The following is a 42,553-nucleotide window of genomic DNA, read 5'->3' on the forward strand; positions in this document are numbered from 1 at the left end:
CATGTCGCGCATCTGCGAACTGACCGGCAAGGGCCGCCAGGTTGGCCACAATGTGAGCCACGCCAACAACAAGACCAAGCGCACCTTCCTGCCCAACCTGCAGAATGTGACGTTGCTGTCGGACGCGCTCGGCAAGGGCGTGAAGATGCGCGTGTCGACCCACGGCCTGCGCACGGTCGAGCATAATGGCGGTCTCGACAACTGGCTGCTGAAGGCCGGCGACGAGCAGCTGTCGGCGGCCGCGCGCAAGGTGAAGAAGGAAGTGGCGAAGAAGCTGGCCGAAAAGGCCGCCTAAGCCTCCTTCAAATGCGAATCGCAAAGGGCGGCCCGGCTACTCCGGCGCCGCCTTTTTGCTGCGCGGCGTTTTGCGCGCCGGCAGGCCGACCAGTTCGAACCGGAGCAGCAGGCTGCGCTGCCAGCTGTTGAAATTGTCGTCGGCGACGAGCCAGAGATACAGGCGTCCCTGCTCGACCGAAATCGCCGCGCCCTCGTAGTTTTCGGCAAGCGGCCGCGGCACACGGCCGATGGTCAGCGAGCGCACGACGGCGTCCTTGGCCATGTCGGCAGGGTCGACGATCGCGACGATCGTCGTGAAGACGGGGTCGAAACCCAATCGCCGGTGCACGAGCAGGATGCGCCCGTCGGGAAGCGCCGCGGCATCGCTGACCAGTCCCTTGCCGCGCGAATCATAGAAAAACCGAATTGGGGCAGGCCCCGCAGCGGCCGGATCGCCGGTATAGAGCAATGCCTCGCGCCCGCGCGGGTCGTCGTCGGCATCCTCGGAAAAGACGACCGTCCGCCCGTCGGCGAGCCGCGCCATCGCCTCGGGCCCGCGATTCGCGGGCCAGCGCGGCCCGGGCAGCTTGCGCCGCGATTCGATCGCGGCAAGACCGGCGTCGAGACGCCAGATCTGGTTGATTCCTTCGAGCGCGACCCAGCTCTTGCCGCTTGCCGGGTCGATGAACATCGCCTCGGCATCGATCATCGCCTTGCGCGCGGGTTGTCCGTCGGGAGTCGGCAGTGGCCCGATGCGGATCGCGGCAACCGCGCCGTCGCCATCGAGCGTCAGCCGCGTCCAATACCCATTGTCGCCGATCAGCTGGAATTGGCCCGGCCCAGTCCGGGCGAGCGCCGAAAACCCCCCGAAGCGGCTGTGTGGGCTGACGAGATGCCAGCCGCGAACGAAGCGCATCGTCCCGCTGGTCGCCGGCGCAAAAATCAGCGCGCGCGTCGCGGCGCGCTCGGTCAGGTCGGCCTCCGGAAAGCGCATGACGGTGCCCGGCACCGGACCGACGGCAAGGAAAATCAGGGCGGCGGGCAGCAGGCGGCGCATCGGCGCGGGTTAGGGCCGCGGCGCGCGAAAGGGAAGCGGTTCACCGCAGAAAGCTGAACACGAGCCAACAAGCGCGTTCAGGCTTCGCTCAATGCGAATCGGGCAAAACCTCTTCATCGACAAAGCCCAGACGGGCCCAACGACGACGAAGGAGAACGACAATGAAAAAGATGGTGACCCTCTCGATCGCCGCCCTGATGTCCGCCGCGACGCTGGGCATGGCGGCTCCCGCCGCGGCGCAGAACGGCTATTACGACCGCAACGGCTATTCGAGCTATTACAGCGGCTATGATCGCGACGACCGTCGTTACGATCGTTATGACCGCCGCGACTATCGCCGCGACAACCGCCGCGATTACCGGGGCGACCGCCGCTATCGTGGTGACCGCCGCAACTATCGCCAGTGCGACAAGGGCACCGGCGGCACGGTGATCGGCGCGATCGCAGGCGGCCTCGCTGGTCATGAAATCGCCGGTCGCGGCGACCGTACGGTCGGCACGATCATCGGCGGCGCCGTCGGCGCCCTCGCTGGCCGCGCGATCGACAAGGGGAATGACGGCTGCCGTTAAGGGGCAGTCCCGACCTCCAATAATTTCCTTCCCTCCTTTGCCCCGCCCGGCCTCCGCCGGGCGGGGTTTTCTTTGCGCGGCGGCGCCCCGGGGAGGAGGAGCTTGCCAATATGCCGGGGGAGGCCTAGGTTCGCCGCAAGTGCACGCCCGCGGTTTTGCGGGCGCGTGAGCAGAACAGGTTACGATAGCCATGCGGCAAATGGCAGCGCCATCAGGGCGACCGCCGCGGCCAGGCCCGGCGGTTAAAGGACGAAACAAGGCAGGCGGCGATGTGCGCCCCACGCCGATCACGCGGCCGCGCAGCTATGCCGCGATCGACCTTGGCACCAACAATTGCAGACTTTTGATCGCCCGCCCGCAAAATGGCGAGCTGGTCGTCATCGACGCCTTTTCGCGCATCGTCCGCCTGGGCGAAGGCCTGCACGGCAGCGGGCGGATCAGCGACGCGGCGATGGACCGTACCGTCGCGGCGCTGGCGATCTGCGCCGACAAGCTGCGCCGGCGCCACGTCTCGCTGTCGCGCGCGGTGGCGACCGAGGCGTGCCGCCGCGCGGCCAACGGCGAGGAACTGGCCGAGCGGGTCCGGCGCGAAACGGGCATCGTCCTCGACATTATTTCGGCCGCCGAAGAGGCGCGGCTGGCCGTTCTCGGCTGCCACAATCTGATGGAGCCCGGCGAGGGCCCGGCGCTGATCTTCGACATCGGCGGCGGCTCGACCGAGCTCATGCACGTCGATGTGTCGGACCATGACGTGAAGATCCACGACTGGATCAGCGTGCCGTGGGGCGTCGTGTCGCTGACCGAGCACGCCCCGCTTCCCGAAGACAGCCTCGCCGGGCGCCAGGCCGCCTATGCGCATATGCGCGAGGTGACGCGGTCCGCCTTTTCCGCCTTCGCCGACCGCGCCGAGCAGTTTGCCGGGCAGAAGCTGCGCCTGCTCGGCACCAGCGGCACCGTGACCACGCTCGCCAGCGTCTTCCTCGACCTGCCGCGCTACGACCGCCGCGCCGTCGACGGGCTGGTCGTCCCCGCCGACGCGATGCGCGACATCAGCCGCCGCCTCGCCGACGCAAGCATCGCCGACCGCGCCGAAATCGCGTGTATCGGCCGCGAGCGCGCCGATCTGGTCGTCGCCGGCTGCGCGATCCTTGAAAGCATCATCGACCTGTGGCCCGCCGCACGCGTCGGCGTCGCCGACCGCGGCATCCGCGAGGGCATCCTGCGCACGCTGGCGATGCAGGGCCGCGACATCCCCGTCACCCGCCGCGAGTATCGCAAATGAGCGGTGGCGGCGGCAAGGGTGGCGGTAGCGGCCGGGGCGGCCTGCATGTGCGCGTCAAGACCGCGCGCAAGCGCAGCGTGTCGTCGACGCGCTGGCTGCAACGCCAGCTCAACGACCCTTATGTCCGCCGCGCGCAGGCCGAGGGGTATCGTTCGCGCGCCGCGTACAAGCTGATCGAACTCGACGAGAAATTCGGTTTCCTGAAAAAGGCGCGCGCCGTCGTCGACCTCGGCATCACCCCCGGCGGCTGGTCGCAGGTCGTCCGCAAGGCAAACCCCCGCGCGCAGGTCGCGGGGATCGACCTGCTCGCGTGCGAGCCGATCGAGGGCGTCGCGATCCTCGAGATGGATTTCATGGACGATGCGGCGCCGGACGCGCTGATCGAGGCGCTGGGCAGCGCCCCCGACCTCGTCATTTCGGACATGGCGGCGAACACCGTCGGCCACCAGCAAACCGACCATCTGCGTACGATCGGGCTGGCCGAGACCGCCGCCGATTTCGCAGTGCAGACCTTGCTTCCCGGCGGCGCTTTCGTCGCCAAGGTGTTTGCGGGCGGGGCGGACCACACGTTGCTGACGCTGCTCAAGCGTCACTTCACGACGGTCAAGCACGCCAAGCCGCCCGCGAGCCGCAAGGGGTCGCCCGAACTTTATGTCATCGCGCAGGGTTTCAAGGGGCGCGGCGAGGCGGCTGTTCAGGAAAATGACACCGCCAGCGTGAAATAACGAACATGATTTGATCGTCCATCGCTGCCGCTCGGCACAGCGATGCGCGAACCGGGGAAGAGTGGATGAAAAAACCGAGACAATCCGTCGCTGTGGTGACTCTTGCCGCGCTGATGCTGGCATCGTGCGGCGGCGGCGGCAGCTCGGGCACGGGCGGCGGCGGGCCGGTCACCGTCACCCCGACGCCAACCCCCACGCCGACGGCCGGTTGCGGCCTCGCGGCACGCCAGGCCTTTACCAAGGCGGTGATCGACGAATGGTATCTGTTCCCGAGCGATGTTGCGAGCGGCGTCAATCCGGCAAGCCACAGCAGCGTCCAATCCTATATCGATGCGCTGGTCGCGCCGGCGCGCGCGCTCGGCAAGGACCGCTTCTTCACCTACATCACCTCGATCGCCGAAGAGAATGCCTTCTTTGCCAGCGGATCGAGCGCGGGTTTCGGGATCCGGTTGACCTATGATGCGGCGGGTCAGCGCGTGGTCATCGCCGAGGCCTATGAAGGTGCGCCGGCCTTTGCCGCGGGGATCGATCGCGGTACGGCGATCGTCGCGATCGGCACGGACAGCGCAAACCTGCACAGTATTTCGAGCATCGTGGCGGCCGAAGGAACCGCGGGCATCACCAACGCGCTGGGGCCGAGCGACCCGGGCGTCACGCGCGTGCTGCGCATCAGCGATGCGGGCGGGACGCGCGACGTCACCGTCACGAAAGCCAATTATGATCTCGATCCGATTTCCGACCGCTATGGCGCGAAAATCATCACCGAGGGCGGCCGCAATTACGGCTATATCAATCTTCGGACCTTCATCTCGTCGGCGAACCCCCAGCTCCGCACGGCTTTCCTCAATTTCCGCAATCAGGGCGTGACCGACGTCATCGTCGATTTCCGCTATAATGGCGGCGGGCTCGTATCGACCGCCGAACTGATGGGCGACCTGCTCGGGCGCGACCGCAATTCGAGCGAGCTTTTCTCGCAGACCAATTTCCGGCCGTCGAAAGCCGCCGAGAACGACCGGCATTTCTTCACCGCCCAGCCCGAATCGATCGCGCCGACGCGCATCGCCTTCATCGGCACCGGGTCGACCGCCTCGGCGAGCGAACTCGTGATCAATTCGATGCTGCCCTATCTCGGCGCCAACATGACGCTTGTCGGCAGCAATACCTACGGCAAGCCCGTCGGCCAGATCGCGCTCGACAAGGCCGAATGCGACGACCGCATGCGTGTGGTCGCCTTTGCGACGGGCAATGCGACCGGGCAGAGCGATTATTATAACGGGCTGGCGCCGAAGATCGCGAACAGCTGTGCTGCCGGCGACGATCTGACAATCGCGCTGGGCGACGCACGCGAGGCTTCGGTGCGCGCGGCGATCGATTTCCTCGCCGGCGGCAGCTGCACGACGCGCATCGCCGACGCGAGCGTCGGCCCGGCGGCGCAGCGCAGCAATGTACCGCTGCTCGTCGAACCCGAAATGCTGATCCCCGAACGGCCGAGCGCGGCGCAGCGTGAATTGCCGGGCCTGTTCTAAGAACGCCATCGGCCCGCGCACGGAGGACGCGCGGGCCTTTTGGGCCTGCCGTCGGCTTTAAGCGACGCTCAGCTTGACGTCGATATTGCCGCGTACCGCGTGCGAATAAGGACAGACGGTGTCGGCTTCGGCGACCAGCGCCTCGGCTTCGGCGCGCGGCACGCCCGGCAAGCTGATTTCCAGCGCGACGGCGAGGCCGAAGCCCTTGTCGGCGCGCGGGCCGATGCCGACGGTCGCGCTGACGGTCGCATCGGCGGGCACCTTGGCATGGCCACCCTGCGAGGCAACGAATTTCATCGCGCCGATAAAGCAGGCGGCATAGCCCGACGCGAACAGCTGCTCGGGATTATTGCCCTGACCATTGCCGCCGAGTTCCTTCGGCGTGCCGAGAGTCACTTCGAAAGCCCCATCGTCGGTGCGCGCGCTGCCGTCGCGGCCGCCGGTTGCGGTGGCGCGGGTCGAATAGAGGATCTTCGTCATTGTCATTTCCTTTCAGGGCCTGCGAGGCACACGCCTCGATTTAAATCGATCACGATTTGATCGTGTGCGATTTAAATGCGCGATTCGCGGTGCGATGTCAATGCTTGCGATTAAATCGTGCACGATATATATTGGCGAGATGATCCACGATGACCGAAAACCCGCCCTCGGCCCCGACCCGCTCGAGGATTTCCTCTGCTTCTCGCTCTATGGCGCGGGGCTGGCGATGAACCGGCTGTACAAGCCGCTGCTTGACCCGTTCGGCATCACCTATCCGCAATATCTGGCGCTGATCGCGCTTCGCACGCAAGAGGGGCGTACCGTCGGCGAGCTGGGCGAACGCCTGTTCCTCGAATCGAACACGCTGACCCCGCTGATCAAGCGGCTGGAGGCCGCAGGGCTGGTCACCCGCACGCGCGACAAAAGCGATGAACGGGTCGTGCGCGTCCATCTGACCGACGCGGGCCGCACCGCCACCGATCGGGCGCTTGCCTGCGTTCCCATGCAGGTCTTCGAGGCCAGCGGCCTGACCGCCGGGCAGGTCGCCGAGATGAACCAGGCGCTCTCGGCACTTCGCGACGCGATGCTGAAGCGCTGACGCCGCGACGCCACCCGCATCGCCGCGATTGACCGCTGCACCGAAACCGATGTAACGGCGCCGCAGCGACAGGTTCCCCGGCAACGGGGATTAATAGGGAACGGGAAAACCCCGGCTGCCCCTGCAACTGTACGCGGCGAGCTATCGGCCACATGCCATTGGGACTTTTAGTCCCGAGAAGGCGGCCGACCGGCGCTGACCCGCAAGCCAGGAGACCTGCCCGTCGCCGTCGTCTTTCGCGCGGACAGGGTGTGCCGGGCGGACGGGGGTGAACCCGCATGACGACAAGCTTGGCCGCGTTCGCGCGGGGACGCTGTCGTGCGCCGACAAGGCAAGGACATCGATCCCGCGTGCGCGCGGCGTCGTCGATGAGGTTGCCATGTTGAATCCCGTTTTCCGATTGTCCGTTTCGCTTGCCGCGCTCGCGGCATCGTCCCCCGCCCTCGCCGAAGAAGCCCCGACCGCGCACGCCGTCGCCGCCGACGGCGACAGCATCATCGTCACCGCGACGCGCGCGCCGCTGACACTCGACGAAGTGCCCGCCTCGATCGCCGTGCTCGACAAGGCGGCGGTCGACCGCGCGCAGGACATCGGCGTCACCGAATTGCTGCTGCGCACACCGGGGATCAGCATCTCGCGCAACGGCGGCTATGGCACGTCGACCTCGCTCCGCATCCGCGGCGCCGAATCGGACCACAGCGTCGTCGTCATCGACGGGGTGAAGCTCAACGATCCGTCGTCGACCGGCGGCGGCTTCAACTTCGCCAACCTGCTCGCCGGCGACATCGATCGCATCGAGGTGCTGCGCGGGCCGCAGTCGATCCTGTGGGGCAGCCAAGCGATCGGCGGTGTCGTCAACGTCGTCACCGCGTCGCCCGAGAAGACGCTCGAAGGCAGCTTCGATCTCGAGGCGGGATCGCGCGAGACGGTCAGCGCGCGCGCCGCGGTCGGCGGCCGCACCGGCCCCTTGAGCTGGCGCATCGGCGGCCAGCGCTTCGCCACCGACGGCATTTCGTCGCACGCCAAGGCGTTCGGCGGGATCGAACGCGACGGCTATCGCAACCACAGCGTCTCGGGCCGCGCCGAACTGGTGCTCGCCGACAATGTCAGCGCCGAGGTGCGCGGCTACTATTCCAGCGGCCGCGTCGAATTCGACGGCTTCAATATCGACAGCAACGATTATGGGCTCAACAAGGAATTCGTTGGTTACGCCGGGCTGAATTTCAACCTCGCCGGCGGGCGCTTCCGCAACCGTCTCGCCTATGCGCATACCGACACCAACCGCGACAATTTCAACCCCGACCGCGCCCGGCCGCAGAGCTTCGAGGCCGATGGCAAGAACAAGCGCTGGGAATATCAGGGCAACTTCGATCTCACCGATGGCATCACGGCGATCTTCGGGGCCGAGAATGAACGCTCGACCTTCCGCAGCCGGTCGCCCTCGGCTTCGCTCGCAACGCCATTGCCGGCTTTCGCGCGCGGCAAGGCCGAGCTTACCAGCGCTTATGGCCAGCTCAGCGTCGAACCGGTCGACGGGCTGACGCTGAACGGCGGCGTCCGTTACGACGATCATGACCGCTACGGCGGGCAGACGCTGTTCGCCGCGGGCGGCGTCTGGCGCCTCTCCACCGGCACCGTGCTGCGCGCGAGCTATGGCGAGGGGTTCAAGGCGCCGTCGCTCTATCAGCTGTTCAGCGAATATGGGAATGTTGCGCTCGATCCCGAGGAAGCCCATGGCTGGGAGGCCGGCATCGAACAGCATCTGTTCGACCGCAAGCTCGTCGTCGGTGCGACCTGGTTCGACCGCACGACGACGAACCAGATCATCTTCAACAGCTGCTCGGGTACCTCGACCAACCCGCTCTGCTTCGTTCCCGGCAATCCGGCGACGCGGCGTTTCGGCTATTATTCGAACGTCGCGCGCAGCGAAGCGCATGGCATCGAGGCCGCTGCGGCGCTGACGCTCGGCGGGCTGACGCTCGACGGCAACACCAGCTGGATCGTCGCCGAAGACCGTTCGCCGGGCACCGCCAATTTCGGCAAATGGTTGCCGCGGCGGCCACGTCAGACGGCCAATGCTTCGGTCAGCTATGGCCTCGATTTCGGGCTCGAACTCGGCGCCGCAGTGCGCTGGTCGGGCAAGAGTTTCGACAATGCGAGCAACGCGACGCGGCTCGACGATTATACGCTCGTCGACCTGCGCGCCGAATTTGCGCTGTCGGATGACGTCAAGCTGTTCGCACGCGCCGAAAATATCTTCGACGAGCAATATATGACAGCGTTCCGCTATGGCTCGCTCGGCCGCAGCATCTACGCCGGCATAAGGGGGCGCTTCTGATGATCGCGCTGTCGGACCGCAGCGTATCGGCGCTCTGGGTGTCGCTGTTCACCGCGGCGAGCATGGTGACAACGCTCGCGCTTGGCTGCGCGACACCCTTTCCGTCGCTCGCGGCGCTCGCGGCGGCGCATATGCGCCGCTGCGATGGCATCGTGCTGATGCTGCTCGCATGGGCCGCGAGCCAGTTCGTCGGATTCTTCCTGCTCGGCTATCCGCGCGACGGCAGCACGCTGGCGTGGGGCGTCGGGCTCGGCACCGCCGCAGTCGGCTCGGCGCTCGCCAGCTATGCTGTGCTGCGCGTGCTGGACTACCGGTCGGCCGCGGCGCGGCTGAGCGTCGCCTATGCCGCGGGGTTCACCGCGTTCAAGGGGATCATCCTCGTCTGGGCGCTCGTGCTCGGCGGGCTCCATACCGCGATGGCGCCCGACCTGCTCGCCGAACAGTTCGTGCGCAACGGCGCGATCCTGATCGGGCTCTACGCCCTCTATCGCGCGCTCGTGGCGGCCGGAGTTCCCGCGCCGCTCCAGCCGGTAGCCGCCTGATGCTGACCCGCGTCGATCCGGGCCCGGCGGTGGTGGTGTGCAACACCTGCCGCCACAGCCGCGAGGCCCAGGTCGACGCCGAAGGCGTGCGCGGCGGCGCGCGGCTGGTCGAGGCGCTGAAGCAAATCCAGGCCGAAAACCCGCGCTATGCCGGCATCGCGGTGCAGGAAATGCCGTGCCTGTTCGCGTGCCAGGATTTTTGCACCATCCACCTGCGCGCGCCCGACAAGGTCGGTTATGTGCTTGGCCGGTTCGGCGGAGATGCCGAATCGGCGCGCGCCATTCTCGACTATGCGGTCCTCCATGCCGCGAGCGAGCATGGCCGCGTCCCCTTTTCTCTTTGGCCCGAAGGCGTCAAAGGACATTTCATCACCCGCACACCCCCGCCAGGATTTGTCGCCGAATGACCAGCTTTGCCTCCGTTCAGGCCTTCGAGGCCGCGCTCGCCGACCTCCGCGAGGCGGACCCACATGCCGAAGCCGACGCGCGCGTTCGCCAAGCCGAACTGACCAAGCCCGCCGGATCGCTCGGGCGGCTTGAGGCGCTCGCGATCTTCTTTGCCGGGTGGCAGGGCAGGGCCCGGCCGCAAATCGACCGCGCGCGCGCCGCCATTTTCGCTGGCAACCATGGCGTCACCGTCCATGGCGTCAGCGCCTTTCCGCCCAGCGTCACCGCACAGATGGTCGCGAATTTCGCGAACGGCGGCGCGGCGATCAACGCGCTGTCGGGCGCGGCGGGGCTCGAACTGACCGTCGTCGCGCTCGATCTCGACCGGCCGACCGCGGATTTCACCGGCGACGCGGCGATGACCGAAGCCGAATGCCTCGATGCGCTGAACCGCGGCGCGGCGGCGATCGACGCCGACCTCGACCTGATCGTGCTCGGCGAAATGGGGATCGGCAATTCGACCGCCGCGGCCGCACTTTGCGCGCGCAGCTTTGGCGGTGACGCCGCCGAGTGGGTCGGCCCCGGAACGGGAATCGACGGCCATGGCGTCGCGCGCAAGGTCCAGGTTGTCGATCAGGCCATCGCGTTCCACGCCGCCGCGCCGCGCTCGGCGTTCGAGACGCTGCGCCGTGTCGGCGGGCGCGAGATTGCGGCGATTGCCGGCGCGATCCTCCGCGCGCGTCAGCTCGGCGTGCCGGTGCTGCTCGACGGGTTCATCTGCACCTCGGCGATCGCCCCGCTGGCGGCGGACAACCCCGCGATCACGGCGCATTGCATCGCGGGGCATTGCTCGGCCGAGCCGGGCCACAAGCGCCTGCTCGCGTTGCTCGGCCTCGACCCGCTGCTGACGCTCGGTATGCGGCTCGGCGAGGGCAGCGGCGCGGCGGTCGCGACGAGCATCATCCGCAGCGCGCTCGCCGCGCACGACCAGATGGCGACCTTCGCCGAAGCGCAGGTTTCGGCGTCGTTGTGAACGACTTCGCGCTCCATCTGCTGCGCCACGGCGCGCCCGAAACGCCGGGGTTGCTGATGGGCCGCACCGATGGCGCGCCGACCGCGGACGGCGTCGCCGCCTGCGCTGCGCAGACTGCGGGCCTTGGCATCGAAAAACTCATCGCCTCCGACCTCCGCCGCAGTCGTAACGCGGGCGAAGCGATCGGTGAGGCGCTGGGCTTGCCGCTCATCATCGATCCGCGCTGGCGCGAACTCGATTTCGGCGATTGGGACGGCATGGCAAGCGGCGCGGTCGAGCCGGGCGCGCTCGGCCGCTTCTGGACCGACCCCGATACAAACCCGCCGCCCGGCGGCGAACGCTGGTCGACGCTCGTCGCGCGCGTGTCCGCCGCCATCGCCGATCTGACACCCGTCCCGACATTGATCGTCACCCATGGCGGCGCGATGCGCGCGGCGCTGCACGCGCTTTGCGGTTTCGACCAGCGCCAGCTCTGGGCGTTCGATCTGCCCTATGCCGCGCTGCTCTCGCTCCGCGTCTGGCCCGGCGAACCGCCGAGCGCGCAGGTCGCGGGGCTGTACCCATGAAGGGGCTCCTCGTCGCGATCCAGTTTCTGACGCGCCTGCCGACCCCGCGCATTTCGGTGTCGAGCGACGAGTTCGCGGCGTCGATGCGCTGGTTTCCCGCCGTCGGGCTGATCGTCGGGCTGATCGTCGCGGCGGGCGGCTGGGCCGGCGCGCGGATCGATCCGTGGACGGGGGCATTTCTTGCCCTCCTCCTCTGGGTCGCCGTGACGGGCGCGCTGCATCTCGACGGGCTCGGCGACATCGCCGACGCGAGCGGCGCGGCGCACAAGGACCGCGAACGCCTGCTCGCCGTCCTCGCCGATCCGCATGCCGGCAGCTTCGCGGTCGTCACGATCGCGCTGCAACTGATCGCCAAGCTGGTGCTGCTCCACGCGCTGATCGATGCCGGGGTCTTCATTGCCATCGCGCTTGTCCCCTTCGCCGCGCGCATCGGCCCGCTGGTCTGGTCGCGCGCGCTGCCCGATCTCCACGCCGGGCTCGGATCGCGTTTCCGCCATGCCGTGCGGCCGGTCGATTTTGTCGTCTGGAGCCTGTTGCTCGTCGCGGCGACGTGGGCATCGCCCTCGCTGCTCGCCGCGCCGCTGATCTTCCTGCTTTGGGGCCGGTGGCTGCTGCGCAAGATCGGCGGAATTTCGGGCGACGGCCATGGCGCCGGGATCGAGATCGGCGAAAGCCTGCTGCTCGCCGCCGCTTTGCTGCTGGCGCATCTGGCGTGAGCGACCGCTGGACCTGGCACGGCGGCGGGCTCGAAGCCGCAAAGCGCCATTTCGGCGCGAGTAAGGATGGGGGCGACTGGATCGACCTGTCGACCGGCATCAACCCGCACCCCTGGCCCGGTGCCGGCGCGGCGGAAATCGACTGGCGGCGGCTGCCCGACCCCGAAACGCTCGCCCGGCTCGAAACCGTTGCCGCAGCCTGTTTCGGCGTCGACGCGCGGCACGTCTGCGCGGTGCCGGGAAGCGAGATCGGGCTGCGCCTTGTCGGCCAAATGATCGGCGGCACGGCGCATCATGTCGCCCCGGCCTATCGTACCCATGGCGAGATGATCGCTGGATCTGCTCCCATCGACGCCGACGCGGCTGGGCAGCACGGCGGCACGCTGATCCTTGCCAACCCCAACAATCCCGACGGACGCGTGATCGGTAGCCGTGCAATGCAAGCGCTGCTGGACGGACGCGGGGCCGATGGCTGGCTGCTCGTCGACGAAGCCTTTGCCGATGCCGATCCGCGCGCGAGCATCGCCGCGTCGGTCGGCGACGACATAAGGCTGATCGTTTTCCGCTCGTTCGGCAAATTCTTCGGCCTCGCGGGCGTCCGGCTGGGCTTCGTCGTCGCACCGCATGCCATCGTCGCAAAGTTGCGCGAGCGGGTTGGCGCATGGCCCGTGTCGGCGGCCGCAATCGCAATCGGCACTGCTGCCTATGCCGACCGCGACTGGACCACCGCCGCGCGTCGCCGCCTGCACACGGAGGTCGCGGCACTGGATGCCGTGCTTGTCCGGCAGGGCCATCGACCGATCGGCGACTGCCCGCTTTTCCGCCTGATCGAGGTGGCCGATGGGCAAGCGCTGTTCGAGCGGCTCGCCCGCCATTCGATCCTGACGCGCCCCTTCGCGGGCCAACCGCAATGGCTGCGCATCGGCCTGCCCGCCGATGCCGACGCGCGCGCGCGGCTCGAAACGGCGCTCGCCGATGGCTGAGCCGATCGCGCTGACCGTGCTCGCACTCGACGCCGCATTCGGCTGGCCGCAGGCGCTCTACCGCCGGATCGGCCATCCCGTCGGCCTGTTCGCGGGCATCATCGGGGGTTGCGAGACGCGGTGGAACCGGCCCGGGCATAGCGTTTCCACGCGGCGCGGGTTTGGTGTCCTGACCTTGCTCATCCTGCTGCTGGTCGCCGCGGGGCCTGCCTGGATCATTCAACAGCTGCTTCTCTCCGCGTTCGGCGCCTCGGGCTGGATCGTCGTGGCGATCCTCGCCTGGCCCGCGCTCGCACAGCGCAGCCTGTTCGACCATGTCCGCGCGGTCGCCGACCGGATCGATTCGGGCGACCTGCCCGGTGCACGCACCGCGGTCGGCGCGATCGTCGGCCGCGACACCGCGGCCCTCGACGAGGCGGGAGTCGCGCGCGCTGCGATCGAAAGTCTCGCCGAAAGTTTCTGCGACGGGGTCGCGGCGCCGTTGTTCTGGCTCCTCCTCCTCGGCCTGCCGGGCGTCTGGGCCTATAAGGCGATCAACACCGCCGACAGCCTGATCGGTCACCGCGATGCGCGCTGGCGCGCCTTCGGCTGGGCGGCGGCACGTTTCGACGACCTCGCCAATTGGGTTCCCGCGCGGCTGTCGGGCCTGCTGCTCTGTCTCGCGGGCGGCGGGTGGCGCATAATGTGGCGCGACGCAGCCAAGCACGCCTCGCCCAACGCGGGTTGGCCCGAAGCCGCGATGGCGGGCGCGCTGGGGCTTCGGCTCGCGGGGCCGATCGCCTATGACGGCGTTATGCACGACAAGCCCTGGATCGGCGAAGGCACCGGCGAAGCGGGCGGCGATGACATCGACCGTGCGCTCGCCCTCTATCTGCGCGCTTGCCTGCTGCTGTGGTTGATCGCGGGAGGCGCGGCATGGCTGCGCTGATGCTGCAGGGCACCGGCTCCGACGTCGGCAAGTCGGTGCTCGTCGCGGGCCTGTGCCGCGCCTTCACCAATCGCGGTCTCACCGTCCGCCCGTTCAAGCCGCAGAATATGTCGAACAACGCCGCGGTCACGATCGACGGCGGCGAGATCGGGCGCGCGCAGGCGCTGCAGGCGATCGCGTGCCGCGCCGAGCCGCACAGCGACATGAACCCGGTGCTGCTGAAACCGCAGGCCGACCGCACCTCGCAGTTGATCGTCCACGGCCGCGTACGCGGCACGCTCGGCAGCGGCAATTTCCGCGAAGCGCGCGGCGCGTTGCTGACCGAAGTCCTTGAAAGCTATGATCGCCTCCGCGCGAAAAGCGACATCGTCGTCGTCGAAGGCGCCGGATCCCCCGCCGAAATCAACCTGCGCGCCGGCGACATCGCCAATATGGGCTTTGCGTGCGCGGCGAATGTGCCGGTCGTGCTGGTCGGCGACATCGACCGCGGCGGCGTCATCGCATCGGTCGTCGGGACGCGCGCGGTGATCGATCCCGGGGACGCCGCAATGATCCGCGGCTTCCTGATCAACAAGTTTCGCGGCGACCCGGCGCTGTTCGAGGATGGCTATCGCGAAATCGAGCGGCGCTCGGGCTGGCCGGGATTCGGCGTCATTCCCTGGCTGTCGGCAGCGGCGCGTCTGCCGAGCGAGGATGCGGTGATCCTCGAGCGCCCCGCCGACCCGCGCGAAGGCCGCAAGCTAATCGCCTGCCCGATCCTGCCGCGCATTTCGAATTTCGACGACCTCGATCCGCTGGGGCTCGAACCCGGAATCGAGCTTGTGATGGTGCCGCCGGGCCGGCCGATCCCCGCCGAGGCGGCGATGATCGTCATCCCCGGTTCGAAGGCAACGATCGCCGACCTCGCGGCGCTGCGCGCCGAGGGCTGGGACATCGACATCAAGGCGCATCACCGTCGCGGCGGTTTGGTTGTCGGGCTGTGCGGGGGTTACCAGATGCTCGGCCGCCGGATCGCCGACCCGCTGGGGATCGAAGGATCGCCGGCCGAGGTCGACGGGCTCGGCCTGCTCAACGTCGAGACGGTGTTGTCGCCCGCCAAGATATTGCGCCGCGTCCGCGGCCATGCTCTGGGCGCTGCCATGGAAGGCTATGAAATGCATATGGGCGAAACCGGCGGCCCCGGCACCGCGCTGGCCTTCGCGATGCTCGAAGACGGCGCGCGCGACGGCGCGGTCAGCCGCGAGGGCCATGTGATCGGATCCTATCTGCACGGCCTGTTCGCGTCGCCCGATCTGCGGCGGGCGCTGCTCGCGCGCATCGATATTGCGGGCAGCGGCCGCGACTATGTCGCCGACGTCGATGCCGCACTCGACGAGATTGCTGCCGAGCTGTCGGCGCACGTCGATCTCGATGGCCTGCTCCGGCTCGCGGGAGCCGGCGCATGACCTGGGCGTCGCTCTTCGTGCTGGGCGGCGCGCGGTCGGGCAAAAGCCGCTACGCGCAGGCCCGCGCCGAAGCGATCGAAGGCAGCCATGTCTTCGTCGCGACCGCAGAGGCCTTCGACGACGAGATGCGCGACCGGATCGCACGGCACCGGGCCGATCGCGATGCGCGCTGGCGAACGGTCGAAGCCCCGCGCGACCTGCCCGCGACCATCGACGTCCTGAGCTCCAGCGAAGCCGTGGTGCTGGTCGACTGCCTGACGCTCTGGCTGTCGAACCTGCTTCTCGCGGGTGCCGACATCGCGCGCGCCGGACAAGACTTATGCGATGCGATCGGCCGGTTCGAAGGCCATCTCATCCTCGTGTCCAACGAAGTCGGACTCGGCATCGTACCCGACAATGCGCTGGCCCGGCGGTTCGGCGACGCGGCGGGGCGGCTCCATCAATCGGTCGCGATGGCCGCCGACGAGGTCGTGCTGCTTACGGCGGGACTTCCGCTCATACTCAAGACACGCGGATAGCCGAGGCCGCCCCGAACGCAAAAGAGGCCGCTTGCGCGGCCTCATCGAAACCGCTGATTTCGCGGAAAATCTGGAACGGGCGAAGGGATTCGAACCCTCGCCCCCAACATGAACACGTCGATCTCGCGGCTCCCTCTCGCCGAAGCGGGAATTCGCCATTTCCCATGTGCTCAAAATAGGATTTTTCCTATCTTTCCTACAACATATGTACTCCTTACGTTCCAAATCGAATCGGCAACCCTCCCCTAACCGGCTGATTCGGAACGAAGGACTGAACATGACCATTTCAACTTTCACTTTCTCAAACGCGACCGGCCCCTATTCGCCCGTCCAGATCGACGGCGGCGTAACCACGCATAATTTCTCCATTTCGGGTTCGGGCGCGACGTTCGACGGTACCTATCTGCGACTGCCGGCCGGCACCTACCTGGCCGCGGGCGCGGCGGGCATTACCCTGCCCACGAGCACCGATCCCGCCAAGACGCAGACACCCGAGGAACTCACCCTCGAATATGTCGGCATCTTGCCGGCCAATGAGTGTCCGCTCGTGTCGCTGTTCGACTATAACGACGGCCGGATCGATCTTTATGCACATTGGGACACCGGCCGCCTGCGCGCCAATTTTGAGCGCAACGGCACCACGGCAATGATCGACAGCATCGCCGGGCTTTCGACGACCGCCGAAGAGCGGGTCGGGCTGCGCTATGTCGACAATGCGTCGGGCGCGGGAGGCACGGTGACCTTCCTGCGCGGGGGCGCGGCTTTCGGGCCCAGCCAGACGCTCACCTTCAAGCCCCGCGTCACGCCCGACGCGATACTCGAATGCAATGCGTCGCTAGGCAACATAACAAACAGTGCGGCCCAAAAGGTCCGCGAGATCAAGCTGACGCTCGGCACGCAGACCAATCCACCCGGCGGCGGGGGCGGCACCTTCACCGTCTATGGAAAACCCGGCACGCGCTTTCCGCTCGACATCCCGGTTTCGGGCAGCGCCGCAAACTATGCCGTGATGCTCCCCTCGGGGCTGGCGGTGGAGGAACGTATCGCGTCAACCGTGCTCATCGACCGGGCTTCCGCCTACGGTTTCTCGAGCACGGGGCCGATTTTCGCGCCCGCCCAGACCAACGACGGGATTACGTCCAATTCGCTGTCCACGGTCGGCTCGGGCGCGACTTTCGACGGCACCTATCTGCGGTTGCCCGCGGGCACCTATTTGACTGCGGGTTCACTCGGGATCAGTCTGCCGACCAACGCCGATCCGGCAAAAACCCAGACGCCGGTTGCGATCGAGCTCGAATTCACGGGCGTCCTGCCCGCGAACCAGAGCCCACTCGTCTCGCTGTTCGACTATGATACCGGCGAATTTTCGCTGAACAGCCACTGGGATAGCGGACGCCTCCGGCTGACGATGCAGCGCGACGCGCAGAGCATCCAGATTGACAGCATCGGCGGGCTTTCGACTACGACCCAGGAAAAGATCGGCGTGCGCTATGACGACAGTCCGACCGGCGCCGGCGGCACGATCACCTTCCTGCGCAATGGCGCCGCTTTCGGTCCCAGCCAGACAGTGGCGTTCAAGCCACGGATCACGCCCGACGCCGAACTCGAGCACAACGCCTCGCTGGGCAACACGAGCAATTCGGTCGCGCAAAAGATCGCCAGCCTGTCGGTAAAGATCAAGACGGCGGGGCAATCCTATGTCTTCCAGCCGGTGACGTCGGGAACGATCTCGGCAGCGCGGATCGAGGCGCTCCATGTCGATGCAACCGGCGTGTCCTCGCCGCAGGCCGCGAAGACGATCGCGGTGACCCCGGCGGGGAGTACGGCCTTCACGGTCGACGTGATCGTCGGCCCGGTGGTCGTTGCGGCCGGCCAAGCCTATCGCGCGGTGCTCGAAAACTGGAGCAGCGGTAGCCGGGTCGATCATCCCCAAGCGCTGGTGATGACGCGCCCGTCGCGGCAGAACTGCCAGTTCGAGGACGGCTTCCTGCGCGCCAACCAGACGCCGTGGATGGAATGCCTTCCCGAAGGGCCGGTGCCGACGATAGGCGGTATCGCCTATTATTGCGAGGCGATCCGGACGGGCAGTTATGCCCAGTTCCAGTTCGGCTACGACTGGACCGCGGCGGTCATGCCCGACAATCCGTTCGGCGATCCGACCGGCAAGGACAGCTATATGGTGCCGCACAAATGGCGCATCGAGGATCAGGCGGGCAATGTGCTGGCGACGATGCAGCGTCCCGATGGCGGGCCGCTCAACGGCACCGACATCCCGCGGATTTTCTCGGGCAGCTATGACGGCAACGGCGCCGCGATCACCAACGCAACGAACAAATGGTATCCGCACGGCACCGTCCGGTCAGGGGTGATCTGGCGTTCAGGCACACCCGCCGCTTATGATCAGGCGGCGATCAACGCCAATCTGCCGCGTTACGACGCCTCGGTTCCCTATGGGTCGCATACCCATTTTTCGAGCAACGGTTTCGATGTCCGTTTGTTCGGATCGGACGGGTTCAACGGCTTCGGCAATACCCGGGTCATGCCCTATCAGCCAACTAACCATGCGACGCTCGTTCCCCAGGCGGGGGTGACGAACGATCCCTATAAGGGCTCGCTCTACACCGCATCGTCGCTCGCGGCGGTGGCATCGACATGGCTGCGCTATACGCCGTTCAACCAGTGCGGCCGCTCGCCGATCACGGGTCCGGGCGGCGTACGCGACGATCGCTGCGCGATCGCCGAACCGGTTGCGGCCTATATCTACGACGTCGCATCGCTGCGTCCGCACGACGGCACGGCGCGCGCGCAGATCGCGATCGACTATCTGACGGCCTATGCCAGCGATCCGTTCCACTGTTTTGAGGGTGGGCGCAACGTGCCGCTGTTCAAGGGCCCGAACGCCACCCGCGATATCGGGATGCGCGGCCATTATTATGGCTATGGATCGGGTTCACGCCCCGCAAACAAGTCCTATTACGTCCAGGGCGGCCGCCAGTACGACATGGCAGACAGCTATGATCCCTGGTCGGCGAAAGTGCCCTATGGCGGTGTCGCGGCGGACAAGCCCTATTTCGGGACCAACGAGATCGACCTGCCGCACGCCCACCAGTTCCCGCACTGGGGGTCGCTGCTGTGGAAATCGCCCGAATTTGCCTTCCTCGGGCACAAGCTCAGCGACCAGGCGAGGCTCTACGAGAACTGGATCCTCTCGAGCCCGTTCGGCGATCCGAACCTATTCGCCGAGCGTGGGGCGGCGTGGCAGTTCCTGCATTCGGCGCTGATCTGGAAAACCGCGTCGCGCAATTCCGACCGCCTCTACTCACGCGACGAAATACTGACCTTCGTCGTTCAGGATTTCGAAGCGTTCAGCGCGGCGCACAAAACTTCGAACCCGGGGTTCGACAATCCGCCGACCAACGTGGTGGTCGGGGGCAGCGTCGATGATGCGCGGGCGATCTATGCCGCCACCCACCGTTTCGGTGTGTGCGGTCTGCACGACGGCGATATCGCTCAGCACGATTTCTACATCGGATATTGGCTGACGGCGCTGGGGATCGCCGAGCGGATCGGCTTCAACGCCGCCGTTCGGGCGCGGTCGGCGACTGCGGGCGCGGTGATCGACTGGCTGATCGCCAAGCACCGTCAGCGCATCGTCGGCCGGATCAATGTTGCGGCCAATACCGACTGCGGCACGGGGACGCCCTATCTGCTGAGGATATGGAGTCGTGCCAGCCTGATCGCGGCTGGCGGCAACATCGCCAGCCTTCCGCAGGGCTATGCCAACCTTGCGGCGGCCAACGGCACCAACGCCTCGTGGGATGTGTTCAAGGAAGGCGGGAGTGTCGGCACCCGTGACGGACAGGCGATGGATCAGCTGATCGCCGGACCGTCGATCCTCAAAAACCAGCTCGGCCAATCGGGAACCGACCTCGACCAGTCGGCAACCACGGCTGCAAGCTGGCGGAGCCAGAAGATCACCCAGCAGAATCTGCTCGGCCCGAATGGCGCGGGGACAAGCTGGTTCCGCTATCTGCAGGTGGTGCACAATCCGGCGCTTTCCTGACGCGAGAGCGGCCTGATCGCCGGGCCGGCCTGATCCGGCGCGGCTAGATTGCAAGTCCCGGGGCGGAACATCCTTGGTGTTCCGCCCCATTTTTATGAAGTCGCCGGCGATTTGGACTTGGCGCCAGTAATCGCTTGAAGGAAGAACATATTTTACGTTTTCGGACTAAGGGCGATTCCATGTGGCAACCGAAACATAGCCAGCTTCCCGGGTCTTCGTGCCTCGACCAGTCGCTCGCCGTGGTCATTCCGAGCTATCGGGTGACGGCGCATGTCCTCGACGTGATCGCGCGGATCGGTCCCGAAGTCGCGATGATCTTCGTCGTCGACGATGCATGCCCCGATGCCTCGGGCGCGTTTGTCGAGAAGAATTGCGGCGACCCGCGTGTCCGGGTGATTCGCCACGAACAAAATCGTGGCGTGGGTGGCGCGATGATCACCGGCTACCGCGCGGCGCTCGAAGCGGGCGCCGATATCGTGGTCAAGGTCGACGGCGACGGGCAAATGGATCCCGCGCTAATTCCACGTATCGCACGGCCGGTGCTGGCGCGGCAGGCCGATTATGCAAAGGGCAATCGCTTCCACAGCCTGTGGAATGTCCGGCGGATGCCCCGCGCGCGGCTCTATGGCAACGCCGGGCTGTCGTTCATGACCAAGCTATCGAGCGGCTATTGGGGCGTGTTCGATCCGACCAACGGCTATACCGCGATCCATGCCGCGGCGCTCGAGCATATCGAGTTCGCCAATGTGTCGGAGCGCTATTTCTTCGAAACCGACATGCTGATCAACCTCGGCAACGCCCGCGCGGTCGTCGCCGACGTGCCGATGGAAGCCGTCTATGGCGACGAGGTAAGCAACCTCCATATCCGCAAGGAATTGTGGCCGTTCCTGCGGACCCATTTGCGCGAGATGGGGAAACGCATCTTCTACACCTATTTCCTCCGCGACTTCAGCCCCGCCTCGCTGCAACTGTTGTTCGGCACATTGTTCCTGCTCTTCGGCTCCGTTTATGGCTCGCTCGAATGGTATCACTCGGTCAGCAGCGGGCATGTCGCCAGCACCGGCACGGTCATGATCGCGGTGCTGCCGATCATTCTCGGCGTGCAGTTCCTCCTGAATTTCCTGTCGTTCGACATGGCAAACGAGCCGCGCATCCCGATCCAGCCTCCGCTGTCGCTGACCGACGCGCCCCGGGCCGAGCTCCAGAACCCGGCTTCGCAATAATGCTAACCGGCAACGGGATCGTCGCACAGGCGGTGCGCTATGTCGCCGTCGGGCTGGTCGTGCTGGCCGCCGATTTCGCGATCTATTCGGCGATCCTGCTCGCCGCGCCAGAGCGCTTCCTCGCCGCCAATCTTGCGGGGAAGGTGGTCGGCGCCGCGCTCGGCTTCGTGCTGCATCGCACTGTGACCTTTCGCTGGGCCCAGCGCGACCCGGCGACGCGCCAGCTGCTTTCCTACCTCGCCGTCCTCGGGTTCAACCTGCTGTTGTCGTCGCTGCTGCTATGGTTTGCGATCGACCACCTCGGTGCAAACCCCTATCTCGCCAAGCTGGCGGTCGACATCGTGATCGTCGGCACGGCCTTTCTGTTGTCGCGCCTGTGGGTATATCGTCGCTTATGATCGATCGGCTGGAATCCTTCGTCGGAGCAGGACGCCGCGGCCTTTTGCTGGGTCTCGGGCTTTTCGTTCTGCTGGTCACGCTTTCCTGGGTCGGTTTCATCGCCTCCGACGATGTGACATACGCCAAGGGTGCCTATGGCTGGCTGGAGCATTTTCCTTACGTCGGCGGGCACGGTACGATCCGCTATCCGATCACCATTCCGATGGCACTGTCCTTCGGGGCCTTCGGCGAAAATGAATTTGCGATGGTCCTTCCCTCGCTGCTCTATCTGCTTCTCTTCTTCGTCATGGCGTGGCGCGTAACGCGCGATGTGGCGGGTCCGCTACCCGCGTTTTTTGCCCTGCTCGCCTGCGTCACCAATCCGCTGATCGTGGTCCAGTCGTCGATCGCCAATGTCGATGTGATCGAAATGGCACTGGTCTTCGGCGCATGGCTGCTCTGCTTTCGCTGCCTGGAGGAAGGGGCGGACAAATGGCGACTGCTGGGCGCGGGTGCGCTTGTCGGCATTGCTTTCCTGACACGTGAAACGGCCATCTTTGTCGCGCTCTATTTCGGATTGCTGTTCCTGGCGGGCCATCGCTTCAATCGCTGGCAATATCTATGGATGGCGGCGGGCTTCTTCGCCGTTTGGCTGCTCGAACTCGCCTATCTCGGTATCATGACCGGTGACCCCCTTTACCGCTTCAACATCGCACTCCACCATGATTCGACGATTAACCGCTCGATCGACCTTGCCGGCAATGTGATCGTCAGTCCGCTGATCGATCCCCTGCTGGTCCTGCTGATCAACCAGGAGTTCATGCTCCTGATGTTCATGGCTATCCCGCTGGGAGTCTGGCTGTGCTTCTCCAAATCGATCCCACCGCGATTGCGTCATTTTGCACGCTTGATCGCCCTGTTCGGCCTTTGCTGGTTTCTTTGCGTAGGGGCTGCTCAAAAGCTGCTTCCGCTCAATCCCCGCTATTTCATGATCACGTCGACGATGGCCTGCCTGCTGACCGGAATCGCGCTGGGATGGCTGGTCAAGGAAGGCCCCGGAACAAGGCGTCTCGTCGGCCTTGGCGGCCTGATTTTGCTGGTCGGCACGAATCTGGCCGGTATCTATGTCGAGAACCGCGACCCCGTCTTCGGCGAAGAAAGGCTGGTCGAAGCGTTGATGAGCCGACCGGGCGTGACGATCGCAACCGATCCAATGACGCGGTACCGAGCGGATCTTCCGCTGCGCTGGGCCGGTGCTACGACGCGCGTCGTATCCGCACCACCGTCGGATGCGATGCTATATTACTATAATCCGGTTCGCTCAGCAAAACCGAACGCCAAGATGACGGCTTCGATTGCCCCGATGTACCAGCCCCGGCAGAACTGGGTATTGATCGAGCGATTGGATCCCGAACCAAGCTACCTCGCGCGCGCCCTGGAATCGTCCGGAGCCCACCAGTTTCTGCCATCTCCTATCTGGCACAAACTTCGCCACCCCAACGAGCCCAGCTTTCTTTATCGAACGACAGCGAGCCCTGTGCAGCCGGTACAGCACCAATCTCGATAGACGCTTTTTCCAAGCGGAGTTTGGCCGATTGCGGTCATTCCGCTTTCGGGCGCAAAATCATCGAAGCGGACACCGCCCAGAGACCGGGATGCTTCACCGACATATGCGCATAACGGCGCACCATCGATTCGGACTTCCAACCGCCCAGATCCTGAAGCACCCAAGTGGGTTCATCATTCTGCCGGAGCCAACTCGCCCAAGTATGTCGCAGATCGTGCCAGCGGAAATCGCTGAACCCGAACCTTTCCGCCCTTGCTGTGGGTCTTGAATGCCGGAACCGTGTAGATCCACTCCCATTCGCGCATCGCCCTTCGGAAAATGGCGCGGATGAGCGCCACATAGATATTCTTGGTGCGATCTGAGCCCTGGATGCGGCGGGTCGCAAGTCCGCCGATCAAGCTCCGGTCGATCTGGTCGCGCCCGGCGATGGCGACGATGACGTCGATCGCTTCGGCGATCAGCCGCTGCGGCACGGTGACCATTGGCTTCCTGGATCAACTGCTCGATCCGGTAGAGCGCGGATACGGCGCTGTTCGCATGAACCGTGGCGATGCCCCCGGATGCCCGGTATTCCAGGCCTTGAGCATGTCGAGGGCTTCGCACCCCCGCACTTCGCCGACGATGTCGCGATCGGGGCGAAGGCGCAGCGTCGGGCGGACCAAATTGGCTATGGTGACGCTGCCGGCCATCGTCGCGTGCCGGATCGCGTGCGCAGCGCCACCACTTCGGGCGCGGCGTATTGAAGCTCGCGCGTGCCCTCGATCAGGATCACCCGCTCGTCGAGATGCGACATCCCGGCGAGCAGCGCATTGGCGAGCGTGGCCTTGCCCAATGACGTGCCACCGGAAACCAGGATTCTTCCGCTCGACGACGGCCATCGACCATAGCCTTGCAAAGCCAGATTGATTTGAGTGACGTCAAGGCGCGCGACAAGATGGCGTCGTTGACGCTTTATGGCCGCGTTTTCCTCCAAATTGGACCTTGTTTTTCTCCAACGATGGCGCCGAAATCGGCGGCTCAACTCCCGCATTTTCCACGACTCCGCGCATCCCATCGCCCCGCCGCGGTCGCTTCGTCATTTACTCCAATATGGCCCAATTTGCAGCGCGTGCGCAGCTTATGGTTAAGGCGTCTTGCCTATTTCTGAGGTGAGACCAGCGGCACCCGCGCGCCAATGGCCGACAACTCCAACGAGGTAGAGATAAGCTATGCGCAACATCCTCTTTCCAGCCCTCGGGATTGGCGTCGCGTTTTCGACGGCGACCCCTGCCTATGCGGACATCACCGGCACCGTCGATGCGACGATTACGCTCGAGGCGGGTTGCATCATCAACGGCCAGAATTTTTCCGACGGCGCTGCCGGTGCCGATTTCGGCAGTCTCGATTTCGGAACGCAAAACACGCTATTCACCGAAGCAGACGGTGAAGTTCTGAGTGGCGGCAGTGCCTTCACCATCCAATGCAGCCCCGGCATCACGCCCGTGCTGTCGTTCGACGCGGGCGAGAATGACGGCGAAGGCGCGGGTTCGGGCCTGCGCGCCATGGCGCATGGCAGCACGGCGGGCCAGTTCGTCACCTACAATCTTTATTCGGACGCTGGGCGGACGACGATTATTCCGATCGGCGGCGACGTCACCCTTTCGTCCAGCGGCGCGGCGCAGACCGTCAATGTCTATGGCCGCGCCTTTGGTGAAGCCGCACTCGTGCCGGGCACCTACGGCGATGTCGTCACCGTCTTGTTGGAACTCTAGGTTTATCATGTCCTTCGCCCGGCGCACCGTCATGGCCCTACACATGGCGGGCACTCTGGAACCTGCGCGCCGGGCGCTGGCCGCCCTCCTCGCTGTGGTCGCGAGCGGGGGCGGCCTTTTTTCTCCGGTCCACGCCGAAACGACGGCGGAATTCGATGTCTCAGCGACTGTCACCTCGGGGTGTCTCGTGGACGGCCTTGGGGACAGCGGCCATGCCGGCAATATCGGAACGCTCGATTTCGGAACCGATTCAACCTTCTCGATCGCGACGCACAGCGCATCGTCCGCAAGCAATCAAATAATCCGCCTCCGTTGTACGCCCGGCATCGCGCTCGCGATGAGCGTGGACGGCGGCGATCACGCCGCCGCTGGCGCGCGGCATCTTCAACTCGGATCGGATAGCGGTGCGCGCATCGCCTATGCGGTCTGCAGTGATGCCGGGTGCACGCTGCCGATTACGATCGGCGGCAGTACCTCGGTTTCAATCACGCCCGCCAATAGCGACGACGTCCGGCTTCCACTTTTTGCCACATTAACGCTGCCGGGCGCGCTGCCGCCGGGCGTCTACAGCGACACGCTGACGGTCACGTTGGCCTGGTGAGGATGAACCGATGAAACAGGCAAAAACGACCAAGCAGGGTCCGCTTTCGCTCCTCTTGCTGCTCATTGCCATCGCCCTGCTCTTCGCCTCGCCACGCCCCGCGGCGGCACAAGCCGGCTCTCTCCTCATCTGGCCAGTCGATCCCGTCATTGAGTCCGGTGCGCGCGCGACAGCATTGTGGCTTGAAAACCCGGGCAAGGCCCCGATCACGTTGCAGGTCCGCATTTACGCCTGGGCGCAGGACGGCGGCAAAAACGCTTATGCACCGCAGGAAACAATATTGGGCACGCCGCCCATCGTCACCGTTGCTCCGGGGGCGAAACAACTCATTCGCCTGACACGTACGACCCCGACGCCGACGAAAGCCGAGCAAGCCTTTCGGGTCGTCGTCGACGAGATACCGACACCATCCCGTGTGGCGGCAAGCAGCGCGGCGGTCAGTTTCCGGATGCGCTATTCTCTGCCGCTGTTCGCCTATGGCGATGGACTGTCACGCAAAGGCGCGGCCGAACCCAGAACCGTTACCCACGCCCCCAGGCTGGCGTGGCGGGTGATTAGCGGCGCCGGGGAACGATATCTCGAGATTCGCAACATGGGCAATTTGCACGCCCGTCTGACCGACGTTGCTTTCGCCCAAGAGGCCGCGCCGGCAAACGACAACGGCGCCTTGGCGAAAGGCTTGTTCGGCTATGTGCTTCCCGGCGCCACGATGCGCTGGCCGCTCCCGGCAGGCACGACGGTGGGGGCCGAGCTTGTCGCCGCCGTCAATGGTGCTGTCCGCGCCCGCCTCGAGCGCATGCCGGGCTGAGCCCTACGATGTCCGCCGCTCCCTCATATCCAACTGCCCGGGGCGCAGGCTTCATTTGCGCGGTGGCGCTTTGCCTGCCCTTGTCGCTCGAAGCGGCCACAACGGGAGCGACCTCTTATGGCGAGCTGCCGCCACCGCCGAAACACCTCGATGCCCGCGACGCCAGTCGAGTATCGCAGCGGCTCGAGCTTGAGCTGGTCATCAACGGACTCGCCTCGGGCCGGATCGTCTCGGTACTGGCGCACGCGGGACGCTTCGAGCTTCGCCTTGCTGACCTCCGAGATGCCGGCTTGCAGCTCCCGCCCGTCGCCAGCGCGAGCGAAACGACCTTCCTCGACAGTCTCGAGGGGATCAGCGCCGACTATGACGCGCCGCGCCAATGCCTTTATCTTACGGTATCGCCTGAATTCCTTCCGAAACAGAAGCTCGGCACGAAGACGCGCAAATTCATGCCCGCAAATTACGATATGGGAGCACTCCTAAACTATGACGTTTATGTGAGCGGGGGCGACGGGAAACCGGTACAAGGCTCCATCTATCACGAAGCACGCTTTTTCAGCGGCGCGGGGATCGTGTCGACGAGCGGCGCGCTGCGCACGGGATCCCGCAAGGGATATATTCGCTACGATAGCTATTTCCGCCGGTCGGACGAGGCGACGGCGACGACGATCGAGGTCGGCGATTTCGTCACCCGCACGCTGCCTTGGGGCCCGGCGGTTCGGCTTGGCGGGATTCAGGTTTCGCGCGACTTTTCGGTGCGGCCTGATGTCGTTACCTATCCAGTGCCGCAGTTCAAAGGCAGCGCCGCCCTTCCCTCGACGGTCGAACTGCTCCTGAACGGTCAGCGCATCGCGGGCGGCGCGGTCAATCCCGGCCCCTTCGCGTTGGAAACGCTGCCACCGATCAATGGCTATGGCGAGGCCAATCTCATCGTCACCGACATGCAGGGCCGCAGCGTCGCGACGAGCCTTCCCTTCTATGTGTCGAGCGCGCTGCTGCGCCCAGGCCTTACCGACTTCGCGGTCGCCTTCGGGGCGTTCCGCGAGAATTACGGGACCCGGAATTTCGATTATGGCGACGTCGCCGCAAGTGCGTCGGCGCGCCATGGCGTCACCGACACGGTGACACTCGAGGTACGGGCCGAGATCGCCGACGACATGCAGCTTGCCGGCGGCGGCGGCGTAGTCCGCCTGGGCAATGTTGGCACGTTGAGCGCCGCGTACAGCCGCAGTTTCCGGAACGACGGCGCCAGCGGCGGCGAACTCGTGCTTGGATATGATTATCAGGCTCGCGGTTTTTCTATCGGGCTCCGCCACAATCGGCGCGACGCCGACTACACAGATCTCGGGCTGCTCGATCGCCGCAGCCGCGGTTGGGAGCGCATCACCGCAGCGACGCTCAGTCTCTCGCTCGGTCGCGCCGGCACCCTCGGCCTGGGCTATTTCGACATCAGTAGGCAGCTCGGCACCGAGGCACGGCTTGCGAACGCGAGCTGGTCGATGCCGCTCTGGGAGGGCAGCCGAATTCATGCCACCGCGAGCCGCGAATTCGAACAGCGCGAATGGTCGGGTGCGTTCACGCTGACCATGCCGCTCGGCGGCCGCGCTGGCACGATGGCAATGAGCCTGACCGATGGGCCGGGAACACCGCCCGGCTGGCGTGCCGACTACAGTCGCGCGGTACCCGTCGCCGGCGGCCTTGGCTGGAGTGCAAGTGCGGCGGGCGGCGCAGGCAACGATCTTTTCCTGCGCGGCGACATGACATGGCGGACCGACCCAGTGCAGCTCAGCGCGGGCGCCTATGGCTCGGATGATGTCACGGGCTGGTTCGGGGCGAGCGGATCGCTCATCTTCATGGACAACTCGCTGTTTGCCGCCAACCGGGTCGCCGACGCCTTTGTGGTGGTGAACACGAACGGCGAGCCTGGCATACCTGTTCGCTATGAGAACCAACTCGTCGGCACGACCAATGGCAATGGTCAGCTTCTGATCCCTTGGGCGAATGCCTATTATGCCGCTAAATATACGATCGACCCCCTGTCGCTCGCCGCTGATGTGCACGTGCCGGTCGTCGAGCAGCGCGCGGCGGTCGCCGCCGGTAGCGGCCATGTCGTGCGCTTTCCCGTTGAACGAATACAGTCCGCCCGCGCAGTTCTGAAGGACGGGAATGGCGTCGTCATTGCGGCGGGGACACGCGCGCGCGTCGGCGGGACCGAGGCGATCGTGGGCTGGGACGGCCTGCTCTTCATCGAGAATCTCGGCATAATCGAAAATGCCGGTGCGGACGCGATCGCCGCGGTGCTACCGGACGGAACCAGCTGCCGCACCGCGCCATCCCGCCTTCCGGAATACGCCGCGAGCGAAACTGCGAACATCGCCGACTTGGGAGACATGATATGCCGCTAGGAAAGCCTTGGCCGCTCGTCGCATTCGCCGGCGCCGCGCTCGCCTTGGCGGTGCCGGAGCAGGCCTTCGCCTGTACGACATCAACGACGAGCACCAGTCTCGGTAACCACAGCAGCTATACAGTCGCGACCGATGTCCAGCAGAGCAGCGGGTCGGCGGGCCTGCAGTGCGACATATTGCTGGCCGCGCTCACAACCCATTATGTAGGCCTAAGCGTCGATGCCTCGACCTTCACGCTCACGGGGCCCGGAGGAAGCCAGATCGGCTATATCGCTTCGCTCACACCGAACGGGACGCCGCTGACGGTCGGCAATTTCCAGAATCTGTCCTCGCTGAGCCTGATCAGCCTTTTCTCGGGGGCGAGCAACAGCATTCCTATCTATGTCCGGACCTCGCCGACGCCGGGACTTCGCGCTGGCACATACAATGGTCATCTCGATCTTAGATGGTATTATTCAGTATGCTCACTGGGCGTCGCCCTATGCCTCAGCTTTTCGTCCAGTCCAGGCTTCGTGCGCCCCGTACCCCTGATCACCCCCATCGACTGGGGAACGGGAACCGCAGTGCGCGTCGATGTAGAGCTCGTCGTCGAGAATGACTGCATCATCACCGCACCCGACCTCGATTTCGGATCGGCACCGCTCGCCGGTAGCTTCAATCCGGTCACCCGCACCATCTTGATCCGCTGCAGCGCGGGCTCCGCCTACACAGTGGGGCTCGACGACGGCGATCATCCGAATGGCGGTACGCGGCGCATGGCAAACGGCGGCGACCATCTTGCCTATGAAATCTATCAGTCCACAACCTCGCCCGATCGCTGGGGCGCTGTCGGAAGCGCGCGGCGGGACAGCGCGGGAGCCGACAGCAATGCCGGCATCTACGATTCAGTGACGACGCAAGGATTCACTTACCGCGCGGAAATTGCGCTGGGGCAGCCCAACCCGCCGCCCGGCAGCTACAGCGATACGATCCGCATCGATGTCGACTTCTGATCGCACCTTGCTCGAAAGGGATATCGCTCGAGCCGGCGATCGCGAACGGAACGCGCGGCGGCTTGAAAAAGGATTCGGCCTAACGGGAATCGATGTAGGTCGCGGCACCAGATGGAGCCAAACTGACAACGACATTTGCCGTTCATGAAACGCTTTTTAACGACTTTATTCATCAATACTGCTAGTATGGCGTAGAAGGAAACGCCGCGCGGGCGCTTGGCCGCAGACAAATTTTGGTCCATTTTGGACGCAACTTCTTCCGGTCTGGGTTAACCGCGACAGCAAACGGCCGTTAGCTTCAGGGGAAGGGGGAATCTATGGTTCAACCGACGGAAGCAAATTCGGATGCAGCAGTCAACTGTCGTGCTGTAGGCACGGGTCCAGCACGTATCGATGAACTCGAACGCCAAGTTGCGTTTCTGCGACGCGCGCTCGGCGCACTTGGTCCTGTGCTGCAAAGTTTCCGCACGGACGACACCACAGGCCTTATCGGCTATTCCGCGCTCCCGACCGGCGTTCCGACTTTCATCGAGAAATCGGGTACCGAAAATCAAAGGGTCCTGACCACCGATGACCAGGCGCGATACGTTCGTGAATATATCCGGCAACGCAGAATGCGCGGCGACTTCTTTCCTCTCGAATTTTTTGCCGATCCGGTGTGGGACATGATGCTCGATCTTTATGCGGCGCACTATGAAGGGCAGCAGGTGTCGGTTTCGAGCCTCTGCATAGCCGCCGCCGTCCCATCGACGACGGCGCTACGTTGGATCAAGACGCTCACTGTTTGCGGCTGGTTCGTTCGCACGCGCGACGATCACGACGGTCGGCGCGTCTACATCGATCTCAGCGACGAAATCCGGGTCAAGCTCGACGTCTATTTCGACAGAATCGGCGCCTGAGCTACGTCGCCAAAATAACGACAGCGGTGTCAATCCGAAAGATAATTTCGCTGGAGGCGCCGTATCTCCTCATCGCTCGTTTGTTCGCCAAGCTGGGCATTGAGAAGTTCGATGGTGGAATTCAACTCGATGGCAGCGAGCATTTCGCCAAGCTGATCGAGGATCGCAAGCTGCTCATAAAGCGCAGCCCGCACGGCGCGCAGCGCGCGCATCCTTTCAAGATGTTTGTCCATACGACCCGCACCTTTTCGATCTCTCGCCCGAGAAAGCTGCGGACTGGGGAGATGAGGCTCGATAGCAAAACTGGCCGTCAAGGAAAATAAGGAAAATATGGAATCGATCAGCTGTGTTTCAGGCGCGCTGACAGCGGATCGGAAGCAGAAATGTGCCGTTATTCGGGCGCAATCGCCTCCAATTCAAACACCCCCCGGATTCTGACGCGAATACGTCCAAGGTGGCGTAATAGCGCCGCGACCCGGACGACGGTGGATTGAGGAAGGCGGGTCGCTTCGGCGATCGCGGCGATTTCACGGTGACCGTCTGAAATAGCCTGAAATACAGCCTCGCATTTTTGGCCAGCGCCGCTCAACGATATCGAATGAAAATCCCTATCCATGCAACTGCATCCAGATCGCAACTCTGCAATCCGATCGCACTGGAACCGCGGTGATTGCACTGGACAAACCAAGGCATTTGCTCGCTGCGTGGCTAGCGGGCAAAACAGCGTGCTGTGCCTCCTGTGTTCGCGCTTGGGTCATTATCCTCTAATATGTAAGTGCAACTTACTTTACCATAAAAAGCATAGCATAAGCTCACGAAATTACAACAAGCTGGGTATTGGCAGTGTTTTTAGAGGATTGAGCGAGCTCTTTGAAATGCATACTTACCTTCGCTGGCCTACGTTCTGAGTCGTAAGTCAACAGTGCTTCGTAACGGCTCCAAAAAATGTTCACGCTGAGCAAAGGCTTGCCCAAGTTAAATCATTATTTGTGCAGTATAAAGATGATGTATCGTCAAAGATTTCTGTTTACGGACATTCATTTTGCGAGCTGCCAGGATTCAACTTTTTGAGTCGTCAGCGCTCAGGACTGGCGGAAGCGGTCCCTCCAAAATGGTGCAATCTCTCAAACCCACTCATCCAACCTTTACCTAGCCTCCGCGATATTCGGCGAGACAACGGGGGTGCAACATGTTCAGGGTCATCGAATGTATCATGCTGCAGCACGACTTGTGGCTCGTCCTGCTAGCAGCGCTCGTCTGGATTTTGGGAAGCGCCGCACTGTTCCTTCTGCTTCAGCGATCGGTCGATTGCGTCGAGGAACGGCGGCGGCAGTGGCTTGCGGTCGCGGCGTTAGCTGCGGGGATTGGCGTTTGGGCGACGCATTTCATTGCGATGCTCGCCTATCAGGGGACGATGCCGATGAGCTTCGACCCCGGACTGACTGCTGTTTCAGCGGTGTTCGCGATCCTCTGCTTCTGGCTGGCCTTCCTTGCCGCTGGCCGTGAATTCGGCATTCGCCAGAGCCTGAGTGCAGGCGCGATCGCTGCAATCGGCGTCGGCGCCATGCATTTCACCGGCATGGCTGCAATCAGGGCGCCGGCCGTTATCCGCTACGACTGGGAGACAATCGCCTACGCCTATGCAATCGTCGCGATTTGCTTCACGCTGGCCTTCACACTTTTCGGGAGGCTGACAGGCGCCCTCCGGATCGTGCTGGCGGCCGCCTTTGCGGTTGTCGGCGTCGTCACCCTGCACTTTACTGCGATGTCGGCAACGGTACTCGCCCCGGACCCGACGCATATGTCACCCGCTGCCACCCAGGGGCACGGTTGGCTCGTCATAGCGATCGTAGCGGCCGCGTTGGGACTGATGATACTCACGCTTGTCGGCGCCTTTCTCGATCGTCTTCTTACCGACCTACGCGGGCTCGCCGATGCGACCCTGGAGGGTCTCGCCATTTCAAGCAATAGCCGCATTGTCGAGGCCAATGCCCAACTCGCAGCCTTGCTCGGCATCGACGTTTCCGACCTGATCGGGACCGACGTCACGTGCTGGTTCAAACCGATCGACGGCCTCAACCTTGAAGCCGAGCGTGAGCGTCCCGCTGAGGCGGTCTTCCAGCGCGCCGATGGCGAGGAACTGCTTGTCGAGATTAGTGCTCACCGCATAGAATATCGTGGCCGCCGTTGCCAGGTGCTGGCGGTGCGCGATCTTACCGCACGCAAGCGCGCCGAACTCCAGATCGAACATCTGGCCGCGCACGACGCACTCACCGGCCTGCCCAATCGGGCACGCTTTTCCAACGCGCTCGAGGGCATCTCGCGCACGGGCGAGCATTTCGCCCTGTTCGCAATTGATCTCGACCGCTTCAAGGCCGTGAACGATCTCTTTGGCCACGCGGCGGGCGACGCCATTCTCTGCCGCGTGGCGGCGCTGCTGCGCGACGTCACCAAAGACCACGATATTGTGGCACGTATCGGTGGCGACGAGTTTCTCATTATCCAACGCGGGATCGAGGATGTCAGCGATGCACGGCAGCTAGCGCAGAGCATCCTCGATGCTTTCGCGCATGAAATGGATATCACGCGCGATCCGATGGCAGTCGGGGTCAGTATCGGCGTTGCGCTGTTCCCCGGCGATGCAGAGGACGCCGACAAGCTACGCAACAACGCCGACGTTGCGCTCTACCGAGCCAAGGAAAGAGGCCGCGGCATGGCCTGCTTCTTCGATCTCGAAATGGATCGCCTGGTTCGCGAACGTCGCGAGCTTGAGCATGATCTGAGGCATGCGATTACACGCCGGCAACTCAGCCTGCTGTTCCAGCCGCTTGTCGCAACGGCGGGCGGCGCGATCGTCGGCTATGAAGCCCTCCTGCGTTGGGCACATCCGACACGCGGAGCGATACAGCCTGAAGTATTCGTACCGATCGCCGAAGATGTCGGCGCCATCATCCCGATCGGTGAGTGGGTACTGCGCGAAGCCTGTGCCGCAGCGATGCACTGGCCGCACCATGTGAGCATCGCTGTCAATGTGTCGGCGGTCCAGTTCCAGGTACCGAATCTCCCCTCGATTGTCGCGGCAGTGCTCTCTGAAAGCGGACTTTCAGCCGACCGGCTTGAACTCGAAGTGACCGAAAGTGTGATGCTTCGCGACCGCGTGGCGGCTCTCGACACGCTTCACCGTTTAAAGGCGCTCGGGGTGCGGATCGTGATGGACGATTTCGGGACCGGCTATTCGTCGCTCAGCAACCTTCAAGCTTTCCCCTTCGACAAGATCAAGATTGACCGCAGCTTCGTCAGCCATGTCACCGATGATGAATCGGCCCGCTCGATCATCCGGGCAATCGTCGGCCTCGGGCGTAGCCTTGACCTTCCGGTTGTGGCCGAAGGCGTCGAAACCGAAGCGCAACGCCAGATGGTTCTCGAAGAGGGATGCCCGCAAGCTCAGGGTTTCCTGTTTGGCGCCCCCGCCGAGGCGGTCAGGGGCGGACCAAAGCTGCGGTTAGTCGAGAAAGTTGCTTCGCTGAAAAGACCAGCACCGCTGCGAGCTGCAAAGCGTTTCGAAAGGCCCGGTTGACATCTTGCCATACCCAAATCACTCCAAAAATTGAACCGGAATTCAATATGGGCCGTGCTCCACACTTCGATCAGCACGCCGCAGCATTACGAGTTGCGGAAGCAACCGCTTTCCGGGTTGGCCGCCGAATCCAGAATGGTCTGCAATGCGGCCCTGAGCGATCACTGTCTATGTGCCAATCCTAGGGCCGCTTTCGGACATGCGCGACTACGGCCAGAACGACCGAGATCGGGCGCAAAGCGGTCGTACCAGTATACCCGCAGGGATGACCCGCTGGCCCCGGAAGGCCAGGAAGCTCCGGCCACATAACTACAGAGACAAAGGCTTCCAGCAAAGCCGGATTCGCCAAATGCTTGCTGGATTCGGACCTTCGACCCGAACCTTCAGCTCACATCGGAATCTGGAGACAAATATTGCGGATTTCTGGAGACAATCGAGAAACAACGCTCGGCTTCGTAGCTCAGTAGCGTAGGTTCGACCTCTGTATCGCAGAGGCGCGCTGGAGCGGGCGAAGGGATTCGAACCCTCGACCCCAACCTTGGCAAGGTTGTGCTCTACCCCTGAGCTACGCCCGCTCTGGCGGCTGGAAACCGGTCGGTTCCAGCGGGTGAGGCGGGCGCTTAGCATCGGCTTTTGGAGTCGGCAACCCCCTTCATGCTTTTCATGCTTTCGAGAGGGCGAAGGGTTGGCATATTCGGCGCAATTCCCACATAAGTGGATGAGAGGCTTTTCCGCTGGCGCGGAATCGCGCAAGCAAAGAACAGGAGCATAGCCGCGTGGCCACATTGGGTCTGAACCCTACCGAAAAGGAAGCCGTCGAAGCCTTCCGCCGCGACGTCGTCGAACCGTCGATGACCAGCCTCGTGATTCTCGATTTCTGGGCCGAATGGTGCGGGCCGTGCAAACAGCTCGGCCCGGTGCTCGAAAAGGTCGCCGCGGATTACGCCGACAAGGGTGTCGTGCTGGCAAAGGTCGATGTCGATGCGAATCGCTTTATCGCTGCGCAGTTTCAGGTCCAGTCGATCCCGACCGTCTATGCGATCTTCCAGGGCCAGCCGGTCGCCAATCTGACCAACGCGCGCACCGAAAGCCAATTGAAGGCAATGCTTGACCAGCTGCTCGCGCAGCTTCCGATCGAGAGCGAAGCGAGTGCCCGCGCAGTCGAGATCGCGCCGCTGATCGAAATGGGCGACACAGTGCTGGCCGAAGGCGACGGCGCGCGCGCCGCGAGCATCTTCGCGCAAATCCTCGAGATGGCGCCGGGCAACGCCGCGGCGCATGGCGGGCTGATCCGCGCGCTCGTGCTGACCGGCGATATGGAAGGCGCGCAGGCCGCGCTCGATACGGTGTCCGCCGAAATCGCCGAAGACCCGGCCATCGCGCAGGCGAAAAGCGCGCTCGCGCTCGCCGCCGACGCCCCCGATGCCGGCGAACTCGCTGCCTTCGAAGCCGCGGTCGCGGCGAAACCCGACGATCATCAGGCGCGATTCGATCTCGCGAGCGCGCAGATCGGCGCCGGGCAGCGCGATGCCGCCGCCGACAATTTGCTCCACATCGTCGCCGCCGACCGCGAATGGCAGGAGGACGCCGCGCGCGCCAAATTGCTGTCGCTGTTCGAAGCCGTCGGCCTCGAAGACCCATGGGTCGCGGCGCAGCGCCGCCGCCTGTCGCTCATCCTGTTCGGCTGATGAACGCCGACGCGCCTCTGACCATCCAGCGGATCGCGATCTTTCCGTTGCCCGGTGCGGTGCTGTTTCCCGGGCTGCACCTGCCGCTCCACATCTTCGAACCGCGCTATTCGGCGATGGTGCAGGAGGTGCTCGCGCGGGACCGGCAGATCGGCATGATCCAGCCGCGCCAGCTTCTCGGCGAAGAGAATCGCGAGCCCCCCGCACTGTACGACGTCGGCTGCGTCGGCCGCATCATCGATGTCGAGGCGCTCGACGAAGGCCGCTTCAATCTCGTTCTCGAAGGCGTGGCGCGCTTTCGCATCCGCCGCGAGCTCGACGTCACGACGCCGTTCCGCCAGGTCGAGGCCGAGATCGAACTCGAAGCCGAAGACGAAGCGGTGCTGTCGAGTATCGAACGCGCGAGCCTCGAACGCGAGGCCAAGCGCTTTGCGGCGCGGCAGGGCTATGTCGTCGACTGGGATTCGGTCGGCCAGCTCGACGATGCGACGCTGGTGAACGGCATCGCGCAGGTCGCGCCGTTCGACGCCGCCGCGAAACAGGCGCTGCTCGAAACCACGCCGATCGACGCGCGCGCCGAGCTGGTCGTCCAGCTGATGCAATTTTTCGGCCGCTTCGACGGCGACGACGGCCGCGCCACGCTGCAATAGGCGTTGAGCCTAGGCGCTGAAGCGCCAGCCTTGCTGCTTCCTCCTCTGGATCCCCGCGAAGGCGGGGATCCATCTCCTGCCCGCTCCAAATGGCACGATCAGGAGATGGGCTCCCGCCGTCGCGGGAGCACACCGCCTTTTTGTTCATAATGTCCTCTAATGCGACTTTCGCAGCGCCGCGTGACGGACGATGTCGGCAAGCGCGCGGCGTACCACATGGCGGTCGCTCTCGCGCAGCCGCTCGGCGGCCCCGGTCACCATCAGCTGATGCCGGACCAGCGCGCGTTCGCCGGCAACGCGCGCGTCGACGCGATCGCCATCGCCGCGCGTCGCGCGCAGCAACCCGGCGCGGCGCCGCGCCGCCCACTCGCCTACCAGCCGGTCGGCAACCAGCATCGCGAGATCGTCGGCCGCCCCCTGCTCGGTCGCCGTTTCGGCTGCGGGGTCGATTAACCAGTCGTCAGCGCCCTCGTCCGCCAACGCATCGAGCGACAGCGTTGCGGTGACATGGCGGCGCCCGGCGCAGCGCTAGTCGCCATGGAGGCGGTGACGCAGCGCCTGCAGCTCGGCGCGCAGCTGCCAATTGACATGGGTGGTGAAGCGCGCGCGCCGGATCATAGCGGTCAGCGGCGCGGTGGAGCGCGATCGCGCAGACCTGCGCAGCGTCGTCGCTCACATCGGCCAGACCATAGGTGCGGGTGAAATAGCGGATGCGCGGTGCGGCGAGCGCGGCGAGCCGGGCAAATTTCCGATCGACCAGCGCCCGTCCGCGCGCGCCGGGCGCCGCATCGAACGCGGTCCGCGCCTGGATATAGTCTGTCACCGCCTGTTCGAGGGCGTCGCTTTTTGCCGACATGGTCCTGTCCTCATCGTGCCGCGGCGTGGTTGCCGCAGCGACGGGGATAGGAGGTCATGATGAGCGGCCAGCTGCCGCGCGCCTAAGTAGAAATACCTAGATTTCCGTCCCCGCGAGCAGGCGCGGCAGGTCGCCCGCTTCGCCGCGCGCCTCGTCCATGAAAAAGCGCTTGAGCAGCGGCAGCCGCTGGACAGCGCCCAGCCCGGTGCGGCGCACCGCCGCGGCGGTCCGGCCCGGAATCCCGAACAGGCGCGTCAGGCCGTCGGTCGCGAGGCTGACCATCAGGCTGTCGAGCCCGCGCCAGCGCTGGTAGCGCGCGAGCAGCGCGGCGTCGCCGAGGTCGAGCCCGAGCCGGGCGCCCCCCACGAGCACTTCGGTCAGCGCCGCGACATCGCGCAGGCCAAGATTGAGCCCCTGACCCGCGATCGGATGAATGCCGTGCGCGGCGTCGCCGACGAGCGCGATGCGTGTCGCAACGATCGACGCGCTGTGATGGAAACCGAGCGGATAGGTCATCCGCGGGGCAACGAGCTCCATCGCGCCGAGTAGCCCGCCTGCACGCTTTTCGAGTTCGGCGACGAACCCCCGCTCGCCGAGCTTGGCAAAGCCCGGGCCGTCCTTTTCGGCCACCGTCCAGACGAACGCCGACCGGTGCCGCCCCTGTGCATCGTCGACGAGCGGCAGCAAGGCAAAAGGCCCCGACGGGAAGAAGATTTCATGCGCGACATTGCCGTGCGGCTTTTCGTGCGCAACCGCGCCGATCATCGCGTGATGATGGTACGACCAGTTCGCGATGCTGAATCCCGCGGCGTCGCGGGTCGGCGAGCGGCGCCCCTCGGCGACGACAAGCAGCGGGGCCTGAAGCCGGGTGCCGTCGGCGAGGGTCAGTGTGACGCCATGCGCGTCGATCTCACGCGACACGGCCTGCGCCGGCATCAGCAGCCGTACGAGCGGCGCATCGGCCAGCGCGGCGGCGAGCGCGAGGCGAAGCTGGCGATTTTCGACCATCGTGCCGAGCGGCGGCGCACCGTCATCGGTGACAAAGTCGAGCTCGCCGGCACGGCCGCTGCCGGGCACCCCGTCGCCGACCTTGATCGCGCGGATCGGGCAGCCGTGGCCGGCGAGGCGCTCTGCGAGACCCAGCACCCCGAACATCTGCCACGTCGCGCTCGCAATCGCCGAGGCGCGGCCGTCGAAGCCCGGCGCGATCGTCGCCACCGGGTCGGCGGGATCGACCAGCTGGACCGACAGGCCATGGTGGGCGAGGGCGAGGGCGAGGGTCTGGCCGACGAGGCCGCCCCCCGAAATCAGGACATCGCTGCGCAGCGTTTCGCTCATGGCTTTTGCCCTAGACGGCAACGGAGCGGATGGAAAGCGGGCGGAGCTTCATTTGGTTCGCGCAAAGACGCGAAGAACGCGAACATGTCATGTCAGCCGCGAAGCAGCTTTTCTCTTTTTGGCCGTCGCATCCGGGGCGCTCCGGTGATGCAGAAGGGGCCTGTCGGCCCAAACGGACCTCTTCGTGTTCTTCGCGTCTTTGCGCGAACCCGTTAAAACCCCCATGCTTGACGCCGACTCCGCCCCATGCGCATATCGCCGTGGTTAACTGGCAGGGACCCGAGAAGAGCATGGCAAGCCGCAAGGCCGCATCCGCAAAAGCCGATTGGCGCACCGTTTTCCGCCAAAGCATCGCGCGATCGCTGGTGATCGCCGCGGCGGCGCTGCTTGGGCTGTTCACGCTGTTCCTGACCCTGGCTTTCGTCACCTATGACGCAACCGACTCGGCGTTCAACACCGCCGCCGGGGGCACCCCAACCAACCTGATGGGCGGCCTCGGCGCCCGGTTTGCCGATATGGGCCTGTTCATCGGCGGCGCGCCGATCATCTTGCTCCTTCCCTTGCTCGGCATCTTTGCCTGGCGGTTGTGGACCGGCGAACCGCAGCCCTATTGGCTGCGCCAGCTGATCTATGCCTTTATCGGCATCCTGCTCGCCGGCCTCGGCGCGCAGCTTTTGATGCAGGACAGCAACGCGCAGCTTCCCGCTGGCTGGGGCGGGATCATCGCGCTGATCGTCGGCGGCGCGATCGATCCGCCGCTGACGCGGATCGGCGATCCGGCCGCGGCGCTGATCCGCATCGCGGCGATCCTGCTGCTCATCGGAATCGGCCTTTGGCTCGCCTATCGCGCGCTGCGGCTCGAAAAGGGCTGGGCGTCGCGCTTCAGGTTGCCCGCCGTCGAAAGCAGCCGCATCGTCGAGCCCGCCCGCGCGGCGAGCGATGGCGCAAGGATGCCGAACCCGATGGAGCCCATTGTCCGCCCGCGCGCCGTCGCCGAGCCAAGCGATCGCGCCCCGCCCGAGATCGCCGACCCGGCGCAGCGCACCGCGCCGTCGAAACCCCGGCCCAAGCCGCAGACCGAGCTGTTCACCAATTACCAGCTACCGTCGATCGACCTGCTCGCGCCGCCGCCGCCGGGGCCGACCGGGCAGATCGACAAGGCAGGGCTGGAGCGCAACGCGCGCCTGCTCGAATCGGTGCTCGAGGATTTCCAGGTCAAGGGCGTCGTGACCGCAGTCCGTCCCGGCCCCGTCGTCACGATGTACGAACTCGAGCCCGCGCCGGGCACGAAGGCGAGCCGCGTGTCGAACCTCGCCGACGATATCGCACGCAACATGTCGGCGCTGTCGGCGCGCATCGCGCCGATCCCCGGCCGCACCGTCATCGGCATCGAACTACCCAACGCGCATCGCGAGGCGGTGGTGCTGCACGAGATTATCGGCAGCGCGCTGTTCCAGGACCAGACCGGCGCGCTCCCGATCATCCTCGGCAAGAATATCAGCGGCGACCCGATGATCGCCGACCTCGCACCGATGCCGCACCTGCTGATCGCGGGTACGACGGGTTCGGGTAAGTCGGTCGGCCTCAACGCGATGATCCTCTCGCTGCTCTATCGGCTTGGTCCCGATCAGGTGAAGATGATCATGATCGATCCCAAGATGCTGGAACTCAGCGTCTATGATGACATTCCGCACCTGCTCGCCCCGGTGGTGACCGAGCCCAAGAAGGCGATCCGCGCATTGAAATGGGCGGTTGAGCAGATGGAGGACCGCTACCGGATGATGTCGTCGCTGTCGGTGCGCAACCTCGCGAGCTACAACGACAAGGTCCGCGGCGCGCTCGCCAAGGGCAAGTCGCTCGGGCGGCGCGTCCAGACCGGTTACGACCCCGACACCGGCCAGCCGGTCTATGAGGAAGAGGCGCTCGACTATAACCCGCTGCCGCAGATCGTGGTGGTGGTCGACGAGCTCGCCGACCTGATGATGACCGCAGGCAAGGAAGTCGAGTTCCTGATCCAGCGGCTGGCACAGAAAGCGCGCGCGGCGGGCATCCACTTGATCCTCGCGACGCAGCGCCCGTCGGTCGACGTCATCACCGGCGTGATCAAGGCGAACCTGCCGACGCGCATCAGCTTCAACGTCACCTCGAAGATCGACAGCCGCACGATTTTGGGCGAGGCGGGCGCCGAACAGCTGCTCGGCAAGGGCGACATGCTCTACGTCCCCGGCGGCAAGCAGATCACGCGTATCCACGGCCCCTTCGTGTCGGACGACGAGGTGCGCGCGGTCGCCGACCACTGGCGCGGTCAGGGCCGCCCCGACTATGTCGAAAGCGTCACCGAGGATCCCGAGGACGGCGGCTTTGCGATGGAGGGCGCGCCTGCGGGCGGCGACAGCGCCGAGGACCGCATGTATGCCAAGGCGTGCCAGATCGTCGTCGAAAGCCAGAAAGCATCGACAAGCTGGCTCCAGCGGCAACTCCGCATCGGCTACAACAGCGCGGCGCGCCTGATCGAGCGGATGGAGGAGGAAGGGCTGGTGAGCCCGCCGAACCATGTCGGCCGCCGCGATGTGCTCACAGACCAATATGGCCAGCAGCGGTGAGCATGAGAATCCCTTTGTCCTGAGGAGCCATTGAGCTTGTCGAAATGGCGTCTCGAAGGATCTTGCGCCGCGTCCGAAGTCCTTCGAGACGGGGTCTTCGACGAGCTCAGCCCCCTCCTCAGGACGAACGACAGTGGAACCCGACGTCGGGTTCGAGACTTGAACAGCAACCAAAGATCAGGTTCAGCGCGGGTTCAATGCCCGGCTGCGAAGGACCAATCCGACCTGTTTCAGAATTGAGAACCCAATGACCCTGAAAATCCCCCTCACCCGCCTCGCCGCCTGGATGCTCGCCCCCGTGGCGGCCGCGGGCCTTGCCATCGGCGCGCCCGCCATCGCCCAGTCGTCGAGCACGCTGGCGTCGGTGCAGTCGCATCTCAAGTCGACGAGTTCGATGACCGCCAATTTCGTCCAGACCGATCGCAACGGCCAGCGGCTGAACGGCCAGCTGACCTTGAAGCGGCCGGGCAAGATCCGTTTCCAGTATCAAAAGGGCGTCCCGCTGCTGATCGTCGGCGACGGCAGTTCGTTGACGATGATCGATTATGAGGTCAAGCAGGTGCAGCGCTGGCCGGTGAAGAATTCGCCGCTCGGCGCGCTGCTCGACCCCGACCGCGACCTCACCAAATATGCCAGGGTCCTGCCGACCGGCAGCAACGACGTGCTGAGCGTCGAGGTCAAGGATCCCAAGCGCCCCGAATATGGCACAATCACGATGGTGTTCGTCCGTGACGGCTCGGCGCCTGCCGGCCTGCGCCTGCGCGGCTGGGTCGCGCTCGATTCGCAAAACAACCGGACGCGGATCGACCTGACCAACCAGAAATTCAACGTCGCGGTCGCCGATTCGGCTTTCCGCTGGACCGATCCGCGGCCCAGGCAGCGCGGCCGCGCGGGCTGACGCGGATCATCCCAAGCACCCCCAATCAAGCGGCGCCGAATCTGCGAACCGGATTCGGCGCCGCTTTTCCGTCCAACCGACATGACGGATCGACGAACTGCAAAAACGGCTCCGGAGCGTTCATTTTCGTTCAGCTTGGCGACAGGGAAGGAGCGCTATTTCAACTCTCGAAGGCGCCAACACGGCCCCCGGATTTGGGTTTCCCCCTGTTGCCCCACCCGGACTGCCAGGCACCTTCATTCAAGAGCGTGACGAACGCTGACCTTGAACCCCCGTTCCACCGCCCC

Annotated in this window: 42 protein-coding genes, 1 tRNA gene and 1 riboswitch; of the genes, 31 read left to right on the forward strand and 12 right to left on the reverse strand. The window is 64.9% G+C overall.

Annotated features, from left to right (window positions below; genetic code table 11):
• Position 1 precedes the first annotated feature (1 nt).
• Positions 2 to 295 (forward strand): 50S ribosomal protein L28, encoded by a 294-nt coding sequence (rpmB, locus tag V6M50_RS17250; protein ID WP_332819817.1) that lies wholly within the window; start codon positions 2 to 4, stop codon positions 293 to 295.
• A 36-nt stretch (positions 296 to 331) separates the two neighbouring features.
• Here the strand turns inward: rpmB and V6M50_RS17255 are convergent, their stop codons facing one another.
• A complete protein-coding gene (locus V6M50_RS17255; protein ID WP_332819818.1) occupies positions 332 to 1,333 on the reverse strand; it encodes an esterase-like activity of phytase family protein in 1,002 nt (333 codons plus the stop codon).
• Between the two features lie 161 nt (positions 1,334 to 1,494).
• Here V6M50_RS17255 and V6M50_RS17260 point away from each other — a divergent pair, with 161 nt between their 5' ends.
• The 4 genes from V6M50_RS17260 (at position 1,495) to V6M50_RS17275 (ending at position 5,435) form a co-directional block, all read left to right on the forward strand.
• Positions 1,495 to 1,902, forward strand: coding sequence for a glycine zipper 2TM domain-containing protein (locus V6M50_RS17260; RefSeq protein ID WP_332819819.1), 408 nt, complete (start codon positions 1,495 to 1,497; stop codon positions 1,900 to 1,902).
• A 190-nt stretch (positions 1,903 to 2,092) separates the two neighbouring features.
• Positions 2,093 to 3,184, forward strand: coding sequence for a Ppx/GppA phosphatase family protein (locus tag V6M50_RS17265; protein ID WP_332819820.1), 1,092 nt, complete (start codon positions 2,093 to 2,095; stop codon positions 3,182 to 3,184).
• On the forward strand, positions 3,181 to 3,909 hold the full coding sequence (locus V6M50_RS17270) for an RlmE family RNA methyltransferase (RefSeq protein WP_332819821.1): 729 nt from the start codon (positions 3,181 to 3,183) through the stop codon (positions 3,907 to 3,909). The genes V6M50_RS17265 and V6M50_RS17270 overlap by 4 nt, the downstream gene beginning before the upstream one ends.
• Before the next feature lie 65 nt (positions 3,910 to 3,974).
• Entirely contained in the window at positions 3,975 to 5,435 is a 1,461-nt protein-coding gene (locus V6M50_RS17275; RefSeq protein WP_332819822.1) for a S41 family peptidase, read from the forward strand.
• Between the two features lie 57 nt (positions 5,436 to 5,492).
• Here the strand turns inward: V6M50_RS17275 and V6M50_RS17280 are convergent, their stop codons facing one another.
• Positions 5,493 to 5,915: an organic hydroperoxide resistance protein gene (locus tag V6M50_RS17280; protein WP_443030534.1), complete on the reverse strand. Its 423-nt coding sequence runs from the start codon at positions 5,913 to 5,915 to the stop codon at positions 5,493 to 5,495.
• A 139-nt stretch (positions 5,916 to 6,054) separates the two neighbouring features.
• Here V6M50_RS17280 and V6M50_RS17285 point away from each other — a divergent pair, with 139 nt between their 5' ends.
• From V6M50_RS17285 to V6M50_RS17355, 15 genes are all read left to right on the forward strand, one after another.
• Complete coding sequence (locus V6M50_RS17285) at positions 6,055 to 6,513, forward strand: MarR family winged helix-turn-helix transcriptional regulator (RefSeq protein ID WP_332819824.1); 459 nt, start codon at positions 6,055 to 6,057, stop codon at positions 6,511 to 6,513.
• Positions 6,514 to 6,566: 53 nt separating this feature from the next.
• A riboswitch (cobalamin riboswitch) is annotated at positions 6,567 to 6,751 on the forward strand.
• A 141-nt stretch (positions 6,752 to 6,892) separates the two neighbouring features.
• Positions 6,893 to 8,851: a TonB-dependent receptor plug domain-containing protein gene (locus V6M50_RS17290; protein WP_332819853.1), complete on the forward strand. Its 1,959-nt coding sequence runs from the start codon at positions 6,893 to 6,895 to the stop codon at positions 8,849 to 8,851.
• A complete protein-coding gene (locus tag V6M50_RS17295; protein WP_332819825.1) occupies positions 8,851 to 9,393 on the forward strand; it encodes a hypothetical protein in 543 nt (180 codons plus the stop codon). Before V6M50_RS17290 ends, V6M50_RS17295 begins: the two co-directional genes overlap by 1 nt.
• Positions 9,393 to 9,800: a DUF1636 domain-containing protein gene (locus V6M50_RS17300; protein ID WP_332819826.1), complete on the forward strand. Its 408-nt coding sequence runs from the start codon at positions 9,393 to 9,395 to the stop codon at positions 9,798 to 9,800. The genes V6M50_RS17295 and V6M50_RS17300 overlap by 1 nt, the downstream gene beginning before the upstream one ends.
• Positions 9,797 to 10,813 carry a nicotinate-nucleotide--dimethylbenzimidazole phosphoribosyltransferase gene (cobT, locus tag V6M50_RS17305; protein ID WP_332819827.1) on the forward strand — a complete coding sequence of 339 codons (1,017 nt, stop codon included), beginning with the start codon at positions 9,797 to 9,799 and terminating at the stop codon, positions 10,811 to 10,813. Before V6M50_RS17300 ends, cobT begins: the two co-directional genes overlap by 4 nt.
• On the forward strand, positions 10,810 to 11,379 hold the full coding sequence (locus V6M50_RS17310; protein ID WP_332819828.1) for a histidine phosphatase family protein: 570 nt from the start codon (positions 10,810 to 10,812) through the stop codon (positions 11,377 to 11,379). Before cobT ends, V6M50_RS17310 begins: the two co-directional genes overlap by 4 nt.
• Entirely contained in the window at positions 11,376 to 12,095 is a 720-nt protein-coding gene (locus V6M50_RS17315; protein WP_332819829.1) for an adenosylcobinamide-GDP ribazoletransferase, read from the forward strand. The genes V6M50_RS17310 and V6M50_RS17315 overlap by 4 nt, the downstream gene beginning before the upstream one ends.
• A complete protein-coding gene (locus V6M50_RS17320) occupies positions 12,092 to 13,078 on the forward strand; it encodes an aminotransferase class I/II-fold pyridoxal phosphate-dependent enzyme (RefSeq protein WP_332819830.1) in 987 nt (328 codons plus the stop codon). Before V6M50_RS17315 ends, V6M50_RS17320 begins: the two co-directional genes overlap by 4 nt.
• A complete protein-coding gene (gene cbiB / locus V6M50_RS17325; RefSeq protein WP_332819831.1) occupies positions 13,071 to 14,006 on the forward strand; it encodes an adenosylcobinamide-phosphate synthase CbiB in 936 nt (311 codons plus the stop codon). Before V6M50_RS17320 ends, cbiB begins: the two co-directional genes overlap by 8 nt.
• Positions 13,994 to 15,451 carry a cobyric acid synthase gene (locus tag V6M50_RS17330; RefSeq protein WP_332819832.1) on the forward strand — a complete coding sequence of 486 codons (1,458 nt, stop codon included), beginning with the start codon at positions 13,994 to 13,996 and terminating at the stop codon, positions 15,449 to 15,451. Before cbiB ends, V6M50_RS17330 begins: the two co-directional genes overlap by 13 nt.
• Complete coding sequence (gene cobU / locus V6M50_RS17335) at positions 15,448 to 15,969, forward strand: bifunctional adenosylcobinamide kinase/adenosylcobinamide-phosphate guanylyltransferase (protein ID WP_332819833.1); 522 nt, start codon at positions 15,448 to 15,450, stop codon at positions 15,967 to 15,969. Before V6M50_RS17330 ends, cobU begins: the two co-directional genes overlap by 4 nt.
• Before the next feature lie 277 nt (positions 15,970 to 16,246).
• On the forward strand, positions 16,247 to 20,032 hold the full coding sequence (locus tag V6M50_RS17340; RefSeq protein WP_332819834.1) for a hypothetical protein: 3,786 nt from the start codon (positions 16,247 to 16,249) through the stop codon (positions 20,030 to 20,032).
• A 179-nt stretch (positions 20,033 to 20,211) separates the two neighbouring features.
• Positions 20,212 to 21,255 (forward strand): glycosyltransferase family 2 protein, encoded by a 1,044-nt coding sequence (locus V6M50_RS17345; RefSeq protein ID WP_332819835.1) that lies wholly within the window; start codon positions 20,212 to 20,214, stop codon positions 21,253 to 21,255.
• The gene (locus V6M50_RS17350; RefSeq protein ID WP_332819836.1) at positions 21,255 to 21,653 is read left to right on the forward strand and encodes a GtrA family protein; all 399 of its coding nucleotides are present in this window, start codon (positions 21,255 to 21,257) and stop codon (positions 21,651 to 21,653) included. Before V6M50_RS17345 ends, V6M50_RS17350 begins: the two co-directional genes overlap by 1 nt.
• Entirely contained in the window at positions 21,650 to 23,200 is a 1,551-nt protein-coding gene (locus V6M50_RS17355; protein ID WP_332819837.1) for an ArnT family glycosyltransferase, read from the forward strand. The genes V6M50_RS17350 and V6M50_RS17355 overlap by 4 nt, the downstream gene beginning before the upstream one ends.
• A 34-nt stretch (positions 23,201 to 23,234) precedes the next feature.
• Here the strand turns inward: V6M50_RS17355 and V6M50_RS20350 are convergent, their stop codons facing one another.
• From V6M50_RS20350 to V6M50_RS20365, 4 genes are read right to left on the reverse strand one after another with little or no spacing between them, the layout of a single operon-like run.
• The gene (locus V6M50_RS20350; RefSeq protein WP_443030538.1) at positions 23,235 to 23,411 is read right to left on the reverse strand and encodes a tyrosine-type recombinase/integrase; all 177 of its coding nucleotides are present in this window, start codon (positions 23,409 to 23,411) and stop codon (positions 23,235 to 23,237) included.
• Positions 23,374 to 23,682, reverse strand: coding sequence for a hypothetical protein (locus V6M50_RS20355; protein WP_443030539.1), 309 nt, complete (start codon positions 23,680 to 23,682; stop codon positions 23,374 to 23,376). The genes V6M50_RS20350 and V6M50_RS20355 overlap by 38 nt, the downstream gene beginning before the upstream one ends.
• 12 nt (positions 23,683 to 23,694) lie before the next feature.
• On the reverse strand, positions 23,695 to 23,889 hold the full coding sequence (locus tag V6M50_RS20360) for an ATPase, T2SS/T4P/T4SS family (RefSeq protein ID WP_443030535.1): 195 nt from the start codon (positions 23,887 to 23,889) through the stop codon (positions 23,695 to 23,697).
• Complete coding sequence (locus tag V6M50_RS20365; RefSeq protein ID WP_443030536.1) at positions 23,868 to 24,173, reverse strand: hypothetical protein; 306 nt, start codon at positions 24,171 to 24,173, stop codon at positions 23,868 to 23,870. The genes V6M50_RS20360 and V6M50_RS20365 overlap by 22 nt, the downstream gene beginning before the upstream one ends.
• A gap of 235 nt (positions 24,174 to 24,408) precedes the next feature.
• Between V6M50_RS20365 and V6M50_RS17365 the strand changes: the two genes are divergently transcribed.
• The 6 genes from V6M50_RS17365 (at position 24,409) to V6M50_RS17390 (ending at position 30,656) form a co-directional block, all read left to right on the forward strand.
• A complete protein-coding gene (locus V6M50_RS17365) occupies positions 24,409 to 24,951 on the forward strand; it encodes a Csu type fimbrial protein (protein WP_332819838.1) in 543 nt (180 codons plus the stop codon).
• Between the two features lie 7 nt (positions 24,952 to 24,958).
• On the forward strand, positions 24,959 to 25,552 hold the full coding sequence (locus tag V6M50_RS17370; protein ID WP_332819839.1) for a Csu type fimbrial protein: 594 nt from the start codon (positions 24,959 to 24,961) through the stop codon (positions 25,550 to 25,552).
• 10 nt (positions 25,553 to 25,562) lie between these two features.
• Complete coding sequence (locus tag V6M50_RS17375; RefSeq protein WP_332819840.1) at positions 25,563 to 26,360, forward strand: fimbrial biogenesis chaperone; 798 nt, start codon at positions 25,563 to 25,565, stop codon at positions 26,358 to 26,360.
• 62 nt (positions 26,361 to 26,422) lie between these two features.
• Positions 26,423 to 28,765 carry a fimbria/pilus outer membrane usher protein gene (locus V6M50_RS17380; protein ID WP_332819841.1) on the forward strand — a complete coding sequence of 781 codons (2,343 nt, stop codon included), beginning with the start codon at positions 26,423 to 26,425 and terminating at the stop codon, positions 28,763 to 28,765.
• The gene (locus tag V6M50_RS17385) at positions 28,756 to 29,757 is read left to right on the forward strand and encodes a Csu type fimbrial protein (protein ID WP_332819842.1); all 1,002 of its coding nucleotides are present in this window, start codon (positions 28,756 to 28,758) and stop codon (positions 29,755 to 29,757) included. The genes V6M50_RS17380 and V6M50_RS17385 overlap by 10 nt, the downstream gene beginning before the upstream one ends.
• A 317-nt stretch (positions 29,758 to 30,074) precedes the next feature.
• Positions 30,075 to 30,656 carry a MarR family winged helix-turn-helix transcriptional regulator gene (locus tag V6M50_RS17390; RefSeq protein WP_332819843.1) on the forward strand — a complete coding sequence of 194 codons (582 nt, stop codon included), beginning with the start codon at positions 30,075 to 30,077 and terminating at the stop codon, positions 30,654 to 30,656.
• A 29-nt stretch (positions 30,657 to 30,685) separates the two neighbouring features.
• Here the strand turns inward: V6M50_RS17390 and V6M50_RS17395 are convergent, their stop codons facing one another.
• Positions 30,686 to 30,889, reverse strand: coding sequence for a hypothetical protein (locus V6M50_RS17395; protein WP_332819844.1), 204 nt, complete (start codon positions 30,887 to 30,889; stop codon positions 30,686 to 30,688).
• A 158-nt stretch (positions 30,890 to 31,047) separates the two neighbouring features.
• Positions 31,048 to 31,272, reverse strand: coding sequence for a hypothetical protein (locus V6M50_RS17400; protein ID WP_332819845.1), 225 nt, complete (start codon positions 31,270 to 31,272; stop codon positions 31,048 to 31,050).
• Positions 31,273 to 31,845: 573 nt separating this feature from the next.
• Here V6M50_RS17400 and V6M50_RS17405 point away from each other — a divergent pair.
• Positions 31,846 to 34,233: a bifunctional diguanylate cyclase/phosphodiesterase gene (locus tag V6M50_RS17405; protein ID WP_332819846.1), complete on the forward strand. Its 2,388-nt coding sequence runs from the start codon at positions 31,846 to 31,848 to the stop codon at positions 34,231 to 34,233.
• Between the two features lie 500 nt (positions 34,234 to 34,733).
• Here V6M50_RS17405 and V6M50_RS17410 read toward each other — a convergent pair.
• Positions 34,734 to 34,808, reverse strand: a tRNA-Gly gene (locus tag V6M50_RS17410).
• A gap of 201 nt (positions 34,809 to 35,009) precedes the next feature.
• Here V6M50_RS17410 and V6M50_RS17415 point away from each other — a divergent pair.
• On the forward strand, positions 35,010 to 35,921 hold the full coding sequence (locus V6M50_RS17415) for a tetratricopeptide repeat protein (protein WP_332819847.1): 912 nt from the start codon (positions 35,010 to 35,012) through the stop codon (positions 35,919 to 35,921).
• Positions 35,921 to 36,571: an LON peptidase substrate-binding domain-containing protein gene (locus V6M50_RS17420; RefSeq protein ID WP_332819848.1), complete on the forward strand. Its 651-nt coding sequence runs from the start codon at positions 35,921 to 35,923 to the stop codon at positions 36,569 to 36,571. Before V6M50_RS17415 ends, V6M50_RS17420 begins: the two co-directional genes overlap by 1 nt.
• A gap of 156 nt (positions 36,572 to 36,727) precedes the next feature.
• Here the strand turns inward: V6M50_RS17420 and V6M50_RS17425 are convergent, their stop codons facing one another.
• The 3 genes from V6M50_RS17425 to V6M50_RS17435 all read right to left on the reverse strand — a co-directional run bounded on the left by V6M50_RS17425 (position 36,728) and on the right by V6M50_RS17435 (position 38,765).
• Positions 36,728 to 37,051: a hypothetical protein gene (locus V6M50_RS17425; protein ID WP_332819849.1), complete on the reverse strand. Its 324-nt coding sequence runs from the start codon at positions 37,049 to 37,051 to the stop codon at positions 36,728 to 36,730.
• Positions 37,032 to 37,427 (reverse strand): hypothetical protein, encoded by a 396-nt coding sequence (locus V6M50_RS17430; protein WP_332819850.1) that lies wholly within the window; start codon positions 37,425 to 37,427, stop codon positions 37,032 to 37,034. Before V6M50_RS17430 ends, V6M50_RS17425 begins: the two co-directional genes overlap by 20 nt.
• A gap of 96 nt (positions 37,428 to 37,523) precedes the next feature.
• Positions 37,524 to 38,765 carry an FAD-dependent monooxygenase gene (locus V6M50_RS17435; protein ID WP_332819851.1) on the reverse strand — a complete coding sequence of 414 codons (1,242 nt, stop codon included), beginning with the start codon at positions 38,763 to 38,765 and terminating at the stop codon, positions 37,524 to 37,526.
• A gap of 290 nt (positions 38,766 to 39,055) precedes the next feature.
• Between V6M50_RS17435 and V6M50_RS17440 the strand changes: the two genes are divergently transcribed.
• Both V6M50_RS17440 and V6M50_RS17445 read left to right on the forward strand, forming a co-directional pair.
• Positions 39,056 to 41,368, forward strand: coding sequence for an FtsK/SpoIIIE family DNA translocase (locus V6M50_RS17440; protein WP_332819852.1), 2,313 nt, complete (start codon positions 39,056 to 39,058; stop codon positions 41,366 to 41,368).
• A gap of 247 nt (positions 41,369 to 41,615) precedes the next feature.
• A complete protein-coding gene (locus V6M50_RS17445) occupies positions 41,616 to 42,266 on the forward strand; it encodes a LolA family protein (protein ID WP_443030537.1) in 651 nt (216 codons plus the stop codon).
• Positions 42,267 to 42,553: the final 287 nt, after the last annotated feature.

Origin of the sequence: Sphingopyxis sp. (genome assembly GCF_036675685.1) — a bacterium.
GTDB lineage: Bacteria > Pseudomonadota > Alphaproteobacteria > Sphingomonadales > Sphingomonadaceae > Sphingopyxis.

Excerpts from the sequence above, each read along its gene's own strand:
- V6M50_RS17365 (WP_332819838.1), top strand. The coding sequence starts at position 24,409 with ATGCGCAACATCCTCTTTCCAGCCCTCGGGATTGGCGTCGCGTTTTCG.
- V6M50_RS17260 (WP_332819819.1), top strand. The coding sequence starts at position 1,495 with ATGAAAAAGATGGTGACCCTCTCGATCGCCGCCCTGATGTCCGCCGCG.
- V6M50_RS17290 (WP_332819853.1), top strand. The coding sequence starts at position 6,893 with ATGTTGAATCCCGTTTTCCGATTGTCCGTTTCGCTTGCCGCGCTCGCG.
- V6M50_RS17275 (WP_332819822.1), top strand. The coding sequence starts at position 3,975 with ATGAAAAAACCGAGACAATCCGTCGCTGTGGTGACTCTTGCCGCGCTG.
- V6M50_RS17445 (WP_443030537.1), top strand. The coding sequence starts at position 41,616 with ATGACCCTGAAAATCCCCCTCACCCGCCTCGCCGCCTGGATGCTCGCC.
- V6M50_RS20355 (WP_443030539.1), bottom strand. The coding sequence starts at position 23,682 with ATGGTCACCGTGCCGCAGCGGCTGATCGCCGAAGCGATCGACGTCATC.
- V6M50_RS17370 (WP_332819839.1), top strand. The coding sequence starts at position 24,959 with ATGTCCTTCGCCCGGCGCACCGTCATGGCCCTACACATGGCGGGCACT.
- V6M50_RS17280 (WP_443030534.1), bottom strand. The coding sequence starts at position 5,915 with ATGACGAAGATCCTCTATTCGACCCGCGCCACCGCAACCGGCGGCCGC.
- V6M50_RS17345 (WP_332819835.1), top strand. The coding sequence starts at position 20,212 with ATGTGGCAACCGAAACATAGCCAGCTTCCCGGGTCTTCGTGCCTCGAC.
- V6M50_RS17355 (WP_332819837.1), top strand. The coding sequence starts at position 21,650 with ATGATCGATCGGCTGGAATCCTTCGTCGGAGCAGGACGCCGCGGCCTT.
- V6M50_RS17265 (WP_332819820.1), top strand. The coding sequence starts at position 2,093 with ATGCGGCAAATGGCAGCGCCATCAGGGCGACCGCCGCGGCCAGGCCCG.
- V6M50_RS17255 (WP_332819818.1), bottom strand. The coding sequence starts at position 1,333 with ATGCGCCGCCTGCTGCCCGCCGCCCTGATTTTCCTTGCCGTCGGTCCG.
- cbiB (WP_332819831.1), top strand. The coding sequence starts at position 13,071 with ATGGCTGAGCCGATCGCGCTGACCGTGCTCGCACTCGACGCCGCATTC.
- V6M50_RS17420 (WP_332819848.1), top strand. The coding sequence starts at position 35,921 with ATGAACGCCGACGCGCCTCTGACCATCCAGCGGATCGCGATCTTTCCG.
- V6M50_RS17430 (WP_332819850.1), bottom strand. The coding sequence starts at position 37,427 with ATGTCGGCAAAAAGCGACGCCCTCGAACAGGCGGTGACAGACTATATC.
- cobU (WP_332819833.1), top strand. The coding sequence starts at position 15,448 with ATGACCTGGGCGTCGCTCTTCGTGCTGGGCGGCGCGCGGTCGGGCAAA.
- V6M50_RS17350 (WP_332819836.1), top strand. The coding sequence starts at position 21,255 with ATGCTAACCGGCAACGGGATCGTCGCACAGGCGGTGCGCTATGTCGCC.
- V6M50_RS17395 (WP_332819844.1), bottom strand. The coding sequence starts at position 30,889 with ATGGACAAACATCTTGAAAGGATGCGCGCGCTGCGCGCCGTGCGGGCT.
- V6M50_RS17435 (WP_332819851.1), bottom strand. The coding sequence starts at position 38,765 with ATGAGCGAAACGCTGCGCAGCGATGTCCTGATTTCGGGGGGCGGCCTC.
- V6M50_RS17295 (WP_332819825.1), top strand. The coding sequence starts at position 8,851 with ATGATCGCGCTGTCGGACCGCAGCGTATCGGCGCTCTGGGTGTCGCTG.
- V6M50_RS17385 (WP_332819842.1), top strand. The coding sequence starts at position 28,756 with ATGCCGCTAGGAAAGCCTTGGCCGCTCGTCGCATTCGCCGGCGCCGCG.
- V6M50_RS17270 (WP_332819821.1), top strand. The coding sequence starts at position 3,181 with ATGAGCGGTGGCGGCGGCAAGGGTGGCGGTAGCGGCCGGGGCGGCCTG.
- V6M50_RS17340 (WP_332819834.1), top strand. The coding sequence starts at position 16,247 with ATGACCATTTCAACTTTCACTTTCTCAAACGCGACCGGCCCCTATTCG.
- V6M50_RS17285 (WP_332819824.1), top strand. The coding sequence starts at position 6,055 with ATGATCCACGATGACCGAAAACCCGCCCTCGGCCCCGACCCGCTCGAG.
- V6M50_RS17330 (WP_332819832.1), top strand. The coding sequence starts at position 13,994 with ATGGCTGCGCTGATGCTGCAGGGCACCGGCTCCGACGTCGGCAAGTCG.
- V6M50_RS17390 (WP_332819843.1), top strand. The coding sequence starts at position 30,075 with ATGGTTCAACCGACGGAAGCAAATTCGGATGCAGCAGTCAACTGTCGT.
- V6M50_RS17405 (WP_332819846.1), top strand. The coding sequence starts at position 31,846 with ATGTTCAGGGTCATCGAATGTATCATGCTGCAGCACGACTTGTGGCTC.
- V6M50_RS17315 (WP_332819829.1), top strand. The coding sequence starts at position 11,376 with ATGAAGGGGCTCCTCGTCGCGATCCAGTTTCTGACGCGCCTGCCGACC.
- V6M50_RS17440 (WP_332819852.1), top strand. The coding sequence starts at position 39,056 with ATGGCAAGCCGCAAGGCCGCATCCGCAAAAGCCGATTGGCGCACCGTT.
- V6M50_RS20360 (WP_443030535.1), bottom strand. The coding sequence starts at position 23,889 with ATGGCCGGCAGCGTCACCATAGCCAATTTGGTCCGCCCGACGCTGCGC.
- rpmB (WP_332819817.1), top strand. The coding sequence starts at position 2 with ATGTCGCGCATCTGCGAACTGACCGGCAAGGGCCGCCAGGTTGGCCAC.
- V6M50_RS17400 (WP_332819845.1), bottom strand. The coding sequence starts at position 31,272 with ATGGATAGGGATTTTCATTCGATATCGTTGAGCGGCGCTGGCCAAAAA.
- V6M50_RS17300 (WP_332819826.1), top strand. The coding sequence starts at position 9,393 with ATGCTGACCCGCGTCGATCCGGGCCCGGCGGTGGTGGTGTGCAACACC.
- V6M50_RS17375 (WP_332819840.1), top strand. The coding sequence starts at position 25,563 with ATGAAACAGGCAAAAACGACCAAGCAGGGTCCGCTTTCGCTCCTCTTG.
- cobT (WP_332819827.1), top strand. The coding sequence starts at position 9,797 with ATGACCAGCTTTGCCTCCGTTCAGGCCTTCGAGGCCGCGCTCGCCGAC.